Below are 55,675 nucleotides of genomic sequence, written 5' to 3' on the forward strand. Positions count from 1 at the left end.
GGTTCCGATCAGGTGCGCGGCGATGTCCTTGACCGTCCATCCGGGCAGCTCGGTGGGCGTGAACCACGCATCCCCGTCGATGTCGGAGAGCACAGTGTCGAGAACCTCGAACTGCTCGAGGAGTAACGGCCGGATGACGTCGATGGAAAATTCGCTGGTTTCGGAACTGCCGGACGAGGTGGTCACAGATTCTCCTCTTTCGAAAGACGGTCGAGGCCGACGCGGATGGCCGCAGCGGTGGATTCAGGGTGGCGGTGTTTGCGGCGGAGGACGCCGACACCCAGACGGAAGCGGTCGCCGTTCCATCGGGGAATGACGTGCAGGTGCATGTGGAAAACGGTCTGGAATGCGGCGCGACCGTCGTTGACCACCAGGTTGGCGCCGTCGGTGGCGAGGTCGGATCGAGACAGTGCGCGGGCCATGCGCTGGCCTGCCTGGAACATCGACGCCGCGTGCACGGGGTCGAGGTCTTCGAGCCGGTCCGAATGGGCGCGCGGCACCACCAGCAGATGCCCGCGCGCCAGGGGCCGGATGTCGAGGAACGCGACCACGTGGTCGTCCTGGTAGACGAGTGCGGCCGGCGCGGCACCTCCGGCTATGTCGCAGAACACGCAGGAGTCCACCTGCTCACTGTATCGCCGACACCAGTTCCGGCAGCCCTACCGCGGAGGTCGTGCGCCACACGTGGTCGGCCTGATCCGACAGGTCGGTGTCCTCCGGGTTGATCTCGATGACCGGAACACCGTGGTCTCGTGCAAGTGAAGGCAGGCCCGCTGCGGGATACACGACTCCGGAAGTGCCGACGACGAGCAGCAGATCCGCCTCACGTAGCGATGCTGTGGCGGCGTGCCACGGACGATCGGGCAACATTTCCCCGAACCACACGACCCCGGGACGGACCAGTCCGCTGCAGTCCGCGCACACCGGCGGCTCGAGTCGTTCGACGGCAGTCGCAGGCGGATCGGGGACCTCGGCTGCGCTGCCGCAGTCGGCGCAGCGCGGCTCGAACAGACTGCCGTGCAGGTGTGCGAGCACCGCGCTGCCTGCCCGCTCGTGCAGATCGTCGACGTTCTGCGTCGTGATCTGCAGATCCGTCGTGCGTCCCCAGTCGGACAGCGCGAGGTGGCCGGCGTTCGGCTGCACTCGCCGCACCGATCCGACGCGCCACTGGTACCACGCCCACACAAGTGAAGGGTCGTCGTTCCATGCTTCGGGTGTTGCGAGCGCCGCGGGATCGAACTTCTCCCACAATCCGGTCTGCGCATCACGGAAAGTCGGTACTCCGCTCTCGGCGGACATGCCGGCGCCGGTGAGCACGGCGATGCGCCGAGCCGGAGATGCGAGGTCGTAGATCGCAGTGGGAACGGCCATGCCGTCAGATCGTAGGGACTGAGATCAAGTCGTGGGGGAGTTGTCCCACTCGTGTCCACAGCGCGGGCACGGCGCATCGAGGTCGTCGAGGAACAGACCGCATTCCGGGCAGACGCGGTTGAGCCAGCACACCGGGTCGCCGCCGAAATCATCGCTCATTCGCTTCGTATTACTCCTCGCGCAGATGCTCGGCAAGAACCTCCGCGCCGCTGTGCTCGACGTCGCGGGTTGCGGTGAGAAGTACGAGGGGGCGTCCGTCGGCAAGCTTGTCGAGCCGCTCGATCGCGGCGCGACCGCCGGGCGACGTCAACTCGTCGATGTACCGATCGCGGAACTCTGCGAACAACGCTGTGTCGTGCGAGTACCACTTCCGCAGATCCGTCGATGGTGCAAGTTCCTTCGCCCAGTCGTCGTAATGGAAAGCATCCTTGCGAAGTCCTCGGGGCCACAACCGGTCCACGAGGACACGCACAGAATCCTCGGCGCCAGGGTGGTCGTAGACCCGCTCGACACTGACTTCACGTCGCGACATGTGTACCTCCCGAAGTCGACTTCTCACAGATGCGAAGGTGCGCCTGTGAAGTGAGGTGCCTCACATTCTTGCATTTTCTTACTGTTCGGACTCGATTCAGACAGTCCGGGCCGCTTGCGGCTCGCGTGTGGGCGCGGTAGGTCTGGCAAGGCTTACAACACACGTGTAAGGCCGTTACATGGCCGACAGACACGCCATTCGCCGCCGATCGCGGCGCCGCGCGCGGCAATTTCATTCGACGCAGGAGTTAGAGAATATTGAGTAGCGAAGGATCGAACACGGAGAGCGGGGACCGCCGCCGCCCGGCCGTCGGTGTCGTTCGTGAGACGAACGACGGCGAGCGGCGGGTCGCGCTGGTGCCGAAAGTTGTGCCCTCACTCGTTTCGAAGGGCTTCGACGTCATAGTCGAGCCCGGCGCCGGGCAGAACGCACTGATCCCGGACGGTGCATACAAGGAAGCGGGCGCCACGATCGGTGACGCGTGGTCGGCCGACATCGTCGTCAAGGTCGCACCGCCGTCGGACGCCGAGGTAGCCCGGTTGAAGTCGGGGCAGAAGCTGATCGGCTTCCTTGCTCCGCGCAATGCAGAGAATCAGATCGGTGCACTGACCTCCGCGGGGGTCGAGGCGTATGCCGTCGAGGCGATCCCGCGTATCTCGCGTGCCCAGGTGATGGACGCGCTGTCGTCGCAGGGCAACGTGTCCGGCTACAAGTCGGTGCTCGTCGCCGCGTCGGAATCGACGCGTTTCTTCCCGATGCTGACCACCGCGGCAGGCACCGTGAAGCCGGCGACCGTGCTGGTGCTCGGTGTGGGTGTCGCGGGCCTGCAGGCTCTGGCCACCGCCAAGCGTCTCGGTGGTCGCACCACCGGGTACGACGTGCGTCCCGAGGTTGCCGATCAGGTGCGCTCGGTGGGTGCGCAGTGGCTCGATCTCGGTATCGATGCCGCAGGCGAGGGCGGATACGCCCGTGAGCTCACCGACGAGGAACGCGCCCAGCAGCAGCAGGCGCTCGAGAATGCCATCAAGGGCTTCGACGTCGTCATCACCACCGCTCTGGTGCCGGGTCGTCCGGCGCCGCGTCTGGTGACCGCCGCTGCCGTCGAGGGCATGAAGCCCGGTTCGGTCATCGTGGACCTCGCCGGTGAAACCGGTGGCAACTGTGAGCTCACCGAGCCCGGACAGACGGTCGTCAAGCACGATGTAACGATCTGCTCGCCGTTGAACCTGCCCGCGACAATGCCCGAGCACGCGTCCGAGCTCTATTCGAAGAACGTGTCCGCGCTGATCGAGCTGTTGCTCGACGAGAGCGGCGCGCTCGCCCCCGACTTCTCGGACGAGATCCTTTCGGGTGCATGCGTGACGCGGTCGAAGGAGAACGTCTAGATGTACAACGAACTGCTCGCGAACATCGCGATTCTGGTCCTTGCCGGATTCGTCGGATTCGCCGTCATCTCCAAGGTTCCGAACACGCTGCACACGCCGCTGATGTCCGGTACCAACGCCATTCACGGCATCGTCGTGCTCGGCGCCCTGGTGGTCCTCGGGCATCTGCCCGGCGACGCCCACTGGGGAATCAAGATCATTCTGTTCGTCGCTCTTGTCTTCGGCACCCTGAACGTGGTCGGCGGCTTCGTCGTCACCGACCGCATGCTGGGGATGTTCAAGCAGCGCAAGGAGGCCCCGAAGGCTGCCGAGAAGGGGGCTGACGCCTGATGAGTTACCTCGTTTCAGTCCTGTACATCGTCGCGTTCGCGATGTTCATCTACGGTCTGTCGGGCCTGACCGGACCGAAGACCGCAGTGCGCGGCAACTACATCGCCGCAGTCGGTATGGGTGTCGCGGTCGTCGCGGTGCTCATCGACATCCGTGAGACCGAGAACTGGGGGCTGATCATCGGCGGTCTGGCCGTCGGTGTCATCCTCGGTGTGCCGCCGGCCTTGAAGACCAAGATGACGGCGATGCCGCAGCTGGTCGCGCTGTTCAACGGCGTCGGCGGTGGCACCGTCGCGCTGATCGCGTGGGCCGAGTACCTCGAGTCCTCGAGCTTCACCACCCTCGACGACGTTCCGACCGTCACCATGATCGTCGGATCGCTGTTCGCTGCGATCATCGGCTCGATCTCCTTCTGGGGCTCGCTCGTCGCGTTCGCCAAACTGCAGGAGCTGCTGAACAAGAACCTCGAGAAGAAGCTGGTCTCCGCCGCGAAGCTGTTCCAGCTCGCCAACATCGTGCTCGTGATCGCGTCCATTGCGGTCGCCGTGTACATCGGTATCAGCGCCGACGGTGAGCCGCTCGCGTCATGGTGGATCGTGCTGCTGCTGGTCATCGCGGGCCTGATGGGTCTGTTCGTGGTGCTGCCGATCGGTGGCGCCGACATGCCGGTGGTGATCTCGCTGCTCAACGCCCTGACGGGTCTGTCCGCTGCTGCGGCCGGCTTGGCGCTGAACAATCAGGCGATGATCGTTGCAGGCATGATCGTCGGCGCGTCCGGCACGATCTTGACCAACCTGATGGCCAAGGCCATGAACCGTTCGATCCCGGCGATCGTGTTCGGTGCGTTCGGTGGCGGCGACGAGGGTGGCGCTGCGGCGGGCCCCGGTGGTGGCACGGTGAAGGCGACCTCGGCTTCCGATGCCGCGATCCAGATGGCGTATGCCAATCAGGTCATCGTGGTGCCCGGGTACGGTCTGGCGGTCGCGCAGGCGCAGCACGCGGTCAAGGAGATGGCGGCGCTGCTCGAGGAGCGTGGTGTCGAGGTCAAGTACGCGATCCACCCGGTCGCCGGTCGGATGCCCGGTCATATGAATGTGCTGTTGGCCGAGGCCGATGTCGAGTACGACGCGATGAAGGAGATGGACGACATCAACGGCGAGTTCGGTCGTACCGATGTCACCATCGTCATCGGTGCGAACGATGTGACCAACCCTGCGGCGCGGCAGGATTCGTCGTCTCCGATCTACGGTATGCCGATCTTGAATGTGGATCAGTCGAGGTCGGTAATCGTGATGAAGCGGTCGATGTCCTCCGGTTATGCCGGTATCGAGAACCCGTTGTTCACGCTCGATCAGACGTCGATGCTGTTCGGTGACGCGAAGAAGATGGTCGGTGAGGTCACGGAAGAGCTGAAGGCTCTCTAGTCGCTCACCCTGAAGTGTGGATCCGAGCCCGGAAACGGGCTCGGATCCACACTTCTCATTTGAGGGCCGGGGCGAGCGCCGCTGCGACGAGGACACACACCAACGGCACCACCATCGCCGCCGTCAACGACGACACCTCGGAGCTCCAGCCGATCGCCGCCGGTCCGGCAAGGAACCCGATGTAGCCCAGACCGACGACCCGCGACATGTTCTTGCCCGGGGTGCCGGTCGCGATGTTGCCCGCGGCGGTGAAGATCTGAGGGACGGCCCCTGACAGGCCGAGCCCGAACAACGCCCACCCGGAGAGGGTCAGCGGCACCCACGGCGACGTCATCACCAGAGCCATGCCCGCTGCAGCCACGAGAGTGCCGTACCGGACCACGGCGACACCGCCGATCCGCGCGCTCACCCGGTCGGCGACGAAACGGCCCAGCGTCATCGTCGCGGAGAACGCACCGAACGCCAGCGCCGCCACGGAATCCGAGGCGCCCAGATGCTCCTTGACCTGGAGCGCACTCCAGTCGTTGGCGACGCCTTCGCTGAGCATCAGCCCGAATGCGACGCCGCCGAGCAAGATCACCCGCATCGAGTAGCCACCCGCGCGGCTCTCCGCGGGTGCGTGCGGCGTCGGCTCACTTCGCACGAGATGAGGGGCCGCCCACAGTATCGCGGCGAGACCGGCTGCTCCGGCCGCCGCCAACGTCACGGGTGGGTCGATTCCCGCAGCGAGTGTCGCGGCACCCACTAGCGACCCGGCGATCCCGCCCATCGAGAACAACCCGTGGAACGCGGCCATGATCGGGCGGTGGTAACGCCTCTCCACGAGTACTGCCTGAGAGTTCATCGACACATCGAGCGCACCGTTCGCGAAACCGAAGACGACCAGGGCGACGGCGAGCTGCCACGGCGCGGTGGCGAGACCGGGTCCGATCACCGCGACAGCGAGAATTGCCGCGAACACCACGGTGGTGCGATTGCTGCCGAACCGGTCGGCGAGGTACCCGGTCGCCTGCATACCCATCAGGGCGCCGACCGCGAGGGCAAGCAGCAGGGTTCCCAGCGCGGCGTGACCGACACCTACTCGCTGCTGAACCACCGGGATATGGACGACCCACATCGCGAGGAGGAAGCCGTTGACACCGAAGACGGTGAACACGGCGGCGCGGGCGCGTGTAAGAACAGCATCGATCACGTGGCCCCACGCTAGCGGGATTCTGTGAGGCGGGCTGTCAGGGTATCGCGATGAGAGTCGGTACCGGATCCCTCAGGATGGCGCCCACCGCGGCAAGCGCACGCCCGGCCTGTTCACCGTCGACCAGCCGGTGATCGAACGCTAGCGACAACGTCACGACCTTCCGCACCGAAAGAGCACCGTCGACCACCCAGGGTCGGTCGGTGATCGCTCCGACTGCCAGGATCGCGGCCTCCCCGGGATTGAGGATGGGAGTGCCCGCGTCGATCCCGAACACGCCCACGTTGGTGATCGAGATCGTCGACCCCGTCAGATCGGCCGGCGAGGCTTCGCCCGAGCGCGCGCCGCCCGAGGCCGAAGCGATCGCGTCGGCCAACTCGGGTAGACGCATCGCGTGCGCATCGCGAACCACCGGTACCTTCAGGCCTTCGTCGGTGGCAGTCGCGACGCCCAGATGCACACGGCGGTGAACGACGATCTCCTGGGCTTCCTCGTCCCACGACGAATTCAGCGACGGCTCGTCGGCGATGGCACGCATCAGTGCGGTCGCGACGATCGGCAACGATGTCAGGTGCGTGCCGTCGAACGGAGGTGACGACCGCAGCCGCGTCACCAGTTCGACAGTGTTCGTGGCATCGCACGTCAGGAACACCGTCGCATGGGGAGCAGTGAAGGCACTGCGTGCGACGGCCGCGGCGCTGCGCTTGCGTATCCCGCGGATGGGCACGCGCGTCTCGTCCTCGGTACCGGGTGCCTGCGGAAGATCCCGGTCGGCGCGGCGCCGCACATCGGCGCGGGTGATCACCCCACCGGGGCCCGTGCCCTCGACGGTAGCGAGGTCGACGCCGAGGGCCTTCGCCTCCCGTCGGGCGCCGGGCTTCGCATCGGGCCGAAGCGCGACAGTACCGCTGGTGCTCGTCGATTCATCGGAATCGTTCTGGGACATGGCCTTCCGGGAAGTCCGTCTGCTGACAGGGGCGTCACCGGGGCCGTAACCGACGAGAACCTGCGGTCGCTGCTCGGTCTCCTGCAGCTCTGGCTTCGCGGCGGAGGTGTCGGCCTCGGAGCCACCGCTCCCGGACACCGTGATCCGCAGCAACGGCGCACCCACCGGCACGGTGTCGCCGGGGGCGGCGAGCAGTTCGGCGACGGTGCCGGCGTACGGCGACGGCAACTCCACCGCAGCCTTCGCCGTCTCCACCTCGGCGATCACCTGGTTGAGCTCGAGGTGATCGCCTACCTGAATCTTCCACGCGACAAGATCCGCGTCGGTCAGGCCCTCACCCAGATCGGGCAACCGAAATTCCTTGACGGTGTCGACCATCGGTCCTCCACTGGTCACGCCGCGAGGCTGCGGTCGACGGCGTCGAGTATCCGGTCGGGGTCGGGGCGATGGTGGGACTCGAGCTTTGCAGGGGGATACGGAATGTCGAATCCGCCCACCCGGAGTACCGGAGCCTCCAGCTGATAGAAACAACGTTCACTGATATGCGCCGCGATCTCGGCTCCCACCCCGCAGAACACGGGCGCCTCCTGCACGACGACGAGCCGGCCCGTGCGGCGCACCGATTCCTCGATCGTGTCGAAATCGATCGGGGACAGCGACCGCAGGTCGATAACCTCGATCGAATGTCCCTCGCCTTCAGCGATATCCGCGGAGTGAAGGGCCGTCGTCACGAGTGCGCCGAAGGTTACGACGGTGGCATCGGTCCCGGGGCGGACGATGCGGGCCCGATCGAGCGGCAGGTCCGGCTGCGCGTCGACGTCGACGGAGCCGCGTTCCCAGTAGCGGTGCTTCGGTTCGAGGAAGATCACCGGGTCGTCGAGGGCGATGGACTGCTGGATCATCGCGAACGCGTCGGCGGGGTTGCTGGGGGAGACCACCCGCAGGCCCGCGGTGTGCGCGAAATACACCTCGGGCGATTCCGAATGGTGCTCGACCGCGCCGATACCCCCGCCATACGGGATGCGGATCGTCAGAGGGGCTCGGACGGCACCCGCCGTCCGGTAGTGGATCTTCGCGACCTGCGAAACGATCTGGTCGAACGCGGGGTAGACGAACCCGTCGAACTGGATTTCACACACCGGCCGGTAGCCGCGCAGTGCCATCCCGAACGCGGTACCGACGATTCCGGACTCGGCCAGTGGGGTATCGATCACCCGGCCGTCCCCGAAATCCTTCTGCAGTGTGTCGGTGATGCGGAAGACACCGCCGAGCTTGCCTACGTCCTCGCCCATGATCACGACCTTGCGATCGTGTTCGAGGGCCCGTCGCAGACCGGCATTGAGCGCTGCGCCGAGCGTCATCGTCGTGGTGGTCATCGTGCAGCCTCCTCCGGGATATCGAACTTCGGCGTATCGAAGCTCGCGAGGTAGCCGGCGTAGTCGGCGCGTTCGCGTGCGATCAGGGGATGTTCGGTGGTGTACACGTGGTCGAACATGCTCAGCGGTTCCGGGTCGGGCAGGGCGAGAGTGCCGTTGCGCAGGCGTGTTGCAGCGGTGTCGGAGGCGTCCTTCACGTCGGCGAGGAACGCGTCGTCGGCGAGGCCCTCGCGTTCGAGCAATTTTCGAACCCGTTCGATCGGGTCGCGAACCCGCCATTCGTCGAGGTCGGCGTCGGTGCGGTAGCGCGTGGGGTCGTCCGAGGTGGTGTGCGGGCCCATCCGGTAGGTCAGGGCCTCGACGAAGAACGGTCCGGCGCCGTCACGTGCGTGTCGCGCCGCACGCCGGGTGACTGCGAGGACCGCGAGCACATCGTTGCCGTCGACCTGCACCGCAGGCATCCCGAATCCGGCGGCGCGTTGCGCGAGCGGAACCGGTGTCTGGACGTGGGTGGGGGCGCTGATCGCCCAGTGGTTGTTCTGGCAGAAGAATACGACGCCGACCCCCCAGCTCACCGCGAAGCCCAATGCCTCGGAGACGTCGCCTTGGCTGGTGGCGCCGTCGCCGAAGTACGCAACGGTGGCGATGTCGGCACCGTCGAGTTTTGCACCCATCGCATAGCCGGTGGCGTGCAAGCCCTGCGAGCCGACCACGATGGCCGGATTCGTCATGTTCACGGTCGCCGGATCCCAGCCGGAGTGGGCGCAGCCGCGCCACATCCGGGTCATGTCGGCGGGGTCGACTCCGCGACACCAGGCGACTCCGTGCTCACGGTAGCTGGTGAAAATGTAGTCGTCGGGCCGCAGCGCATGGGCGGATCCCACTTGGGCGGCCTCTTGGCCGGTCAGCGGGGCCCAGAGACCGAGCTCGCCCTGTCGCTGGAGGGCGGTGGCTTCGGTGTCGAGTCGGCGGACGACGACGAGATCGCGATACATCTCGCGCAGGCGTCCGGCATCGACGTCGGCGACCAACGCGGAGTATTCGGGGCTGTGGACGCGCCGGCCGTCGGGCTGGATGAGCTGGACCGGATAGGTCGGGGATGCAACCATCTTCGATCACCTCGTCGGTGCAGGCCCGGAGGCCCTTGTGGGACGAACCGGACTCATATTGTGCTGTACATCACATGATCCACGTTCGGTGAAGGTGCGCAATCGAATGCGGCCTGGTTGTGCAAGAAGCACGGAAATCGGCTTCCAACTAGTGGCACACTGTGAAAGATGACCAATGTGGACGCGACCGATGCCCGTCTGCTGATCGAACTGGCCCGCACGCCGAGGGCCACGGGTGTCGAGTTGGCACAGCGACTGGGGTTGTCCCGCAACACCGTGCAGGCGCGCCTCGCACGTTGGGATGCGGAAGGGTTGCTGGCGTCGTTCGAGCGGAGAGTCGATCCGGTGGTGCTCGGTTACCCGCTCGCGGCGTATGTGGCGACCACGGTCGACCAGCATCGTCTCGCCGAGGTGGTCGATGCGCTGGAGGGGATTCCTGAGGTCGTCGAGGTCTACGGGCTTGCGGGTCCCATCGATCTGTCGGTCAAGATCGTCGCTCGCGATACAGACGATCTGTACCGGCTTGCCGGGCAGATTCTCGAAATCCCCGGTGTGGAGCGCACCAACATGTCGCTGGTGATGCGTGAACTCGTTCGCCAGCGCACCGTGCCGCTCCTTGGGGTGATCCCTCGGTGACGGTCGGCAACCGACCTCACGTGCGGCTCAGGTCGAACGGATGACGAGTTTGTGGACGGCTTTCCGGATCTGCTCGGGGATCGGGACGGGACGCCGGGTGTTCATGTCGACGTACACGTGTGTGAAGCGTCCGGTGGCAGCAGCAACGAGCGTGCCGTCGGCGTCCTCGCGGAAAATGGCGAGTGAGTAGGTCACCGATCGGCGGCCGAGGCCCTCGACCGAGAGGCCCACTTGAAGGCGATCGGGAAACGACAGTTCTGCGAGATAGCGGCACGAGGTTTCGGCGACAACGCCGATCGCGTCGAGTTCGCGGATGTCCACGCCGGTTGTGGCCATGAGCCAGCCGTTGACCGCCGAGTCGAAATACGAATAGTAGGTCACGTTGTTGACGTGGCCATAGTGATCGTTGTCGGCCCAGCGGGTCTGAACCGGCCACAGCACCGGGAATTGCCCCGGTTCGGCTGTAGGTGTCGTCGGCTGGCGGTTGGTCACGCCTCGACGATAGTGCTATCCGGACAGCAATTCCCATCAACAGTGTTCAGAATGCAGAACCGACACCGAAAGGGGACGAATCGGGCGCAACTGCGACGCGTTCATGCGGTTCCACGTGTCACTATTCGGTATGACCCACAGAAACGTGCTCATCTCCGCTGCCGAACTCGCTGACCGTATCGATGGTGGTGTGCCACCGATCCTGCTGGATGTGCGCTGGGTGCTCGGCGACCGGCAAGGTCGGGAGAAATACCGCGAAGGCCACATTCCGGGTGCCGTGTTCGTCGATCTCGACGCCGAACTCGCCGATCCGCCCTCCGTCGCACTGGGCCGTCATCCCCTGCCCGACATCGAGCGCCTGCAAGCGGAAGCCCGTGGGTGGGGGATCTCCGACGGCTCCACGGTAGTGGCCTACGACGCAACCGGTGGAATGGCGGCGGCGCGCGCGTGGTGGTTGCTCGAATGGGCCGGTCTGGCGGACGTCCGCCTGCTCGACGGCGGGCTTCCCGCGTGGATCGCAGGAGGTCATCCTGTCGCGGCCGGCCCAGGGGCGGAACACAGATCGGGGTCGGTCACTCTCAGCGCAGGGCACATGCCGACGGTCGACATCGACGAGGTCGCAGAGTTTCCGTCGCACGGGGTACTCCTCGATGCCCGTAGCGCGGCGCGCTATTTCGGCGACGAGGAACCGGTGGACTCGCGTGCGGGGCACATTCCCGGTGCGATCAACGCGCCGACCGGCGGAAATCTCCGTGAGGACGGCACCTTCCGGCCCGCGGATCAGCTCGCGGCCCGGTTTGCGGAGCTGGGTGTGGCCGGCGATGTGGCTGTGTATTGCGGCTCGGGGGTTACCGCGGCGCACGAGATCGCAGCGCTGGCGATCGTGGGTATCGAGGCGTCCCTGTTCCCCGGATCGTGGTCGCAGTGGTCGGGTGATGCGCGCCGGGAGGTCGCGACCGGATGACGCAGCGGGGCGGCAAGTGTGCACCGGGAGTGACTCGGCGGAGAGCGACTGTGTATGTTACCGGCTCCCCACTGGGCAGCGGCGTTCGCGCTCGCCGAGCAGTGCGACCGTAGCCCGGGGCGAGTGCTCACGGGCGCGATCGTGGCGCATCTGGCGATCGACTTCCCCGAGGCGATCGTGGCGATCGGATCGACACCGCAGCACACCCGCGACTTCTGTACCTTCGGTGAGGCTCTCGTCGCGGCGGCGCCGGTCATCGCCGACGAGTTCGAGCGCGTCTACGGCACTGATATGGAACCGTTCTTCACCGGCTGGTTCGTCGAGGACCTCGTCGGAGCCACCCCGACCACGACGTACATGTTCCAATCGGCACGAACGGTGGCCTGGATCAACAGCTTCGGCTTGCAGAACCCCGCGACCCGAGATCTGACCCGCGCCGAGATGAACCTTGCGGTCGACGCGGCGAGCGTGGTTCTGGACGGGCTGGAGGCCATCGGAACAGTGTGAGTACAGCGGTGCGGTGAGTACGGCCGCGCGTCACTGCCTGGAGTACTCGGATGCGCGCCGGATCTGTTCGGAGGTCGGCTTCACGCCCGTATAGAGCTCGAACTGGAGCGCCGCCTGGAGTGCGATCACCTCGGCTCCGGTGATGGTGTGCACCCCGTGCTCCCTGGCGTCGCGGATGAGCGGGGTCTCCGGGGGCATGGCGACCACGTCGAACACTGTCGATGCCGAGGCGATCAGGCTGCCGGGGAACGGCAGCGCTTCGGAGTCCGCTCCGCTGCCGGACATTCCGATCGGCGTGGCGTTGACGAGCAATCCCGCCGAGAGGTCTGTTGCATCGCTACGCCACGCGTAGCCGTATTTCTGTGCAAGTGACCTGCCGCTGATCTCGTTGCGCGCGACGACGGTGCCCTCGGTGAAGCCGCTGTGGCGAAGTGCCGCCGCGACCGCCTTGGCCATGCCGCCGCTCCCGGCGATGACGACCGGTACGGTGGGGTCGACCTCGTGTGCGGCAAGCAGGTCCACCACGGCCTGGTAGTCGGTGTTGTAGGCGTGGAGAATGCCATCGTCGTTGACGATCGTGTTGACCGATTCGATCGCTCGGGCGGAGTCGTGGAGTACGTCCATCATCGGCAGCACCGTTTCCTTGAACGGCATCGACACGCCCGCGCCCCGGATTTCCAGTCCTCGGATTCCGGCTACGGCATCGGCGATATTGCTGGGTCGAAACGCCTTGTACACGAAATCGAGGCCGAGTTCGGCGTAGAGGTAATTGTGGAACCGGGTGCCGATATTGCTGGGCCTTCCCGAGAGCGAGATGCACAGCTGGGTGTCCTTGGAGATGCGCGAGACCATCTTGATACGGTAGCCCGCACCACGGCCGGAATGCTGTTCTCACAAACGAGAATGCTGTATGTTCGCGATATGGGAGACGATCTGGGTGCCGGTGGACTGCGATTCGAACGTGAGGGTGCAATCGGGTGGTGCATCATCGACCGGCCTGCCGCACGCAACGCATTCACCCCGGCCATGTACTACGGCCTCAAACGCGCGGTCAAACTGGTCAACACCGACCCCGATCTCGGCACCCTGATCATCACCGGAGTCGACGACGTCTTCGCGCCGGGCGGCGATCTGGGTGGCCGCTCGGAGCCGGGCGACAACCTGCCGGAAGGGCTTTCAGGTGACGAAGTCGTCCCGTTCCTGACCATCCGCGACAGCCGCGCGCCCGTCATCTCTGCCGTCAACGGAATCTGCCAGGCGGGTGGGTTGCTCGTGGCCATGATGTCCGACATCGCGGTGGCCAGCGACCGCGCCACCTTCCGCGTGCCCGAACTCTTGCGCGGAATCCCCGACGCAACCTATGCCGCGGCCCTGCCCGCACATGTCGGTTTGGCAGCGGCCCGCGATCTGATCCTCTCCGCCCGCAAATTCGACGCGGCCGAGGCCCTGCGGCTCGGCGTGATCTCCCGCGTCGTCCCGCACGAGCAGTTGCGGGAAGCCGCCCTCACTGCGGCCCGCGAGGTGTTGCAGACGGCGCCGATCGCGCGCGCCCAGGTCAAACGCATGCTCAACGAGCGCTACGGACTGTTCGACTACCAAACCATGTTCGGCGCCCTCGAGACTTCCCCGGAGCCCCGTGAAGGAATGCGGGCGTTCATGGAAAAGCGTGATCCCGCCTGGATTCCGCAGAATCTGCCGTCCGTCTGATCGTCATCGAGGGCACGTCCGGGCCGAGTCGGTGAGGGCGCTGTGATCCTCCACCGTGATCGGCAACCCATACCTCAGCGCGACCGTCAGATACTTGCCTGCAAACCAGCACCGGTACCCGGTGGCGGGAGGTAGCCACGCCGCTGGGGTGTGGTCGCGTTTGGTCATGTTCGTGGCGCCGTCGACGGCAATGAGGTTGTACACCACGTCGTTCGCGAACTGCCGCCGAAGCTCCGCAGACCAATCCGCGGCCCCGTGATCCCAGGCTGCCGCGAGTGGATAGATGTGATCGATGTGTACCGCGTTCGCATGGGTGCGCCGAAACTGCACGCGCGCGCCGGTATACGGATCGTCGAGTGTTCCGCTGAGGACGACGCACTCGTCGCTGCCCGGCCGGAATGCGACGTCGCGAAGGTCCCGTGCGAGCACGTTGTTGCGGGTGTCGCAGCCGTCGTGCCCGCCCGGCCCAGGGTGCTCGTCCGTCCACGCTTCTCCGAAGACACACCCGCCTTCGCTTCCACACTCGCGCACGTAACCACCGGGGTGCGGCCGCACGGGCACAACCGTCACCGCAGCGAGCAACTCGTCGATCAGCGCGCGCGACGGACTACCGGGAGCGGGATCCGACCGTGGCGGAGACGAGTCGTACCACCACGACACGACCATGGCGATCACCACCACCGGCACCCACCACTTCGCGTTTCCCCCACGCATCGGATGATGGTGACAGGTTTGCGTCGACATGTCGTGTTTGCGCGCTCCACGGACTTGCGCGCGTGGTGTTGTGGGCACGCACCCACCTGCGCGGCAGCGGCGCCGCAGGCGGAACGCACCCGGGAAATCAGTTCTCGGTGGTCAGCGGGAAACGTGTCGCGCGGATCGATGCGACCGTACGTCCGTCGTGTCCGACGATCCAGGAACCACCGGACTGGCGGCATTCGGCGATCCGGTCGTAGACCCTGAGCAGGAAGAAGATCGCATCCTCGGGACTGGCGGTCGCGGCGAGCCGGTGCGACTCACCGTGTTTGGTCCCGTCGAGCCACACCCCGCACTGGCCGTCGAGGCGCAACGTGGTGACGTGGTCCCAGTCGATGAACGCGTACTTCACCTGCTCCCACGGCGTGTGAGCACTGTATGTCTGCTCGAGGACCTGAATCAGGACGGGCATACGCACATCCTCCTCCGCCCACGCGCCTCGAGCCAGACTGTGCTCGAGTTCAGTACCCGGCGGCGGAGTGTTCAGCGGACGGTGACGACCACTTTGCCGCGCGCGTGCCCCTCCTCGACGAGCGCCAGGGCGCGTCCGGCTTCGCCGAGCGGGAAGGTCTGCTCGATCCTCGGGTCGAGGACACCCGTTTCGACGAGTGCCGCGACACGCGTGAACGCCTCGGTGGTGCGGCGACGGTCGACACCCGAACCGCCGAGCTCGGACCCCAGGGCCGGATCGGCGACGCTGACCAGGCGCACGGCGGGTCCGCAGGCAGCTGCGGCGTGTACCAGGACGTCCCCGCCCACCAGGTCGACGATCACCGTCACTTTCCCCACGCGCTCACCTGCCGCGACGATCCGGCCTTCGCTGCCGGGTCCGGACTCTATCCAGATTCCGCCGTTGGACTCCACGAGATCCGATTTTCCTGCACTCGCGACACCGAGTACCGCCGCGCCCCGCGCGTGGGCCAGTTGGGTGACGGCCGAGCCGACACCGCCCCCGGCGCCCAGTACCAGAACGGTGTCCGCATCCACGATCTCGAGTTGCTCGACGATGTCGAGCGCTGTGCCCAGCGCAACCGGAACGGTCGCGGCCGCGGCGAAACCGAGCGCCTCGGGCTTGTGCGCGGCACTGTCGGCGTTGAGCACCGTGTATTCGGCATACCCGCCGAAACCCGTGGCGGTCGAACCGAAGACGGCATCGCCCACCGAGAAGTCCCGGCCGTTCTCGCCGACTGCCGTGACCACACCCGACACCTCCCGTCCGAGGACGGCAGGCAGTGTCACCGGAACGGTGTCCTTGCGGGTGCCCGTCCGTACCTTCCAGTCGGCCGGATTCACTCCGGCGGCGTGAACGGCGACGACGAGCTGACCAGGTCCAGGCCGAGGTACTTCCAGGTCGAAGACCTGCTGGGTGTCGGGTCCGCCGTATTCCGAGAAACCGTACGCAATCGCCATGGTCACAGCCTGCCACTTCGGATGTCGACGGGGGCTGGCACCATATAGGGATGTTCTTGCACGGGCTCTGGTCACCGGGATCGGGTCTCGTGCTGTGGCGCGAACCGGACGAAACACCCGCCGTCGGCTCCGCCGACATCGCGGAGCTGCCGTCGGCGCTGCGCCGGTGGACCGACCGGCCCTTCCGGCACCGGGTCGAGCTGACGCTGCCCGGCGACACCGAACCGCGCGTCCTGCCCGCCATCGCCGTCGCACCGCCGGACGCCGCCGAACTCCTGCTCGACGTTCCGCGCCGCGCTCAGGGAATTGCGGGTGATCTGCGTTTCCTCGTCCACGTGGCGCGTGGCATCGAACGGTGGGCGCAGGCCGGCCGGGTCGCGCCCGAACTGGTGCGGGCCGAGAAACAGTGGTGGGCTCGCTGGCGGCTCCTCGGCGGCGAGAAGACACGAGCGTGGCTTGCGGAGCTCGCTGCGGCGATGCCGCCGGTTCAGCGCCAGCTCGGCCGTCCTGCGGCACTGCTCGACGACCTGTGTGCCGAGCTGACCGACCCGATCGTGCGGGGTCTGCACCGACCATCGACGTCGCTGCATCCCCTCGTTGCGGCGCTGGCCGATGGCAACCCGCATCCGCGCGGCAGCCAACGGATGGCCGACGCCCTCGACGAATGGCGGGCCAGCCTCGCGGGATTCGAACCCGACCTCGTGCTTCGCCTGGTGGAGCCGGACGACAGTGACGATGCGGGCGTCGGTGCCGACGCGTTGTGGCGTCTCGAAGTGTGCCTGCAGACGGAGGGCCGGTCGCCGCTTCCCTTGCCGGTGGAGTCGACCGACGCGCATCTGCTTCAGATCGGTGTCCGCAAGCTCGGGGCCGCGCTCAATGCGTACCCGCGACTACAGGATGTCCCGCGCGACCCCGACACGCTGGATCTGCTGCTGCCGACCCCGGTTGTGATCGATCTCGTGGAGCACGGCGCGCGCGCTCTGCAGGCGACGGGCGTGTCGCTGCTACTGCCGAGAGCGTGGGCCACGGTCGACCCGTCGCTGCGCCTGAAGGTGAATTCATCGGTCGCACCGGTGACTGCCGACGAGAGCTCGGTGGGAATGAACGCGATTGTCTCCTATGAGTGGCAACTCGCCGTCGGCGACATGTTGCTCACACACTCCGAGATGGAAGAACTCGTCGCCGCGAACAGCGACCTGGTGAAGCTGCGCGGCAAATGGGTTCGCGCCGACAATGAGGCGCTGGCACGCGCCGCCGAATACGTCAATGCCCATTCGGAGCAGGACGGCTCGCTGGGTTCCTTCTTCGCGCAGTTCACCGGAGATGACCCGCCGCCGGTCGAAGTCACCGATATCACCGCATCCGGGTGGGTCGAGACGCTGCTCGACGGTCAGGTGCATCCCGAGCCGGTGCCGGTGCCGAAGGACATGCGTACCGAACTACGCCCTTACCAGCAGCGGGGACTCGACTGGCTCGCTTTCATGACCAGGCTCGGTCTCGGTGCTGTGCTCGCGGACGATATGGGTTTGGGCAAGACAGTGCAGGTGCTCGCGCTGCTGGCCCACGAACAAGAGGTGTCACAGGCAGGCGGTTCGCCCGGTCAGGGCTCGGCGCCGACGCTGCTGGTGTGTCCGATGTCCGTCGTCGGCAATTGGCATCGGGAGGCAGAGCGGTTCGTTCCGGGTCTGCGCGTCTACGTGCACCACGGTCCTTCGCGTCTGCGCGACGACGCACTTGCCGCAGCCGTAGCCGATCACGACCTGGTGATCACCACCTACGCAATCGTCGCGCGTGACATCGCGCAGTTGATGGAGCTGTCGTGGCGGCGGATCGTGCTCGACGAGGCGCAGCACGTGAAGAACGCGAGCACCGGACAGTCACGGGCTACCCGCGCTATTCATGCAGCACACCGGATCGCACTCACCGGCACACCTGTGGAGAACCGGCTCGAGGAACTCCGCTCGATCCTCGATTTCGCGAACCCGAAACTGCTCGGCAGCGCTGCAGGGTTCCGAGCGAAGTTCGCGGTACCCATCGAACGCGATCATGATTCAGCGGCGGCCGCACGACTGCGTGCGCTGACTGCACCGTTCGTGTTGAGACGCGTCAAGACCGACCCTGATGTGATCTCCGATCTGCCGGAGAAGTTCGAGCAGACCGTGCGGGCCAACCTCACCGCCGAACAAGCCGCGCTGTACCGGGCTGTTGTCGACGACATGATGCGCAAGATTCGCGACAAAGAGGGAATGGCCCGCAAGGGCGCAGTGCTCGCGGCGCTGACCCGCCTCAAGCAGGTATGTAACCATCCCGCCCATTATCTCGGCGACGGCTCTCCGGTGCTGCGCCGCGGGCGGCACCGGTCGGGCAAACTCGGGCTGATCGAGGACATCGTCGAATCGGTGCTCGGGGACGGCGAGAAGGTCCTGCTGTTCACGCAGTTCCGTGAGTTCGGCACCCTCGTCGCGCCGTATCTCGAACAGCGTTTCGCGACCGAGGTGCCGTTCCTGCACGGCGGTGTGCCGAAGGCGAAGCGCGACGACATGGTCACCCGATTCCAACAGGACGGTGCAGGGCCCCCGATCATGCTCCTGTCGCTCAAAGCGGGCGGCACGGGTCTGAACTTGACGGCCGCCAACCACGTGGTGCATCTGGATCGTTGGTGGAATCCAGCGGTCGAGAACCAGGCCACCGACCGCGCTTTTCGCATCGGGCAACGCCGCGACGTGCAGGTGCGCAAGCTGGTGTGCGTGGGCACAGTCGAAGAGCGGATCGATGAAATGCTCACCGGGAAACAGGAACTCGCCGATCTCGCGGTCGGAGTGGGGGAGAACTGGATCACCGAACTGTCCACCGATCAGCTGCACTCGCTGTTGACCCTCGGCGACGATGCGGTGGGTGACTGATGGCGGGCCGGAGGAACGGGGGCAGGCACGGCACCGCCGAATCGGCGATGCACGGCGTGGAGGCTCGCACCAAGCGCGGCGCGATCGGCCGCAGCTGGTGGTCGAAGGAACTCATCGCGACGATGGAACAGGTGGCCGAGAAGGGGCGGCTGACCCGGGGTCGTGCGTATGCGCGATCAGGTCAGGTGGTGTCCATGCGACTCGAGCCCGGCGCCGTGATCGGCGAGGTGCAGGGCAGCCAGCTGCGCCCGTTCACGGCCACCGTCACGGTGCGCACGTTGTCGGACGAGGCCGTCGAGGAACTGATCGAACGGGTGCGTTCGTCGCCCGGATTGCTCGCGCGCCTGGCGGGGGGAGTGCTGCCCGAGGAACTCGGGCCGCTGTTGCTGCCGCGCCGCGCCGGTGAACTCGACTTCGACTGCACGTGCCCCGACGACGGTTGGCCGTGTAAGCATGCTGCGGCGGTCGCGTTCCTATTGGCCGAGCACGTCGATGAAAACCCCATGTCCGTCTTGACGCTGCGGGGGGTGGAGGTGTCGATGCTCATCGGAGGGGTCGAGGAGGAGGAGCCCGACGACGGTGATTTCTACGGGGACGATACCGAACTACCGGAGCTTCCGGTCGAGCGTTTCCGGCCTGCCGTGGACGATCTGGATCCGATGTTGCTGCGCCGGGCTCTGCGGGCGGGTGGAACCGACGAGGCCGTGGTGATCCGCGGCATGTCCGATCTGGAGGATCTTTACCGCCGCCTGCGCTGAGTCGCCGCTCGGATCGCCGGGCTCGAATGTGACTGTAGACATACATGGACTTCCAACTATAGGATGGGCGAAGACTTCGGGGTGTGGTTTTCTGCCACCCCCGGTCACCGACACGACTATCTCCGAGGACGGTTCGACATGAGCGTTCGAGAACTCACCCACTTCGTCGGCGGCGAGCACCTCACCGGTGCGTCCGGTCGCTTCGCCGACGTCTTCGATCCCAACACCGGTGCCGTTCAGGCGCGTGTGCCGCTCGCCGGCAACGCCGAGGTCGAAGCGGTCATCGCCAACGCCGTCGAAGCGCAGAAGGTCTGGGCTTCCTGGAACCCGCAGAAACGTGTCCGCGTCCTGATGAAGTTCGTACAACTCGTGCAGGACAACATGGACGAGCTTGCGCAACTGCTGTCGAGCGAGCACGGCAAGACCCTCGCCGATGCCAAGGGCGACGTCCAGCGCGGTCTCGAGGTCGTCGAGGTGTGCCTCGGCGCCCCCCACATGCTCAAGGGCGAGTACACCGAATCGGCAGGCACCGGCATCGACGTCTACTCGATGCGTCAGCCCCTCGGCGTGGTCGCGGGCATCACTCCATTCAACTTCCCGGCCATGATTCCGCTGTGGAAGGCCGGCCCGGCTCTCGCCTCCGGCAACGCGTTCGTCCTCAAGCCGTCCGAGCGTGACCCGTCCGTTCCCCTGCGCCTGGCCGAGCTCTTCCTCGAGGCAGGCCTGCCCGCGGGTGTCTTCAACGTCGTCAACGGCGACAAGACTGCCGTCGATGTCCTGCTGACCGACCCGCGCATCAAGGCCGTGGGCTTCGTCGGATCGACACCGATCGCGCAATACATCTACGAGACGGCTGCGCAGCACGGCAAGCGCGCACAGTGCTTCGGTGGGGCGAAGAACCACGCGATCATCATGCCCGACGCCGACCTCGATCAGGTGGCCGATGCACTGATCGGTGCCGCGTACGGTTCGGCCGGGGAGCGCTGCATGGCGCTGTCGGTGGCTGTCCCCGTCGGCGAGGACACCGCCGATCGGCTCGTCGCCAAGCTCACCGAGCGCATCGCCGAACTGCGCATCGGTACCAGTTTCGACGAGAAGGCGGACTTCGGTCCGCTCGTCACTGCCGCCGCACGCGACCGCGTCCACGAGTACATCGGCAAGGGCGTCGAGGAAGGTGCCGAACTCGTCGTGGACGGTCGCGGATTCGTCCTCGAAGGCCACGAGAGCGGCTTCTTCTCCGGTGCAACGCTGTTCGACAAGGTCACCACCGACATGTCGATCTACAGGGAAGAGATCTTCGGGCCGGTCCTGACCGTCGTCCGGGCACGCGATTACGAGGACGCGCTGCGTCTACCCACCGAGCACGAATACGGCAACGGCGTCGCGATCTTCACGCGCGACGGTGACACCGCCCGCGACTTCACCAACCGCGTCGAGGTGGGCATGGTGGGCGTCAACGTCCCGATCCCGGTGCCGATCGCGTACTACACCTTCGGTGGCTGGAAGGCCTCGGGTTTCGGCGATCTCAACCAGCACGGACCGGATGCATTCCGCTTCTACACCAAGACCAAGACGATCACCCAGCGGTGGCCTTCCGGTGTCAAGGAAGGCGATCTCGAGGGCGCCCACGTGGCCGACACCGACCACTTCGTCATCCCGACCATGGACTAGGCGGCACCGACAATGTTCGCACTCACCGACGACGACCGGGCGATCCGGGAGACCGCCCGCGACTTCGCCAGCGAGTACCTGGCTCCGAACGCGGTCGAATGGGACCAGGAGAAGCACTTCCCGGTCGACGTGCTGCGCAAGGCCGCAGCACTCGGCATGGGCGGAATCTATGTTCGAGAGGACGTGGGCGGGTCCGGGCTGCGACGCCTCGACTCCGTCCGCATATTCGAGGAACTCGCCAAGGGCTGTCCGTCGATCGCCGCGTACATCTCGATCCACAACATGGTGGCGTGGATGATCGACAAGTACGGCAACGACGAACAGCGCCGCCGGTGGCTGCCGAGCCTGTGCTCGATGGAACACCTCGGCAGCTATTGCCTCACAGAACCGGGTGCCGGGTCGGACGCCGCTGCCTTGAGCACCAAAGCCGTCCGGGACGGCGACGAGTACGTGCTCAACGGTGTCAAACAATTCATCTCGGGTGCAGGCACTTCCGATGTGTACGTGGTGATGGCCCGCACCGGCGATACCGGAGCCCGCGGGATCTCCGCGTTCATCATCCCGAAGGACACCCCCGGGCTGTCGTTCGGCGCCAACGAAAAGAAGATGGGCTGGAACGCCCAGCCCACCCGTCAGGTGATCTTCGAGGACGCCCGTGTTCCCGCTGAGAATCTCCTCGGTGCGGACGGCGGCGGCTTTCGGATCGCGATGCACGGGCTCAACGGCGGGCGACTGAACATCGCTGCGTGTTCGGTCGGCGGCGGCCAGACCGCCCTCGATCGGACGGTCCCATATCTCGCCGAGCGCAAGGCATTCGGCGAGCGACTGCTCGATGCGCAGGCGCTGCAGTTCCGGCTCGCCGACATGCGCACCGAACTGGAAGCGGCGCGCACCCTGCTCTGGCGGGCCGCCGATGCGCTCGACGCCGAGGCCCCCGACGTGGTGGAACTGTGTGCCATGGCGAAGCGGTTCGCGACCGACGCAGGATTCTCCGCGGCGAACGAAGCACTGCAGCTACACGGCGGATACGGTTACCTTGCCGAGTACGGGATCGAGAAGATCGTGCGAGATCTGCGCGTTCACCAGATCCTGGAAGGAACCAACGAAATCATGCGGCTGGTCATCGCGCGCAGCGTGGTGGCGGCGGCCCAGACAGGAGCGGCATGACGGGGAACGAACCCGAGATCCTCATCGAGGCGAAGAACGGGCTCGGCCGGATCACTCTGAACCGGCCCAGGGCGATCAACGCGCTCAACCACACCATGGTTCAAGCGATGGCCGAGGCGCTGCTCGAATGGTCCACCGACGACACGATCCGGGCCGTTGTGGTCTCCGGCGCGGGCGAACGTGGTCTGTGCGCGGGGGGTGACATCGTTGCGATCTACCACGATGCGAAGGACGGCGGCACCGGTACGCAGGACTTCTGGCGCGACGAGTACATCCTCAACGCCGCGATCGGTCGCTACCCGAAGCCGTACGTCGCGATCATGGACGGCATCGTGATGGGCGGCGGTATCGGGATCTCGGCGCACGGCGACGTCCGGATCGTCACCGAACGTTCCTCTCTGGCAATGCCGGAGGTCGGAATCGGGTTCATTCCCGATGTCGGTGGTACCTACCTGCTCTCGCGCGCACCGGGTGAGCTCGGCACCCACGTCGCCCTGACCACCGGGCGCATGAATGCCGGCGACGCGATCGCACTCGGGTTCGCCGACCACTTCGTCCCGTCGGAGGCACTCGACAAGTTCCTCGGCGCACTGGAATCCGGTTCGGTCGACGAGGCTCTGGCCGAGTATTCTCAGCCCGCGCCCGAATCGATCCTGCTCTCACAGCAGGCTTGGATCGACGAGGCCTATGCAGCGGACAGCGTCGTCGAAATCGTCGAGCGCCTCCGTGCCAGCGATGCTCCCGAGGCGCAGGCCACGGCGGAGACGATCCTCGGCAAGTCGCCGGTTGCGCTGGAGGCGACCCTGCGGTCCCTCCGGCACGCTCGGCAACTCCGATCCCTCGAAGAGGTTCTCAACGAGGAGTACCGGGTGTCGCTCGCGTCGTTGAAGACCCATGATCTGGTCGAGGGTATTCGCGCACAGGTGGTCGACAAGGACCGCAATCCCGCGTGGTCTCCCGCGACCCTCACCGACGTCACCGACGCGGACGTCGACGCATACTTCCAGCCGCTCGGTGATCTCGAACTCGGGCTCGCCGCCGACGAAGGAGATCGATAGATGAGCACTCTCCCCAGCGTTGCCTTCCTCGGCCTCGGGCACATGGGCGGCCCGATGGCTGCGAACCTCGTGAAGGCCGGCTATCCGGTCACGGGGTTCGACCCGGTGCCCGCGGCTCAGGAACAGGCCACGAAAGACGGCCTCACCGTCGCCGCATCCGCGGCCGAGGCTGTCAACGGTGCCGACGTCGTTGTCACCATGCTGCCCAACGGCAAGCTCGTGCTCGGCCTCTACGACGAGCTTCTGCCCGTGGCGAAGGCCGGCACGCTGTTCATCGACAGCTCCACCATCGACGTCGCCGACGCTCGTGAGGCTGCATCCCGCGCACAGGCTGCGGGACACCGTGCCATCGACGCACCCGTCTCCGGCGGTGTCGCAGGCGCGGCAGCAGGCACTCTCGCATTCATGGTCGGCGGTCCCGAGACCGACTTCGGGTCGGCTCAGCCGCTGCTCGAGGTCATGGGCCGCAAGGTCGTGCACTGCGGTGGATCGGGCAACGGTCAAGCTGCGAAGATCTGCAACAACATGATCCTCGGTGTATCGATGATCGCGATCAGCGAGGCGTTCGTCCTCGGCGAGAAGCTGGGTCTGACCAACCAGGCGTTGTTCGACGTCGCCTCCAACGCGTCGGGTCAGTGCTGGGCACTCACGAGCAACTGTCCGGTGCCGGGCCCGGTCCCGACGACCCCGGCCAACAACGGCTACCAGCCCGGATTCGCTGTCGCACTCATGGACAAAGACCTCGGTCTGGCATCGAACGCGGTGCGTACCAACGGTGTCGATGCCGAGCTCGGGTTGCGTGCGGCCGAGCTCTACCACCGGTTCAACGAGGGTGGCGGCGGTGGTCTCGACTTCTCTGCGATCATCAACGACATCCGTACCCGTTCGACAGAAGAGGACAGCAAGTGAGCGAGTTCGAGACCATCCTGGTCGACCGTAAGGGCCGCGTCGGGATCATCACGCTCAACCGGCCCAAGGCGCTCAATGCCCTCAACAGCCAGTTGATGCACGAGGTCGTTGCGGCAGTCGAGGAGCTCGATACCGACGCCGAGATCGGAGCGATCCTGCTCACCGGTTCCGACAAGGCCTTCGCCGCAGGCGCCGACATCAAGGAGATGGCGCCCAAGACGTTCAGCGAGGTCTATGGGGAGGACTTCTTCTCCGAGTGGGACCGCCTCTCGGCGGCACGCACCCCGATCGTCGCCGCGGTCTCCGGCTACGCGCTCGGTGGCGGCTGCGAACTCGCGATGCTGTGCGACTTCATCATCGCCTCCGACACCGCGAAGTTCGGACAGCCCGAGATCAAGCTCGGCGTCATCCCGGGTATCGGTGGCTCGCAGCGACTGACCCGCGCCGTGGGCAAGGCCAAGGCGATGGAGATGGTTCTCACTGGTCGCAACATGGATGCAGAGGAAGCCGAACGCGCCGGACTCGTGTCGCGGATCGTGCCGGTGGCCGAGCTGTTCGACGCCGCGCTCGAGACGGCGACGACTATCGCCTCGATGTCGTTGCCCGTCGCGATCATGGCGAAGGAAGCGGTGAACCGCGCGTTCGAGACCACGCTCGCCGAGGGCGTGAAATTCGAACGCCGAGTGTTCCATTCGACGTTCGCCACAGCCGACCAGAAGGAAGGCATGGCAGCGTTCATCGAAAAGCGCACACCGGAGTTCAAGAACGCCTGACCGACCGAGTTCGACTCAGACGAGTGAGGGCCGCCCCGATCGGGGCGGCCCTCACTGCTCTGTTCACCATTTCGTCGGTGCGCCACCGGTATCGAAATCACCTGCATCGTGGCGCATCACGGACAGCACCCGGAGCAATTCGTCGAGGTCTGTCTCCGGGATGCCGGGGCGTGCGAACACCTCCGCATTGAGCTTCTCCGTTGCCTCGACGGCGAGCGTGCGCCCGGCGTCGGTCAATTCGATCAATGTGGCGCGACGATCGCTCGGATGCGGTGTGCGTCGAACGAGGCCTGCGGCTTCGAGTCGGTCGACTGCATTGGTGACGCTGGTCGGGTGCACCTGTAGTCGAGCACTGGCCTTGGCCATCGGAAGCGCCCCCGACTTCGTGAAGTGAAGGAGGGTCAGCAGTTCGTAGCGTGCGAAGGTCAGACCGAACGGTTTGAGGACCTCCTCGACGCGGGCGATCATGATCTGCTGGGCCCGCATCACCGAGGTCACAGCGGCCATGCCGTCGGCGACCTCGCCCCAGCCGTGGAGGGTCCACTGGCGGTGGGCTTCGGCGATGGGGTCGAGCGGAAGTGGTGCGGGCATACTTTCGATCATCCCACGTCGGAGCGGCTGTCAGGCGAACTGCTCCTCGAGGTGGTCGAGAAACGCCATCGACTCGTCGTAGTCGGCGCGGATCGCCCAGTACGGCATGTCGTAGGCGTGTCCGGCGGCGAATGCGGGAAGGGAGGCATAGATGGGGTTGGCCTTCAGTTCCTCGACGGACGGGCCGGGGCCGTTGAACCCGGTGACGAACACCGACGGGGTGGTCACGACCTGCCCGATGGTCTCCAGGGAGACTTCGAACATGTCGCCGCCTTCCGTGTACGGCTCGGCGCCGCTGTCTGCGAACACGGGGGCCGGTTCGAACTCGAAGTCGGCGAGATCGGCGGGCAGGCCCATGTTCTCGATCAGGACGTACGGAGTGCCGTCCGCCGTGATCGTGACGTACGAGACCGGGTTGGGCGGTGGGGTGATCGACTCGATGACCTCGGTCCTGCGGTCCTCGTACTCCTGCGTCAGCTGTGTGAGTACGTCGGACTGGTCGAACACGTCGTTTGCGAGGAACCCGAACTGTTCCTGCCAGGTCTGGAACTGCCGATCCACGAGCACGGTCGGAGCAACCGTGGTGAGGTTGTCGTAGGCCTCTGATGCCTGCAAGTACGGGAACCCGACGCCGCCCGCGATGATGAGATCGGGGTCCATCGCTGCGATGGCCTCGATATCGAAGCCGTCCACGGACCACGGAAGGAATTCGGTCCCGGCGTCCTGCGCGTCGTCCGCCCAGAATTCGGAGAACTGGCCCGCCGCGTCTGCATCCTCGGGCGTGACGCCGACGACGGGAACGTCGAGATGGTAGAGGTAGCCGGCGAGCGCGTAGTTCAACACGACGACGCGTTGTGGCTCAGCGAGAATCGTCACTTCCCCCATGGGGGTCGCCACGGCGCGGGTCGTCTCCGCAGAAGTCTGTTCTGTCGAGTCCGTTCCCGGGCCCGTCCCGGAGTCCTGTCCGCATGCGGTCAGTGCGAACGCGGTCAACATCGCGGCGCACAGTGGGATGATCCTTCTTCGAAGCGACACGTACACAACACCTCCTGACCGCGGAGTCTCCGCGGGAAGGTCAGGCTAACCGAAGTGTCGATCAGTCGCACCGCCCCGGTCTCGTCTGCGCTCTATGAACTGCAGTTATTGTCCGGATGAACGGGGAGTTCACCCGAGGTGACGAGAATCTGGGCACGTCAGGTGCGTAAATTGTCCCGGTTACAGTACGCCGGTGCGCATCTTGTTCGTTTGTAGCGGGAACGTGTGCCGCTCAGTGATTGCGGAGCGGCTCACGCTCGCGTACGCCTCGGAGCGACGGATCAACGACCTGGCCGCGGAGAGTGCAGGGACTCGTGCTCTCGTCGGTTACCCGGTCGAACCGCGCGCCGCTGCCGTGATCGAGGGGCTGGGCGGCAACGTGATCGAACGGCGTGCGCGCCGGGTGGATGCGGGCATGATCGCCCGGGCGAACCTGGTCCTCACCATGACCGAGGATCAGCGCGACCGGGTCGGCGCACTGGCTGCAGGTTCGTCGATGAAGTCGTTCACTCTCACCGAGGCGCACCTGATCGCGGTCGTGACCGGAGCCGACACCGTCGCGAGGCTCGACGCCTACCGCTCCACCAGCAATGCCGAGGGAATCCCGGCGATCCCCGACCCGGTCGGTCTCTCGGAACGCAAGTACGTCGAGACCGGAGACCGGATCGCGGCGGCCCTGTTTCCCCTGCTCGACATCCTCACCACGCGCCACGCCGGAAACGACCCGGCCACCGCAGGGTGGCGCGGTCAACGATATGCGTAATCGGGAAAACGTTCGTCGACGTCCTCGGCGCGCAACCCGAACTCCTCGAGGGTGTACCGGTGTGCAGGCTTGCGTTCCCCGCTGCGGCTCTCCGCGTGCATCGACGTCATCGCACGCTCTGCCTCAGCGCTGAGGTCGGTGCCGAGCCGGTCGTAGATGGTGGCGACGGTCGCCAGAGGATCCGCGACGAAGTCCCGGTAATCGACGTCGACGAAGTGTGCGCGGTCGTGCCGCGACCGCGCCTCGGTGAATGCTGCGTGACCCCGTGCCCACAGATTGAGTTGGCTACGGCCGATGGTGTGGCCGACGAACGTCTCCGACCAACCTTCGGTTGCTTGGGCGGCGAGGCTGCACACGGATGGGATGACGGTGCGTGGGTCGCGATGGGTGACCACGACGAGGGCGTCCGGGTACACGGTGAGCAATTCATCGAGAGCGAAGAGGTGGCTCGGGTTCTTCAGCACCCACCGCTTACCGGCGTCGGGCAGGCCGATCAGCTGGAGATTGCGCCGGTGGCGCGCATACGCCTGGGTCCAGTCCTGCCCGGCGAGCCACTGCGAGTAGCCGGGCAGATTGGCGAGGCACTCGTACGAGATCGATCGGAACGACTGGCGCAGCAGTTGCCAGCATTCTTCGACCTCCGCGGCCGACATGTAATGCACTCCCATGAACTCGGGGTGCTCGACGTGATGTTGGGAGAACGCCGACTCGATCCCGGCGAACACCGGATTGTCTGCCCATGTCTCGCGAGGCGGACGTGGTTGCGGCATCTCCGTCAGCCACATCTCGAGGCCCTGGTGGCCGGGGTCGGCAGTGAGGAGGCGATGCAGCGCGGTGGTACCTGTGCGGGGAAGGCCCGTCACGAAGATGGGGCGCGTGATCTCGACGTCCGCATGCGCGGGATGCTGTGCCCACGCCGCCTCGGACAGCAATCGCGCGACGAGTGCGCCGCGCAGGAACACCCGCGACATCTTACTTCCGAGCGGGGTGAGTTTCTCGTCGCGCTCGTACGAATCGAGTAGCACGGAGAGAGCCTCGCGATAGTCGTCGGTTCCGAAGTCTGTCAGGCCCGTCAGGCGGGTGGCGGAGTCGTGGAGCGATTCGGCGGTACCGATCGAGGTGCGTTCTGTCATGATCTTCCCGTCAGTGGTGGTATTCGCCGCAGTTGACGTCGAGGCACTGGCCTGTGATCGCCGACGCCATCGGCGAGGCAAGGAAGATCACAGCATCGGCGATCTCCTCGACGGTGGGCAGCCGCTTCAGATCGCTCGCGGCTGCGGTGTGGTCGTAGATCTGGTCGACTGTCATGCCGTACTTTTCTGCCTGATGCTCGAAATAGCCGCGCAGGATCGGGCCCCAGATATATCCGGGAGCAACGGAATTGACGCGAATTCCTTTGGGCCCGAGTTCCGTCGCAAGCGACTGTGACGATGCGAGCAGTGCAGACTTCGCCAGCTTGTAACTGCCGTAGCGCTCTTGGGAATGCCGAAGAACCATCGAATTTATATTCACCACGGACCCTTTGGAGGTTCCGAGGAGGTCGGTGAACAGTCCGGTCAGTCGGAGCGCGCCGAGCACGGTGAGTTCGATGCTGTCACGAATATGTTGAAAATCTGTGCGCGCCAACGATTTCATCGCGGGAATCGAGAACGCGTTGTTCACCAGGGTGTCGACCTGCCCGAACTCGTGCGCGGCCACCTGTGCGAGGTGGGCGGCCGAGTCGTCATCTGTGATATCGGTCGGTACGGTCACCGCGCGGCGGCCGAGTGCGGTGACCTCTGCCGCGACCTGTTCGAGCCGCTCCGGGGTGCGAGCGGCCAAAACGACATCGGCGCCGTGCTCGGCGCACCGTACCGCGAGTGTGCGGCCGAGGCCGGGGCCGACGCCCGAGATGACGACCACCCGATCGCGTAGGAGACCGGCTGCGGTGTTCATGCGAGCATCCGATCCGCTATGCCGCTCTGGCGGGCGGCGATGCGCGCCGCCCAGTCGTCCGGCGTGATGCGATTCGACCCGTGGAACGGCAGTAGCTCGGGGACTCGGTCGACCGCGACGATTTCGGCAACCGGGCCCTCTGCGGGCCCGGGGTGGCGGTCGAGGCGCTGCCAGCGGAACTGCAGGATGCCGCGGTCGTGACCGACGGTCTCGACCCAGTTGGTCACCCCCGGGTTGCGGTTCGAAACGACGATCCGGATGTTTCCATCGGGATCGACCTGTGCCTGGGAGTTGTTGAGCGACGTCTGATGGCCGGTGTAGTCGAGCGAGACGTACCACAGACTGCCGAGCTGGAAGCCCAGGTAGGGGGCGTCCGATGCGGGCAGCGTGATGATCATCGCCTCGTCGTCCGAGAGTTCGAAATGACCGACCGAGGAGTACTGGGTATCGAGCCCGCCGGGCGTGCGACGCGGTTCGGTGAGGGTGTTGACGGGAAGATCCAGATAGAACCACTGCGGAAACTGCAGCCATGTCTTCACGCGCGACACCAGGGCGCGGGCTGCGCGCTCGTACCGTCGCGTGATGTCGTCTCGGGCGGGTGCAGGCGCAGGGATTCCCAGAGTGTCGAGCCGGTCGATGCGCAGCGTTCCGCGCCGCTGGGTCCAATCGCTGTAGACCTCCCGGACGACGAGCTGCGACGAACCAGGGGACAGGTGGAAGTAGTTGCGCGTGGGATCTGCGGGGCCGGGCCCGAACCGGATCTCGAAGGTGCCGTCGTCGGCGATGCTGATCGCGCGGTCGTCGAACGCTGTCACATTGCCGGGCACGTTCGTATCGGTGTAATTGCCTGCCATCACCTGGAAGCTCAGATCACAGGTGGTGCCGCGACGTCCGGTGACGAGGTACTCGGCGTTGTCCCGCACGGGAGCGCCCCAATACAGAGTGTCGGGATTGTCGAGACCCATCTTTGCGTAGGGGCCGGTGCCCGTGATGAATGTCGGATGTGTGCTGCTGTGCGCGAACGCGGCGTGCACGCACGCGGAGATTCCCCCGGCGAGGTACTCGTAGCCCTCCGTCAAGTCTTGTTCGGTGCGGATGTGCGGTGCGGTGGCCACGAGTTTCTCGGCTTCGGCGATGGCCGCTGTCAGTGGATCGGTGAGCACGCGGTTCTCCTGAAGGTCCGATGTCTACCGCTGCGATGAGCTTCTTCCGCAGCCGACAATAGAACGCGTTCTAGTAAATGGTCAACGGCCGCGGGTCCCGCCGAGCAGGAACCATGGTTTTGTGGAGTGCATGACCGACGACGCAGCCCTGGCCACCGAGATTGCCGCGGGCGCAGGAGAACTGTTGCTGACCATTCGCGCGACTGCACGGTACGAGCACTACGGACGCGAACTCGGACGCCGTGGTGATCACGCTGCGAACGCATTCATCCTCGAGCGGATCGCGTCTGCGCGACCCGGCGACCTGGTGCTCTCGGAGGAATCGGCCGACAATCCGGCACGCATCGACGCGGAGAGGGTATGGATCATCGATCCGCTCGACGGCTCGAAAGAATACGGTAGGCCCGGATACATCGATTGGGCAGTCCACGTTGCGTTGTGGCAGGCGGGAAAGGGACTCACCGCCGCGGCCGTCGCGCAGCCCGCGATCGGGGCCGTCTACTCGACGAACGACGAACCGGCCGTCGCCCACGAACCCCTCGGACGGTACCGGCCCTCGATCGTGATCAGCGGCAGCCGTCCTCCTGCGTTCATCGGTGAGGTCGCGAGCAAGGTGGGCGCTGACCTCGTGCGTATGGGATCTGCAGGGGCCAAGGCCATGGCGGTCCTACGCGGCGAAGCCGACGCGTACGTGCACGCAGGGGGTCAATGGGAATGGGATTCGGCTGCACCCGTCGCGGTCGCGCAGGCTGCGGGCATGTTCTGCGCCCGAATCGACGGCACTCCGCTCGAATACAACAGGCCTCATCCGTACCTGCCCGATCTGGTGATCTGCCGCCCGGACTGGGCTCCGACGCTGATGGCCGCCGTGTCCGAACACGCGGACGAGCCCACGGACAGTGCGCGGGTGGCGATGGCGCGCGCCTACATTCGCTCGCTCCTGAGCCACGATGCAACGCATGTGCGGCTTGCCGAAGACGCATGGCGCGTCGAGAACGGTCAGCGTACCGGCGACAGCGGGATCGAGATCCGCGATCGCCTCGAGAACGGGGCGGAGTACCGGTCGCTCCGGCGGGTGCGCGAGTTGACGTTCCACGAGTGGCACCACGACGTCGTTGCCCGCTTTCTGCTCGACATCGCTGCAGGGCCGAACCGGACGACGACGGTTTCGGTCGTCGAGCACTTCCACATCCCCGCAGGCGACATTCGGTCGATCGTTGCGATCATCGAGCCCTCTCCAACAATGAGTTGAACCTTTGAGCTAGTTTCGAATCGGATGAATAGTGAGAAAAGCAGTACCAATTCGGAATCAAGGCGGTGCCATGACATCTTCACTCGATATCGGCGACGGAATTCTCGCGATCCCCGTTCCCGTTGCTGACCTCCCGGTCGGAGACACCCAGGTCTACGCGATGGAATCCCCGCGCGGCGTGGTTCTGGTCGACGCCGGCTGGAACAACGACACCTCGTGGAACGCACTGCAGCAGGGGCTTGCCACCGCAGGCCTGTCCGTGACCGACGTCGAAGGCGTCGTGGTCACCCATTTCCATCCCGACCACGTCGGCCTCACGGCGCGTCTCCGCGAGGCCTCCGGCTGCTGGGTAGGAATGCACGAATCGGACTTCGAGCAGCTCGGCCACATGATGTCCGATGCCGATTGGAGCGAACGCGCTGTCGAGCAATGGCGCATTGCGGGAGCCCCACCCGAGCAGATCGAGGAATACCTCGCCGACTCGGGCAAGGGTGAGGGCAAACCGGAGGCTGCACCCGATCGCAGACTCACCGACGGGGAGATCATCCCGCTCACCGGACGCACGCTCCGCACCGTGTTCACGCCCGGCCACACTCCCGGACACGCGTGCTTCTACATCGAAGAACACGAGATCCTGTTCAGCGGCGACCACGTCCTCGCCAAGACCACACCGCACGTCGGTGAATTCGATTTTCCCGTTGCGGAGCGGGATGCGCTCGGCGAATTCATCGCGTCGCTGGGTGCGGTGGGGAAACTTCCTGCGCGGCGTACTCTTCCTGCACATCGCCAACCCATCGACGACCTTGCGGCCAGGACGGCGGCACTGGTCGAACACCACGAGGATCGCCTCGACGACCTCTACGAATCGCTGGGTGACGAAGGGCTCACGCTGTGGGAGGCCACGTCCCGCATGAAGTGGTACCGGCCGTGGGACGAGACCCCGGCGCGCGGCAAGCAGATGGCGATGTCCGAAGGGTCGGCGCACCTGCGTCACCTCATCGAACGTGGACGTGCTCGACTCGTACCCGGCAGTCATCCCGCCCGTTTCGTGCGGGTCTGAGGACCTACCGGAACGAGTTCGCCCCCCGCCTCGTAATGAAGCGGGGGGCGTCGTGGTGCCCTCGGCAGGATTCGAACCTGCGACTTCTTGCTCCGGAGGCAAGCGCTCTATCCCCTGAGCTACGAGGGCAATCCGGACCCGCCGGGTGACCAGCGGTGCGGGAGTCAGCCTAGCGCATTGTCGGCTCAACACCACATCGGCTGGTCAGGGCCGGTTTACTGACCCAGGCGAGGTACGCCGGACCATCGATCAGTTCATCGGGAGTGGCTCGGCGCCGCGCTCCGCAAGCATCGACGTCATCAGCTCGGACTCGCTGGTCTGCGTGTCGACCATCTTCTGAGCCAGACCCCGGACGACCGATTCGCTCGCGTACTGCGCGCCGTATTCCATCATCGGCAGCCCACCCTCATGGTGACGCAGCATCAACTGCAGGAACAGCACATCCTGCTCGATACCGGTCGCCGCGCGCAGGTTCGCGAGATCCTCGGAAGAGGCCATCCCCGGCATCATGGCCATGCCGTCGGAGCCTGCCTTCGAGCCGGATCCGTGCCCCTCACCCGTACCCGCGTGCGAATGACCGCTGTCCTCGCTCATCCAGGTCATGTACGGGCCTGACGGCAGCGGTGGCTGCCCCCACATCGTGAGCCAGCCCTCCATCTGCCCGACCTGATTCTGCTGGGTCGTGAGGATGTCGTAGGCGAGGTTGCGGACGTACTGATCCTGCGAGCTCGTCACCGCAATCGCCGACATCTCGATCGCCTGGTTGTGATGCACCGTCATGTCCTGACAGAACCCGACATCCACCGAACCTGCCGTCGGATCCGCCGGCCGCGAGTCCTCGAGGGGGATCCGCGCGAGAAACCCGAGCAGGAAGCCGACCGCCAGCACAGCGACGGCGGCGAGCACCAGCAGCATCCGACGGTTGCCGGTCCCGTAGGCCGGGCCGGTCGAGTCGCGCGACAGGTCGTCCGAGGTGCTCACCGTCAGCTCCCTGCCGGTGCCTGCATGTCGGCGGGAATCTGCTCGGTGCCGTCCGTGGTGCCGCCGTCCATCGGTACCGCGTCGGGGCCGGGTGCGGACGCATCGAACGGAGGCGGATTCGCGGGATCGAACGACGACGGCAGCGTCGAGCAGCTCGCACCGACCTCGGGGTAGGTGTACCGGTTCAGGCGCAGTGCTTCGATGAAGTGGTCGATGCGCTCGTCATCGGCGCTGTCGACCTTGAGCTGATGACCCCACGACTGCAACGAGATCGGCGCGTCGAGTCCGGGGTACGGCGACATCGACATGTACGTGCGTCCGTCGACCTTCGCCGCGAGCGTCTCGATTGCTGCGTCGTCGAGGAGATCGGGGTTGTAGGCGATCCAGACTGCACCGTGCTCGAGTGAGTGGACCATGTTCTCGGTGCGAACGGCCTGCTCGTACACGGTCCCTGTGCAAGTGGCCCAGATCGCGTCGTGCGGTCCGCCGAACGGCGGGTTCTGGTCGTAGGCCACCCGTTGGGTAGGAGCCACGTGCTGACCCGCCGGGTACTCGATGTTCACCACGCCGTCGATGGCCAGCGACGGGTCCTGGTTCTCCTCGGTCGGCACCCACGCCGACAACTCCTGCTTGTCCTGGTACTGCGGAATGATGCTGACCGCGATCACAGCGACCAGTGCGACGACGGCGACGATGCCACCGATCGTCAGCCACGGAATCTGACGCTGCTTCGGGAGGCCTTTGGCCCCGCCACTGTTCTTCTTGGCGGCCTGGATGGCCTTCGACGATTTGGCGCCGGTGTTCTTCTTGCCGGAACTGCCGTTGCTCGGACCGCTGGGCATCGCTGGGTGCTCTTTCTACGGATGGACAGGCGAACGTGCGCACCATGGGTACGGCACATCGTCAACTCTACGGGCGCCGGCGGCGGGGGACCGTCCGCGCCTTCACCCCCCAGCCAATAGGATGAACACCTGTGACTCCTGCCGATCTTGCCGAATTGCTCCACGGAACCGCTGCGAGAGTGCTCGCCGACCGTGACCTCGACGCGTCTGTACTGCCTGCGACCCTCACTGTCGAGCGGCCTCGCAACCCCGAGCACGGCGACTACGCAACCAATGTCGCGATGCAGGTTGCCAAGAAGGTCGGCGTGAATCCCCGTGATCTCGCGACGTGGCTCGCCGAAGCGCTCACCGCTGCCGACGGCATCGACTCCGCCGATGTTGCAGGCCCCGGCTTCCTCAACATCAGGCTCGCGGCCGACGCACAGGGTGCGATCGTCGCCAAGGTGCTGGGCGAGCGCGACGCGTACGGCAACGCCGACATCCTCGCGGGCAAGAAGATCAACCTCGAATTCGTCTCCGCGAACCCGACCGGTCCCATCCACCTCGGCGGCACCCGCTGGGCGGCGGTCGGCGATGCGCTCGGCCGCATCCTCACTGCGCAGGGCGGGGAGGTCACCCGCGAGTACTACTTCAACGATCACGGCGCGCAGATCGATCGTTTCACCCGGTCGCTCATCGCCTCCGCGCTCGGACAGCCCGCCCCCGAGGACGGCTACGCCGGCGTGTACATCGTCGACATCGCGAAATCGGTCCAGGACCAGCGGCCCGGGGTGCTAGAGCTTCCCGAGGACGAGCGGAACGAAGCGTTCCGGTCGATCGGCGTAGAGCTGATGTTCGAACACATCAAACGCACGCTGCACGAGTTCGGCGTCGACTTCGACGTGTACTTCCACGAGAACTCGCTGTTCGAGTCCGGCGCCGTCGAAAAGTCGGTCGAGACCCTCAAGGCCTCCGGCAACCTGTACTTCGACGACGGTGCGTGGTGGCTCAAGAGCACCGACTACGGCGACGACAAGGACCGCGTCGTCATCAAGTCGGACGGCAATGCAGCCTACATCGCAGGCGACATCGCGTACTTCCAGAACAAGCGCTCACGCGGCTTCGACCTGTGCATCTACATGCTCGGCGCCGACCATCACGGCTACATCGCACGGCTCAAGGCGGCTGCCGCTGCTTTCGGCGACGATCCCGACACCGTCGAGGTCATGATCGGCCAGATGGTCAATCTCGTGCGCGACGGTCAGGCCGTGAAGATGAGCAAGCGCGCAGGCACCGTCATCACCCTCGACGACCTCGTCGAGGCCATCGGCGTCGACGCGGCCCGCTACTCCCTCGTGCGTTCGTCCGTGGATCAGAGCATCGACATCGATCTCGCACTGTGGGCTTCCGCCTCGAGCGAGAACCCCGTCTACTACGTGCAGTACGCGCACGCGCGGCTGTCGTCGATCGCGCGGAACGCTGCCGACCTCGGTCTGAGCGGGGAGGGCGCCGACCTCGCCCTGCTCACCCATGACCGCGAAGGCGACCTGATCCGCACCCTCGGTGAATATCCGCGGGTCGTCGCGAAGGCTGCGGAACTGCGGGAGCCGCACCGCGTGGCGCGGTATCTCGAAGAACTTGCCGGTACCTACCATCGGTTCTACGACGCGTGCCGCATCCTGCCGCAGGGCGACGAAGAGCCCGGCGACCTGCACACCGCTCGTCTGGCTCTGTGTGCCGCCGCACGTCAGGTCCTCGCCAACGGGCTCGGCCTTCTCGGCGTCAGCGCACCGGAGCGGATGTGAACGCGCATCCCGCGGGCCCGCGTCACGCCGAGATCCCGCACGCGCCCGGGCTGCCGCAACGACCCGAGAACGCCACCGAACTGAACGAGCTCCACCGGCACGTCTGGCCGCGTAACACCAGCCGCGACGACGACGGCGTCACCCACATCGCCGGTGTCTCCGTAACCGAACTCGCCGAGACATACGGCACACCGCTGTTCGTCGTAGATGAGGACGATTTCCGGTCGCGGTGCCGTGAGATCGCTGAGGCCTTCGGCCCCGAAGCGCGTGTCCACTACGCGTCCAAGGCCTTTCTGTGCACCGAGATCGCCCGGTGGGTACACCAGGAGGGTCTGTGCCTCGATGTCGCATCCGGGGGCGAACTCGCGGTAGCGCTGCGCGCCGGGTTCCCGGCTCAGAAGATCGCGCTGCACGGCAACAACAAGTCCGTTGCCGAACTGCGCACCGCCGTCGAGTTCGGTGTCGGACACATCGTGCTGGACTCGCTCGCCGAGATCGACCGTCTCGATGCCGTCGCCGGTGAATTGGACGCCGTCCAGGATGTGCTGATTCGCGTCACCGTCGGTGTCGAAGCACACACCCACGAGTTCATCTCCACTGCGCACGAGGATCAGAAGTTCGGTCTCTCCCTGGCGGGCGGCCACGCGATGGACGCTGTACGCCGGGTATTCGCGGCCGACAACCTGCGTCTGGTCGGGCTGCACAGCCACATCGGCTCCCAGATTTTCGACGTCGACGGATTCGAACTCGCTGCTCACCGTGTCATCGGGCTGCTGCGCGACATCGTTGCCGAGTTCGGGGTCGACAAAACCTCGCAGCTGCACATCGTGGACCTCGGTGGTGGTCTCGGAATCTCGTACGTGCCGAGCGACGATCCGCCGCCGGTCACCGACCTTGCGGCAAAACTCAACGACATCGTGCGCACAGAGTCGGCACTGGTCGGATTGCCTACGCCGACCCTTGCCGTCGAGCCGGGACGCGCCATCGCCGGCCCGGGCACCATCACCCTCTACGAGGTGGGCACCATCAAGGACGTGGCCGTGGGTGCCGGCCAGAGCCGGCGCTACATCAGCGTCGACGGTGGGATGAGCGACAACATCCGTACCTCCCTGTATCAGGCGGAGTACGAGTCGCGGCTCGTGTCGCGCAGGAGTGAAGCCGAACCTGTCGTCGCGCGGGTGGTCGGTAAGCACTGCGAGAGTGGTGACATCATCATTCGCGATGCCTGGATGCCAGGCGACGTCGGTGCGGGAGATTTGCTGGCTGTCGCGGCGACCGGTGCATACTGCTACTCGATGTCCAGCAGGTACAACATGCTGACCCGTCCCGCTGTCGTGGCAGTCAAGGACGGCGTCTCTCGTGTCCTGCTGCGCAGGGAAACGATCGAAGATCTGCTGAGCTTGGAGGTTACGGAGTGACCAGCACAACGGCGCAAGGTGCATCCGGGCAGCGGCCCCTCGGTGTCGCGGTTCTCGGCCACGGCACCGTTGGTGCCGAGGTCGTCAACATCATCCGGCAGGATGCGCTCGACCTGCAAGAGCGCATCGGTGCACCCCTGGAACTGCGGGGCGTCGCGGTGCGCGACACATCGTCTGATCGTGGACTTCCCGCCGAGCTGCTGACGACCGACGCAGAAGCGCTCGTCCGTCGCGACGATGTCGACCTCGTCGTCGAACTCATCGGGGGTATCGAACTACCCCGTACGCTGGTGCGCGCCGCGCTCGACGCAGGCAAGTCGGTGGTCACTGCGAACAAAGCTCTCCTCGCTGCCTACACCGGTGAACTGGCCGAGGCGGCCGAGTCGCACAACGCCGACCTGTACTTCGAAGCCGCCGTCGCCGGCGCCATCCCGGTGATCCGCCCACTGACGCAGTCGCTCGCAGGCGACCGCGTCGACCGGGTGATGGGCATCGTCAACGGCACGACGAACTACATCCTGTCCGCGATGGACGAAAGCGGCGCCGATTACGAGACGACATTGGCCGAAGCAGGCCGCCTCGGTTACGCCGAAGCCGATCCGACTGCAGACGTCGAAGGATTCGACGCCGCGGCCAAGGCTGCGATCCTTGCGTCCATCGCCTTCCACACCCGCGTGACCGCCTCGGATGTCTACCGCGAAGGCATGAGCTCGATCACCGCCGCCGACCTCACCTCGGCCCGTGCGCTCAACTGCACCATCAAGCTGCTGGCGATCTGCGAACGCATCTCAGGGCCCGACGGCCGCGACCGTGTCTCGGCGCGCGTGTATCCGGCTCTCGTGCCGCGTGAGCATCCCCTTGCGACCGTTGCCGGAGCGTTCAACGCCGTCGTCGTCGAGGCACAGGCAGCCGGTCGCCTCATGTTCTACGGCCAGGGCGCCGGGGGAGCGCCCACCGCATCCGCCGTCATGGGTGATCTCGTGATGGCGGCGCGTAATCGTGTCCAAGGTGGCCGGGGCCCGCGTGAATCGAAGTACGCCAAGCTCGAGATCGCTCCGATGAGCGATATCGTCACCCGGTACTACGTCAACCTGCAGGTCGCCGACCGTGCCGGCGTGCTCTCTGCTGTCGCCGCCGAATTCGCCACGAGGGGCGTCAGTATCTCCGCTGTGCGCCAGGAGGGGGCCGGCGACGGCGCTCGTCTGGTGGTGCTCACGCACCGAGCCACCGACCGGGCGCTTGCGGACACCGTCGCCGCGCTCGAAAATCTCGAATCCGTTACTGCTGTCACCAGCGTCCTGAGACTGGAGGGATCCGCCGAATGAGTGCGGTCGACAAGAACACCACCCCCGTGCACACCCCGTGGCCGGGCCTGATCGAGGCGTACCGCGGTCGTCTCCCGATCGGCGACGACTGGAAGACGGTGACACTGCGCGAGGGCGGTACCCCGCTGCTCCCGGCGGAGCGGCTCTCCGAGCTCACCGGGTGTGAAGTGCACATCAAGGTCGAGGGTCTCAACCCCACCGGCTCGTTCAAGGACCGCGGCATGACCATGGCGGTCACCGAGGCGCTCGCATCCGGCAAGCAGGCCGTGCTGTGCGCCTCCACCGGCAACACCTCGGCCTCTGCCGCCGCCTACGCGTCGAAGGCCGGGATCGGATGTGCCGTCCTCGTCCCGCAGGGCAAGATCGCCATGGGCAAGCTCGCGCAGGCCGTCATGCACGGTGCGAAGATCGTTCAGGTCGAGGGCAATTTCGACGACTGTCTGGAACTGGCCCGTAAGACGACCTCCGAGTTCGACACCATCGGTCTGGTCAACTCGGTCAACCCGGTGCGCATCGAAGGTCAGAAGACCGCGGCGTTCGAGATCGTCGACGCGCTCGGCGATGCACCGGACGTGCACGTGCTACCCGTCGGCAACGCAGGCAACATCACCGCGTACTGGAAGGGGTACTCCGAGTACTTCTCCGATGGGATGAGCACTCGTCGCCCGCGCATGCTCGGCGTTCAGGCAGCCGGCGCTGCCCCGTTGGTCCTCGGTCATCCGGTCAACAATCCCGAGACCATCGCCACCGCTATCCGGATCGGTGCGCCTGCTTCCTGGAACAGTGCTGTTGCGGCGAAGGACGAGTCGGACGGGGCATTCCGGGCGGCTACCGACGAGGAAATCCTCGAGGCCTACCGGCTTCTCGCCAAGACCGAGTCGATCTTCGTCGAGCCTGCCTCGGCAGCGTCGATCGCGGGTCTGCTCGCGGCACGGAAGGAAGGCTGGCTCGAGCCCGGCCTGAAGATCGTGTGCACCGTCACCGGCAACGGCCTCAAGGATCCCGACACCGCGCTGCGCGACGTGCCCGTGGTCGAACCCATCCCGGTCGATCCTGTGGCCGTGGCATCGGCGCTCGAGCTGGCCTAGTGACCGCCTCGCCCTCCTCCGTTGGGAAACAGGACATGACGCAGACGTTGCCCGTAGGGGTCTCGGTGACAGCCCGGGTGCCGGCCTCCAGCGCCAACCTGGGGCCCGGATTCGACACACTCGGACTGGCGCTCGGGCTGTACGACGAGATCACCGTCACCACAACCGGTTCCGGCCTCGACGTGCGTGTCGAAGGGGAGGGCGCGCAGGAGGTGCCGTGGGGGCCGTCGCACCTGGTAGTGCGCGCGGTCGAACGTGGGCTCGAAGCCGCGGGAGTGTGGGCGGACGGACTGGATGTCTTGTGCCGCAACGTGATTCCGCATTCGCGAGGTTTGGGTTCATCGGCATCTGCGGCGGTGGGTGGCCTTGCTGCCGCGAACGGTCTGGTGCGGAAGATTGCGCCGGAGCGGGTTCTCGACTCAGCGCAGCTCGTGCAATTGGCGTCGGAATTCGAGGGGCATCCCGACAATGCCTCGGCGAGCGTTCTGGGCGGTGCTGTCGTCTCGTGGAGTGAGGCCGAGGTCGACTCGGAGCGTCGCGCCTACAAGGCGGTGTCGTTGAAGGTGCACCCGTCCATCAACGCCGTCGCGCTCGTTCCGTCCGTCCGGTCGTCGACCGCCCACACTCGTGGACTGCTGCCCGACCTGGTGCCGCATCGTGATGCCGCGTTCAATGTCAGTCGCGCTGCGCTCGCGGTCGTCGCGCTCACGGAGCGACCCGATCTGCTGATGCAGGCAACCGAGGATCTGCTCCATCAGGCGCAGCGTGCTCCGGCGCTGCCCTTGACCACCAAGTGGATCTCGCTTCTTCGCGGTGCGGGGATCGCGGCGACCGTGTCGGGGGCGGGGCCGACGGTACTTGCCCTGACAACCGAACCGATTCCGGCGGAGCTTCGCGCGGCCGCAGAGGCGGATGACCTCACCGTGCTCGACCTTCCCATCGCCGATGGGGTACAGGTCGACTGACGGTCACCACTGTGATCACGCCGCCTGTGGTCGAGACGAGACGGCCGGCCCGGAGATCCGGGCCGGCCGTTGTCGTCGATGGACCCGACCAGAGGAACGAGAGTGGTGCATCACACAGGAACCTCGCGTCACACAGATTCTTGCCCTGCGTGCAGAACGTCGCTATCCTGAGGGTGTCCGCACGTCGTGCGCTCGTGTCGCCGGGTTCTCCAGGGCATTCACTCCAGCTCCATCGGGGCGTCAGATCCTGGGTCGATCCTCACCTGCTCTCGATCTTGGGAACGGGACAAGGCCGTACCCAACCGACATCGGTGTGGTGGCGGACGTGCCGACCGTTCGACTTCCGTGAACTCGTACGGCAAATCCCAGCTCAGTTCATGTAGCTGATCTGCGGAACGAACCCTCGACTCTGCATGAGTGGGCGAGGGAAGGAAAGGATCTCCGTGACAGATACGGACCTGATCGCTACGCCAGATTCCGACACCGCCGAGGCTTCCGCAGGAACCCGATCCGGCGATTCTGCACAGTCCGCACGCGGAGCCCGCCGTGGCACCGGCCTTGCGGGCATGGTGCTCGTCGAGTTGAGGGCTCTCGCTGCCGAACTCGGTATCAAGGGCACGTCGGGAATGCGCAAGGGCGACCTCATCGCTGCGATCAAGGACAAGCAAGGAAGCGCCGCGAAGAGCGCGCCTGCTGCCAAGGCGCAGGCCGAGCCGGCTCAGGCTCCTGCCGAAGCCGCAGAGGAGGCACCGAGTCGCCCCGCGCGTACTCGCCGCACCCGCGCCGCCGAGGCGTCCCAGGACGAACCCGCCCAGTCGGGGACCCCTGCCGAAAAGCCTGCAGCCGCCGAGAAGCCTGCAGCCGCCGAGAAATCTGCCGGCGACGCGCCGACATCCGACTCGGACGATGAGGCACCGCGCCGCGGCCGTCAGCGTCGCGGTCGTCGCGGTGCGGACCAGCAGGATCAGAATCAGAACAGTGAGTCGCAGGTACCCGGCGAGTCGCAGACCTCCGACCCCGAGCGCGGCGGCGAGTCCCGTGATCGGTCGACTGACCGCGGGAAGACTCAGGACCGCGGCGAATCCGATGGCGGACGCCAGCGGGGTGATCGCAACCAGGGTGATCGCAACCAGGGTGACCGCAACCAAGGTGACCGCAACCAAGGTGATCGCAACCAGGGTGACCGCAACCGCGATGATCGCAACCAGGGCGACCGGAACCAGGGCCCGCGTCAGGACAACCGCGACAACCGCGGAGACGACGACGAAGAGGGCGGCCGCGGCCGCCGCGGTCGTCGCTTCCGCGAGCGTCGTCGCGGACGCGACCGCGGAGAATCCGGGGGCGGAGATTCGCGCGAACCCGAGATCCGGGAAGACGACGTCCTCCAGCCGGTCGCGGGCATCCTCGATGTGCTCGACAACTACGCGTTCGTACGGACCTCCGGTTACCTCGCGGGCCCGAACGACGTGTACGTGTCGATGAACATGGTGCGCAAGAACGGTCTGCGCCGTGGCGACGCCATCACCGGCGCGGTGCGTGTGCCGCGTGAGGGTGAGCAGGCCAATCAGCGTCAGAAGTTCAACCCGCTGGTGCGGCTCGATACCGTCAACGGCGGTGAGGTCGACGCAGCCAAGCGTCGCCCCGAGTTCAACAAGCTGACCCCGCTGTACCCGAACCAGCGCCTGCGTCTCGAGACGCAGCAGAACATCCTCACCACGCGCGTGATCGACCTGGTGATGCCGATCGGTAAGGGGCAGCGCGCGCTGATCGTCTCGCCGCCGAAGGCCGGTAAGACCACCGTGTTGCAGGACATCGCCAATGCGATCGCCGTCAACAACCCGGAGTGCTACCTGATGGTGGTTCTGGTCGACGAGCGCCCCGAAGAGGTCACCGACATGCAGCGCTCGGTGAAGGGCGAGGTCATCGCCTCGACCTTCGACCGGCCGCCGTCAGACCACACCTCGGTTGCCGAACTCGCGATCGAACGTGCCAAGCGTCTCGTCGAAATGGGGCGCGACGTGGTGGTCCTGCTCGACTCCATCACTCGCCTCGGCCGCGCATACAACAACTCGTCGCCCGCATCGGGACGCATTCTCTCCGGTGGTGTCGACTCGACTGCGCTGTATCCGCCGAAGCGTTTCCTCGGTGCGGCGCGCAACATCGAGAACGGTGGGTCGCTCACGATCATCGCGACCGCGATGGTCGAGACCGGCTCGACCGGCGACACCGTGATCTTCGAGGAGTTCAAGGGCACCGGCAATGCCGAGCTCAAGCTCGATCGCAAGATCGCCGAACGTCGCGTGTTCCCCGCCGTGGACGTCAATCCCTCGGGTACGCGTAAGGACGAGCTTCTCATGAGTCCCGACGAGTTCGCGGTCGTGCACAAGCTGCGTCGCGTGCTGTCGGGTCTGGATTCACACCAGGCGATCGATCTGCTGATCGACCGGCTCAAGAAATCCAAGACGAACATCGAGTTCCTCATGCAGGTCGCGAAGACCGCGCCGGGGGCGCTGGAAGACTGACGTCGGGGCCCGGGAATTTTTTCCGGGCTCATACGTTTGGCATAATCGAGCAGTTGAGTCCGGTTCCGGTTCACGGCTTCGAATGGCGAAGGCGACCCGGCGACCACGAAAGGGACACCATGAAGGCAGGAATCCACCCCAACTACCAGGTGACGACCGTCGTCTGCGGTTGCGGAAACACGTTCGAGACCCGCAGCACGTCCGAGTCCGGCCGTGTCAACGTCGAAGTGTGCTCCAACTGCCACCCGTTCTACACGGGCAAGCAGAAGATCCTCGACACCGGCGGACGCGTCGCACGCTTCGAGGCTCGCTACGGCAAGCGCACGGCGAAGAAGGCTGCGGCCGACAGCTAGCTGCAATGCCGACGCCCGGTTCTGTCTTCGTACAGACCGGGCGTCGGCATTTTCGTTCCCGTCCGAGGAACGGATCCTGCAGAGAGCCCGATTCCTGCAGAACACAGCACTTTCACGACAAGAGCGGAGCGAACCCATGGCGGGGCAGACCAAGCCGTCGGCCATCGACGACATCCTGGCCGAACACGCCGGCCTGGAACAGCAACTGTCCGACCCGTCACTGCACAACGATCCGTCGGCCGCTCGCAAAGTGGGCAAGCGGTTCGCAGAGCTCGCGCCGATCATGTCGACCTACACGAAGCTGGCGGCCGCGCGTGACGACCTCGAGGCCGCCCGCGAACTCGCGGCCGACGATTCGTCGTTCGCCGCCGAGATTCCCGACCTCGAAGAACGCGTCGCCGAGCTCGACAAGACGCTCACCGACCTGCTCGCTCCCCGTGATCCCCACGACGCCGACGATGTGGTGCTCGAGGTCAAGTCCGGTGAGGGCGGCGAAGAATCCGCATTGTTCGCGGGAGATCTCGCCCGCATGTACACGCGCTTCGCCGAGCACGCCGGGTGGCGTGTCGAAGTTCTCGGAGCCACCTACTCCGATCTCGGGGGATTCAAGGACGTGACCTTGTCGATCAAATCCAAGACCGACGTGCGTGACGGGGTGTGGTCCAGGCTCAAGTTCGAAGGGGGCGTCCACCGCGTCCAGCGTGTTCCGGTGACGGAATCGCAGGGGCGCGTGCACACCTCCGCGGCAGGTGTGTTCATCTACCCGGAGCCCGACGAGGTCGAAGAAGTCCAGATCGACGAGACCGACCTGCGGATCGACGTCTACCGCTCGTCCGGCAAGGGCGGGCAGGGAGTCAACACGACGGACTCCGCGGTCCGCATCACCCACCTGCCTACGGGCATCGTCGTCACCTGTCAGAACGAACGTTCGCAGTTGCAGAACAAGGCCCGCGCCATGCAGGTGCTCGCGGCACGGTTGCAGGCAGCGGCGGAGGAAGCTGCGGACGCCGAGGCCTCGGCGGGTCGGGCCAGCCAGGTGCGCACCGTCGACCGTTCCGAGAGGATTCGCACCTACAACTTCCCGGAGAATCGGATCACGGATCACCGGATCGGGTTCAAGGCTCACAACCTCGACGCCGTACTCGACGGTGAGATGGACGCGCTGCTCGATGCTTTGGGCACCGCAGACAGGGAAGCCCGGCTCGCGGCAGAATGACCCGTCCGAACCGGGCTTCACGAACCATGACCGAGAGTTGCTACTCGTCCTCGGGGGTCTCCACTTCTCCCGGAACCTGGGCGATGTCGACGCCCGGGAGAAGGAAGCACTGCTCACCCGCTTTGTTCTCGTGCATACCCCAGATTGCAGCCAACACCGTTCCTGCCTCGGGTTCGGTCAACGCCGCGGGAGCCCCCCACAAACCCTCTGTCGATTCCAGAGTGGCCGTGCCGGTCACTCCGGTGTTGACGTTGATCCAGGACACCGTCCCGCCGCCGACACTCTGCTGGTTCACGACATAAAGGACTTCGTCCCCCTCGACAGCGTCGTTCTCGGTGTGTGTCAACGACTGGGTCTCCGCGATTCCGGCGGGGCACAACACCGGTATCGGCTGGAAGTCGATGGGCGCAGCCGCTCCGGTGCCCGCCCCTGCGAATGCTGCCGCACCGCCCACCGCGACCACTGCCGCGGCGCGGACAGCGCGTGATGCGTTCTTGTTCATGACGCTCCTTTCGGTTTCCCCAACTTCCGGGACGTTATCGACGATGGGGTGCCGGATGTGGCGAAGTAGACCTATCCGTGTTCTGTTCGTGATCGCATGGGACCCTGTACTCGTGAGTCGTCAACCCCTGCGCCTGGCCATCATCGAAGCCGTATCGGTGCTCGAAGAAGCGGGTGTCCCGAGTCCCCGCGTGGACGCCGAGTTGCTGGCTGCTCACCTCCTCGGAATCGAACGCACCCGCCTCGGTCTGGTGCCTCTCGTCGATCCCGCGATGGTCGATGCATACCGGGCAATGATCGCGCAGCGTGCAAAACGGATTCCCCTCCAATACATCACCGGAACGTCTCCGATGGGAGCGATCGATCTCGCTGTGGGTCCCGGTGTGTTCGTCCCGCGCCCGGAGACCGAATTGCTACTCGGGTGGGCGCTGGCTTTCCTCGAACAGTACGACCGGCGTAACCCTGTGGTGCTCGATCTGTGCACCGGATCCGGCGCACTTGCTCTTGCGATCGCGAACGCTCGACCCGATGCGGTGGTGCACGCCGTCGAACTCGAACCGAAGGCTCTTTCGTGGGCCCGACGCAATGCCGAGACCAGGGCACGGGAAGGCGATACACCGATCGTCCTGCATCAGGGCGACGTGACCGACCGGGGGCTGCTTGCGTCGCTCGAAGGTGCTGTCGACGTCGTCGTGTCCAACCCGCCATATATTCCGGAAGGCGCGGAACTCGATCCGGAAGTGATCGATCACGACCCTCACTCGGCTCTCTTCGGCGGGCCGGACGGACTCGCCGTGATCAAGCCGATGATCTCCAATGTCGCTCGCTGGCTGCGGATCGGGGGAGCCGTGGCCGTTGAACACGACGACACCAACGGCGGGCATGTCGCGGCCCTGTTCTCTCAGCGCCGCGTGTTCGGTGACGTGGTCGAGCATCCGGATCTGGCGGGCAAGCCGCGCTTCGTCGTTGCGCGGAGGGTCCCGACGGAACGGGAGGCGAGTCGTGTGCAGTCGGTACCGGCGGCCGAGTCCTGAACGCACTCGGCGAACGGGGTCGATCTTCGGGTGTACCGACGCGAGTGAAAGGATGACAGCGTGAGCACTGTGTACGACTGCAATCAGCCGGATTCGCGTTCGGTGGGCCTCAACGCCGCCCGGGGGTCGCTCAAAGCGGGTCGTCTCGTGGTCGTCCCGACCGATACGCTGTACGGTCTCGCGGCAGACGCGTTCGACAGTTCCGCGGTGGCAGCACTTCTGCGCGCGAAGGGGCGAGGCCGCGATATGCCGGTCCCCGTTCTGGTGGGATCGTGGACGACGATCGATGGGCTCGTCACCACCGTGCGTCCGGAAGCCCGCGAGCTCATACGGGCGTTCTGGCCGGGCGGGTTGAGCCTTGTGGTGCACGCTGCCCCGTCACTCGCCTGGGATCTCGGCGACACCCGCGGAACCGTCATGCTCCGGATGCCGCTGCATCCCGTGATTCTCGAACTTCTCCGTGAGGTTGGCCCCCTCGCGGTCTCGAGTGCGAACGTCTCCGGCCAACCGCCCGCGACGACGGTCGCCGAGGCGCGTGAGCAACTCGGGGAGTCCGCATCCGTGTATCTGGACGGGGGGCCGACCGAGCACGGCGTCGCCTCGACCATCGTCGACCTGACCGGTAACAGGCCGCGCATCATCCGTGAAGGTGCCGTATCCGCCGAAGCCATTGCGGAGGTGCTGGGCGACGACCCCGAGCGTCTGCGCTCCGGCGGGGAGTGACGGCGGAGGACAGGAGTTCGTGACTTCAGTCGACTCAGCAGCCGTGGTGCTCGCCCAGTCGGGGCAGGGCGCCGGGGTGCCGATCCGAGAGCTGCTACTCGTTCTCCTCACCGCGGCGGTGGTGACGTTCCTTTCCACCGGCCTCATCCGCATACTTGCGACGAAGTTCGGGGCGGTGGCGAAGCCCCGCGACCGCGACGTGCACGTGACGCCCACCCCTCGGATGGGAGGCGTGGGTATCTACCTCGGCCTTGTCGTCGGAGTCTTGTTTGCGCAGCAACTCCCTGCCCTGACAAGGGGATTCGAATTCACCCCCGACATGGGGGCGACCTTGGTGGCTGCGACGATCATCGTTCTGGTCGGCATCATCGACGATCGATGGGGCCTCGACGCGCTCACCAAGTTCGTCGGGCAGGTCACCGCTGCCGGGGTGCTCGTCGTGATGGGTGTGAGCTGGATCGTCATCTACAACCCGTTCGACGGCTCCACTCTCGTGCTCGACCAATTGCAGGGTGGTCTCATCACGGTTGCAGTGGCCGCGGTGATGATCAATGCGATGAACTTCGTCGACGGGCTCGACGGTCTCGCGGCGGGGCTGGGTCTGATCGCCGCAGTGGCGATCTGCATCTTCTCGGTCGGCTTGTTGCTCGATCAGGGCGGCGACGTCTCTGCGTATCCACCGGCGCTGATCGCCGCCGCGCTTGCCGGGGCATGCCTCGGCTTCCTTCCTCACAACTTCCAGCCTGCGCGGATCTTCATGGGCGACTCGGGATCGATGTTGATCGGCCTGATGCTCGCGGCAGTCTCGACCAGCGCGTCCGGGCGGATCCCGCTCAGTGCCTATGGTTCCCGCGACCTGCTCGGCCTGCTTTCGCCGTTGATCCTGGTCGGCGCGGTCACGTTCATTCCGATCCTCGACCTACTGCTCGCCATCGTCCGTCGCACTCGCGCGGGTGTGAGCCCGTTCAGCCCGGACAAGATGCATCTGCATCATCGCCTGCTGCAGATCGGTCATTCGCACCGCAGGGTTGTGCTGCTGCTGTACCTGTGGGTCGGTGTTCTCGCGTTCGGCGCGGTGGGGGCTTCTCTGCTCGACCGGACGGCTGTCGTTCTGCTGACGGCAGGAGGGCTGGTTTTCGCCCTGGTTGTCACCGCGGTGCCGTCGTTGCGTCTGCACGATGACGGTGGTCGCGGCGGCCGAACCGGGCGTCGGAAACGCGTCCGTTAGGCTCGGTGACCGTGAGCTCTCCTGATTCGCACGGTTCCGATCCGATCCTGCCCGCGCTGCCCGACTCGTCGGCTCCGATGCGCGCAGCAGTCCGCTACGGCGTGCTGGGTCTGCTCGCACTCACCGTGATCGCGGCGGTGATCGGTTACCTCGTCGCCGGTCTTCCCGGAGTGTGGGGAGCCCTGATAGGAGCGGCCGTCGGTGGGGGATTCATCCTGTTCACTGCACTCGGAGTGCTCCTGACAGCGAAGCTTCCGGCGATCACTGCGGGTGCTGTCCTGCTCGGGACGTGGCTTCTCAAGCTCATTTTGGCGATCGTCGTGATGGTCCTGCTGAAACCGCTCGATTTCTACAGTAAGGGCGCACTGGTTCTCACAATCATCTTCGCGTTGATCATCGTGCTCGGAGCCGAGACCTACGGCGTGCTGTCGCAGCGTGCACTGTATGTCGAACCCCGTTCGTCCGGCGGCAAAGAAAACGGCGAGAACGACACGCAGTAGTAGATGCGTTTGTCAATTACTTCGCAGCGAGTGCCCCACCTACGCACTGTCGTAGAACAGTTGATAGTGTGAGCCCTACGCGAGTGGCACTGTGTGCACCTACTGGGTGAGCGCGAGCAGTTGTCACTTGGTAGGCGGTCGTGTTCAAATGGCCGCCGAGTCGACGAGAGTCGCCGACAACGGCAGAAGCAGAACCGAGCAATGCGGTTCGGAGCACTGGCGCACATGCGAGCCGACCTGGTCGACTTGTTGGATCGTCAATGTCCGATCGAACCGCAGACGGCAATGCCTGCGGCCGACTACGGGAGAGAGCGCTGAGCGTCACCACCTTGGCAGCCGGAGAATTCCACGCGCCGTCACTAGCTGATTTTTTCCCACCGGCAGTCCTGTTCGAAGGTACCCCCTTCGAGATGGACAGGCTGATGATCATCCGCGTCGCCGTGGCAGTGATCGTTGCGCTGTTCTTCGTTCTGGCGATGCGCAGCCCGAAGATCGTGCCCCGCGGCGTTCAGAACGTCGCCGAGATCATGCTCGACTTCGTCCGGATCCATATCGCCGAGGACATCCTCGGTAAGGAACAGGGACGTCGATTCCTCCCGGTGATCGTCACCATCTTCTTCTTGGTGGTCGGGTTGAACCTGACATCGATCATCCCCTTCCTCAATATCTCGTCGAACGCCCGAATCGGCATGCCGATCGTGCTCGCCGCGCTTGCCTACATCGTCTTCAACTACGTGGGCATCAAGAAGTACGGCTTCTTCCGTTACGTGAAGAGCAGCATCGTCATCCCGAATCTTCCGCCTGCGTTGCACGTGCTGGTGATTCCGATCGAGTTCGTCTCGACCTTCCTCCTGCGCCCGTTCACGCTGACCATCCGTCTCATGGCCAACATGCTGGCCGGTCACATCATGCTGGTGCTGTTCTTCAGTGCCACGCAGTTCTTCTTCTTCGATTCCGACGGAATCATGAAGGTGTTCGGTATCGGTTCGCTCATCGGCGGGATCGCGTTCACCTTCTTCGAGCTCCTCGTGATCGTTCTGCAGGCCTACATCTTCGCGCTGCTCACCGCGGTGTACATCGATCTGGCCCTGCACGCGGAAGAGCATTAGCTCGCCGACCAGCACGACCGACAGAAACACACAGACTGACTCGGTTGCCGACCCCCGGGGCCGAGCCACAAGAAAGGGAATGGAACACCAATGAGCGTTGCGCTTCAGGCAGCAGACGTCCTCGCCCAGCAGGAGACCACCTTCAGCGGTCTCGGTGCGGTCGGCTACGGCCTCGCCGCCATCGGCCCCGGCATCGGCATCGGCATCGTCGTCGGCAAGGCGATCGAGGGCATGGCCCGTCAGCCCGAGATGGCCGGACAGCTGCGCACCACGATGTTCCTCGGTATCGCATTCACCGAGGCCCTGGCCCTGATCGGCATCGTTGCCGGCTTCATCTTCTGATTCGACGACCACCATGGCTGACAGCATCCTGATTCTCGCGGCAGAGGAAGGGGAGACCCCCAATCCCCTCCTGCCCGCGACGTACGACATCGTCTGGTCGCTGGTCGCCCTGATCATCGTCGGTTTCGTCTTCTGGAAGTACGTACTTCCGATGTTCCAGAAGGTGCTCGACGAGCGTTCGGAGCTGATCGAAGGCGGCATCAAGAAGGCGGAAGAAGCCCAGGCAGAGGCGAAGGAAGCGCTCGAGCAGTACCGCGCTCAGCTCGCCGAAGCTCGCACCGAGGCTGCACAGATCCGCGAGGAGGCCCGCACTCAGGGCCAGCAGATCATCGCCGATATGAAGGTTCAGGCACAGGAGGAGAGCGACCGCATTGTCGCTGCCGGTCACAACCAGCTGCAGGCCCAGCGTCAGCAGATCGTGGCCGAGCTCCGGAGCGACCTCGGTCGCAGTTCGGTCGATCTCGCCGAGAAGATCATCGGTGAGTCTCTCGCCGACGACGTCAAGCGTGCCGGCTCGATCGATCGGTTCCTCAACGAACTCGACTCCCTCAGCGCTGACTCTGCATCCGGAAAGTGAGCACAATGTACGCAGCAAGCCGTGAGGCACTCGCTCATACGCGGTCCGCACTGCAGTCCGCCTTGGGCTCGGGTGCCGAGACTGCCGCTGCGGCTCAGGCCGGCTCGGAACTGCTCTCGGTGGTCGAGGCGCTCGACAGCCAGCGAACCCTTCGCGGTGCGCTGGCCGACGCCTCGGCCCCCGCTGCCGTCCGCGAGACGTTGGCCGAGCAGGTCTTCGGGAGCAAGGTTTCGGCCGCAGCTCTCGCGACCGTGAAAGCCGCGGTGGGCCAGGACTGGTCGGCGCAATCCGACCTGACCAACTCGCTCGTGCAGCTCGGTCGTGAGGCCCTGCTCCAGGCAGCAGCGAACCAGGACCAGCTCGACACCGTCGAGGACGAGCTCTTCCGGCTCGGCCGCATTGTGGCGGGCAACGGCGAACTCGAGCAGGCTCTTTCCGATCGGAACACGTCGGTGGAGGCCAAGCGCGAGCTTCTGTCGCGCCTGCTCTACGGCAAGTCGACGGCAATCACCTCGACTCTCGCTGTGCATGCGGTCGGCCGCCTGAAGGCGTCCCCGGCCGACACGTTCGACGAGTTGTCGGCACTTGCCGCGACGCAGCGCGACCGGGCCGTGGCCCATGTGCGCAGCGCGGCTGCTCTCAACGAAGAGCAGTCGGACAGGCTTGCCGCGACGTTGACCCGCGTCTACGGGAAGCCTGTGACGGTGCACGTCGAGGTCGATCCCGAGCTTCTCAGTGGATTGGTCGTCCGGGTGGGCGACGAGGTCATCGACGGTACGGCGGCGGGGCGACTCGCAGCAGTGCGCAAGAGCCTCACGTAGTCCACTTCCGAACACACACCTAGATCTTTTCGAAGACCAGATACCGAGAGCAGGAAGAACATGGCGGAGCTGACGATCTCCTCCGACGAGATCCGTAGCGCGATTGACAATTACACCGCGAGCTACTCCCCGGAGGCCTCCCGCGAGGAGGTCGGCGTCGTCGTCGACACCAGTGACGGCATCGCGCACATCAGCGGTCTGCCGTCGGCGATGGCCAATGAGCTGCTGGAGTTCCCCGGTGGCGTGCTGGGCGTGGCCCTCAACCTCGAGGCAACCGAAATCGGTGCCGTGATCCTTGGTGACTTCCAGGGCATCGCGGAAGGCCAGGAAGTCAAGCGGACCGGCGACGTCCTGTCGGTGCCGGTGAGCGACAACTTCCTCGGACGTGTCGTGAACCCGCTCGGTCAGCCGATCGACGGTCTCGGCGACATCGAAGCCGACGAGACCCGCGCCCTCGAGCTGCAGGCTGCGACCGTGCTGGAGCGCCAGCCCGTCGAGGAGCCGCTCCAGACGGGCATCAAGGCCATCGACGCGATGACCCCGATCGGCCGTGGACAGCGTCAGCTCGTCATCGGCGACCGCAAGACGGGCAAGACCGCCGTCTGCATCGACGCGATCCTGAACCAGAAGGCGAACTGGGAGACGGGCGACCCGAAGCAGCAGGTCCGCTGCATCTACGTCGCAATCGGTCAGAAGGGTTCGACCATCGCGGGCGTCAAGCAGGCCCTCGAGGAGAACGGCGCGATGGAGTACACCACCATCGTCGCGGCTCCGGCCTCCGACTCCGCCGGCTTCAAGTGGCTCGCCCCCTACACCGGCTCGGCTCTCGGCCAGCACTGGATGTACCAGGGCAAGCACGTCCTCGTGGTGTTCGACGACCTCACCAAGCAGGCCGAGGCATACCGTGCCATCTCACTCCTGCTGCGTCGCCCGCCGGGACGCGAGGCTTACCCCGGTGACGTCTTCTACCTGCACTCGCGTCTGCTCGAGCGCTCCGCCAAGCTGTCCGACGAACTCGGCGGCGGTTCATTGACGGCTCTGCCGATCATCGAGACCAAGGCGAACGACGTCTCCGCCTACATCCCGACCAACGTCATCTCCATCACCGACGGCCAGGTCTTCCTCGAGTCCGACCTCTTCAATAAGGGCGTCCGTCCGGCGATCAACGTCGGTATCTCGGTCTCCCGTGTCGGTGGTGCCGCACAGACCAAGGGTATGAAGAAGGTCTCCGGCTCGCTGCGTCTCGAGCTTGCACAGTTCCGTGAGCTCGAAGGCTTCGCGGCCTTCGCATCCGACCTCGATGCTGCCTCCAAGGCTCAGCTCGAGCGCGGTCAGCGACTGGTCGAGCTGCTCAAGCAGGACCAGTACTCGCCGATCGCTGTCGAGGACCAGATCGTGTCGATCTACCTCGCCGGTGAAGGTGTTTTCGACTCCGTTCCGGTCGCCGATATCCGTCGCTTCGAGGCAGAGCTTCTCGAGGACCTGCACCGCAACGCTGCAGGCGCCTACGAGCAGATCGCCGGCGGCAAGGCACTGACCGACGAGTCCGCCGACGCCTTCAAGGCAGCAACCGAGAAGTTCAAGGAAGGCTTCATCGCCTCCGACGGCAGCCGCGTCGTGAACGACCCCGAGGCCGAAGCTCTCGGAGCCGACGAGGTCGAGCAGGAGCAGGTCTCCGTCAAGCGCACCTCCGTACGTAAGTGAGCGTGGAGACCATGACCCAGCGTCCAGTGAAGGGAGTGTGATCGACGAATGGCGAACTTGCGTGAGCTCCGCTCGCGGATCAAGTCGGTCAACTCGACCAAGAAGATCACCAAGGCGCAGGAACTGATCGCGACGTCGCGCATCACGAAGGCTCAGGCCCGAGTGGCAGCATCCAAGCCGTACGCCGAGGAGATCACCAAGGTCCTCTCGGAACTGGCGAGCGCGTCCGCGTCGTTGGATCACCCCCTGCTCAACGAGCGCGAGAACCCGAAGCGTGCCGCAGTGCTGGTCGTGACCAGTGACCGCGGTATGGCCGGTGGTTACAACTCCAACGTCCTCAAGGAGGCGGAGGAGCTTCGCCAGTTGCTGATCAGCGAGGGCAAAGAGCCCGTGCTGTACGTGCTGGGCGGTAAAGGTCTGGCGTTCTACACGTTCCGTGAGCGTGCGGTTGCCGGTGCGTGGACCGGGTTCTCGCAGGAGCCCCGGTACACCGACGCCGCGAAGGCGAGCCGGCATCTGGTCGAGCTGTTCATGGCCGGTTCCGGTTCCGAGGTTCCCGCTCCGAATGGCGATGGCACCATCGAGGGCGTCGACGAGCTCCACATCGTCTACACCCGGTTCGTGTCCATGCTGACCCAGACCCCCGAGGTGCGTCGCATGGCGCCTCTCGAGGTCAGTGTCACCGAGGACGAGATCGAACTGGGCGAAGACATGCTCAGCGATGGTCATCGCGGCTCCGGACCTCAGCCCGACTACAACTTCGAGCCCGAAGCCGGGACGCTCCTCGCCGCGCTTCTGCCCAAGTACATCAGCACGCGAATCTTCGCGTCGCTGCTGGACGCGGCAGCCTCCGAGTCGGCTGCCCGTCGTACCGCGATGAAGGCCGCAACCGACAACGCCACGGAACTGGTGAACACCCTCAGCCGTCAGGCCAACCAGGCCCGCCAGGCCCAGATCACCCAGGAAATCAGCGAGATCGTCGGCGGTGCCGGTGCGCTCGCCTCGAGTGCAGGAAGTGACTGAACCACAATGACCGCAGCAGTTACCGACAACAACGCCGGTGCGGCGTCGGCCCTTGCCGGGCGCGTCGTCCGCGTCATCGGCGCCGTCGTCGACGTGGAGTTCCCGCGTGGCGCCGTGCCCGAGCTGTTCAACGCCCTGCACGCAGAGGTCACTCTGCCGTCCGTGGCGAAGACCCTGACCCTCGAGGTCGCGCAGCACCTGGGTGACAACCTGGTCCGCACGATCTCGATGCAGCCGACCGACGGCCTGGTGCGCGGCGCAGCCGTCACCGACTCCGGCCGTCCGATCTCCGTGCCCGTCGGCGACGTCGTCAAGGGCCACGTGTTCAACGCGCTGGGCGACTGCCTCGACGCACCGGGCACCGGTCGCGATGGCGAGCAGTGGGGCATCCACCGCAAGCCCCCGGCCTTCGATCAGCTCGAGGGCAAGACCGAGATCCTCGAG

The 55,675-nt window shown here is 65.6% G+C and carries 58 protein-coding genes and 1 tRNA gene (2 of these 59 running past the window's edge); 36 read left to right on the forward strand and 23 right to left on the reverse strand.

Annotated features, from left to right (window positions below):
• The 5 genes in view from ACSYG9_RS19550 to ACSYG9_RS19570 are tightly spaced (at most 38 nt apart) and all read right to left on the reverse strand, a layout consistent with a single transcriptional unit that may run on beyond the window.
• Window positions 1-144, reverse strand: the start of a protein-coding gene (locus ACSYG9_RS19550; protein ID WP_440127725.1) for a maleylpyruvate isomerase family mycothiol-dependent enzyme. The gene continues 660 nt to the left of window position 1, outside the view; only the first 144 of its 804 coding nucleotides appear in the window; it begins with the start codon at window positions 142-144; the stop codon falls past the left edge of the window.
• Between the two features lie 38 nt (window positions 145-182).
• The gene (locus ACSYG9_RS19555; RefSeq protein WP_440124077.1) at window positions 183-623 is read right to left on the reverse strand and encodes an HIT domain-containing protein; all 441 of its coding nucleotides are present in this window, start codon (window positions 621-623) and stop codon (window positions 183-185) included.
• 4 nt (window positions 624-627) lie between these two features.
• On the reverse strand, window positions 628-1,371 hold the full coding sequence (locus tag ACSYG9_RS19560; RefSeq protein WP_440124078.1) for an NAD-dependent protein deacylase: 744 nt from the start codon (window positions 1,369-1,371) through the stop codon (window positions 628-630).
• 24 nt (window positions 1,372-1,395) lie between these two features.
• Entirely contained in the window at window positions 1,396-1,530 is a 135-nt protein-coding gene (locus tag ACSYG9_RS19565; RefSeq protein ID WP_440124079.1) for a hypothetical protein, read from the reverse strand.
• 10 nt (window positions 1,531-1,540) lie between these two features.
• Entirely contained in the window at window positions 1,541-1,903 is a 363-nt protein-coding gene (locus ACSYG9_RS19570) for a DUF488 domain-containing protein (RefSeq protein ID WP_440124080.1), read from the reverse strand.
• Window positions 1,904-2,160: 257 nt separating this feature from the next.
• On the opposite strand from ACSYG9_RS19570, the gene ACSYG9_RS19575 reads away from it, so the two are divergent.
• From ACSYG9_RS19575 to ACSYG9_RS19585, 3 genes are read left to right on the forward strand one after another with little or no spacing between them, the layout of a single operon-like run.
• Window positions 2,161-3,288 carry a Re/Si-specific NAD(P)(+) transhydrogenase subunit alpha gene (locus ACSYG9_RS19575; RefSeq protein WP_454839636.1) on the forward strand — a complete coding sequence of 376 codons (1,128 nt, stop codon included), beginning with the start codon at window positions 2,161-2,163 and terminating at the stop codon, window positions 3,286-3,288.
• Window positions 3,289-3,618: an NAD(P) transhydrogenase subunit alpha gene (locus ACSYG9_RS19580; RefSeq protein ID WP_378491393.1), complete on the forward strand. Its 330-nt coding sequence runs from the start codon at window positions 3,289-3,291 to the stop codon at window positions 3,616-3,618. It abuts the gene before it with no gap.
• Window positions 3,618-5,042 carry an NAD(P)(+) transhydrogenase (Re/Si-specific) subunit beta gene (locus tag ACSYG9_RS19585; protein ID WP_440124082.1) on the forward strand — a complete coding sequence of 475 codons (1,425 nt, stop codon included), beginning with the start codon at window positions 3,618-3,620 and terminating at the stop codon, window positions 5,040-5,042. Before ACSYG9_RS19580 ends, ACSYG9_RS19585 begins: the two co-directional genes overlap by 1 nt.
• A gap of 55 nt (window positions 5,043-5,097) precedes the next feature.
• Here ACSYG9_RS19585 and ACSYG9_RS19590 read toward each other — a convergent pair whose 3' ends face one another.
• From ACSYG9_RS19590 to pdhA, 4 genes are read right to left on the reverse strand one after another with little or no spacing between them, the layout of a single operon-like run.
• The gene (locus ACSYG9_RS19590) at window positions 5,098-6,231 is read right to left on the reverse strand and encodes an MFS transporter (RefSeq protein ID WP_454843006.1); all 1,134 of its coding nucleotides are present in this window, start codon (window positions 6,229-6,231) and stop codon (window positions 5,098-5,100) included.
• A 40-nt stretch (window positions 6,232-6,271) separates the two neighbouring features.
• The gene (locus tag ACSYG9_RS19595) at window positions 6,272-7,558 is read right to left on the reverse strand and encodes a 2-oxo acid dehydrogenase subunit E2 (protein WP_440127727.1); all 1,287 of its coding nucleotides are present in this window, start codon (window positions 7,556-7,558) and stop codon (window positions 6,272-6,274) included.
• 14 nt (window positions 7,559-7,572) lie between these two features.
• Window positions 7,573-8,556 carry a transketolase C-terminal domain-containing protein gene (locus ACSYG9_RS19600; protein WP_440124083.1) on the reverse strand — a complete coding sequence of 328 codons (984 nt, stop codon included), beginning with the start codon at window positions 8,554-8,556 and terminating at the stop codon, window positions 7,573-7,575.
• On the reverse strand, window positions 8,553-9,665 hold the full coding sequence (gene pdhA / locus ACSYG9_RS19605; protein ID WP_440124084.1) for a pyruvate dehydrogenase (acetyl-transferring) E1 component subunit alpha: 1,113 nt from the start codon (window positions 9,663-9,665) through the stop codon (window positions 8,553-8,555). The genes ACSYG9_RS19600 and pdhA overlap by 4 nt, the downstream gene beginning before the upstream one ends.
• Before the next feature lie 168 nt (window positions 9,666-9,833).
• Between pdhA and ACSYG9_RS19610 the strand changes: the two genes are divergently transcribed.
• The gene (locus tag ACSYG9_RS19610; protein ID WP_440124085.1) at window positions 9,834-10,301 is read left to right on the forward strand and encodes an Lrp/AsnC ligand binding domain-containing protein; all 468 of its coding nucleotides are present in this window, start codon (window positions 9,834-9,836) and stop codon (window positions 10,299-10,301) included.
• A 27-nt stretch (window positions 10,302-10,328) separates the two neighbouring features.
• Here ACSYG9_RS19610 and ACSYG9_RS19615 read toward each other — a convergent pair whose 3' ends face one another.
• Window positions 10,329-10,793, reverse strand: a complete 465-nt coding sequence (locus ACSYG9_RS19615) for an acyl-CoA thioesterase (RefSeq protein ID WP_454839639.1) — start codon at window positions 10,791-10,793, stop codon at window positions 10,329-10,331.
• Window positions 10,794-10,923: 130 nt separating this feature from the next.
• Here ACSYG9_RS19615 and ACSYG9_RS19620 point away from each other — a divergent pair, with 130 nt between their 5' ends.
• Entirely contained in the window at window positions 10,924-11,757 is an 834-nt protein-coding gene (locus ACSYG9_RS19620) for a sulfurtransferase (protein WP_454839641.1), read from the forward strand.
• Between the two features lie 54 nt (window positions 11,758-11,811).
• Entirely contained in the window at window positions 11,812-12,264 is a 453-nt protein-coding gene (locus tag ACSYG9_RS19625; RefSeq protein ID WP_440124088.1) for a DUF5995 family protein, read from the forward strand.
• A gap of 30 nt (window positions 12,265-12,294) precedes the next feature.
• Here the strand turns inward: ACSYG9_RS19625 and ACSYG9_RS19630 are convergent, their stop codons facing one another.
• Window positions 12,295-13,116 (reverse strand): shikimate 5-dehydrogenase, encoded by an 822-nt coding sequence (locus ACSYG9_RS19630; RefSeq protein WP_454839643.1) that lies wholly within the window; start codon window positions 13,114-13,116, stop codon window positions 12,295-12,297.
• A gap of 69 nt (window positions 13,117-13,185) precedes the next feature.
• Between ACSYG9_RS19630 and ACSYG9_RS19635 the strand changes: the two genes are divergently transcribed.
• Window positions 13,186-13,971, forward strand: a complete 786-nt coding sequence (locus tag ACSYG9_RS19635) for an enoyl-CoA hydratase/isomerase family protein (protein WP_454839644.1) — start codon at window positions 13,186-13,188, stop codon at window positions 13,969-13,971.
• A 3-nt stretch (window positions 13,972-13,974) separates the two neighbouring features.
• Here the strand turns inward: ACSYG9_RS19635 and ACSYG9_RS19640 are convergent, their stop codons facing one another.
• From ACSYG9_RS19640 to ACSYG9_RS19650, 3 genes are all read right to left on the reverse strand, one after another.
• Window positions 13,975-14,685 (reverse strand): HNH endonuclease family protein, encoded by a 711-nt coding sequence (locus ACSYG9_RS19640; RefSeq protein WP_440124091.1) that lies wholly within the window; start codon window positions 14,683-14,685, stop codon window positions 13,975-13,977.
• A gap of 127 nt (window positions 14,686-14,812) precedes the next feature.
• The gene (locus ACSYG9_RS19645) at window positions 14,813-15,139 is read right to left on the reverse strand and encodes a hypothetical protein (protein ID WP_440124092.1); all 327 of its coding nucleotides are present in this window, start codon (window positions 15,137-15,139) and stop codon (window positions 14,813-14,815) included.
• Window positions 15,140-15,210: 71 nt separating this feature from the next.
• On the reverse strand, window positions 15,211-16,137 hold the full coding sequence (locus ACSYG9_RS19650; protein ID WP_440124093.1) for an alcohol dehydrogenase catalytic domain-containing protein: 927 nt from the start codon (window positions 16,135-16,137) through the stop codon (window positions 15,211-15,213).
• 50 nt (window positions 16,138-16,187) lie between these two features.
• Here ACSYG9_RS19650 and ACSYG9_RS19655 point away from each other — a divergent pair, with 50 nt between their 5' ends.
• From ACSYG9_RS19655 to ACSYG9_RS19685, 7 genes are all read left to right on the forward strand, one after another.
• Window positions 16,188-19,040 (forward strand): DEAD/DEAH box helicase, encoded by a 2,853-nt coding sequence (locus ACSYG9_RS19655; RefSeq protein WP_454839646.1) that lies wholly within the window; start codon window positions 16,188-16,190, stop codon window positions 19,038-19,040.
• Entirely contained in the window at window positions 19,040-19,798 is a 759-nt protein-coding gene (locus ACSYG9_RS19660; protein WP_440124095.1) for an SWIM zinc finger family protein, read from the forward strand. Before ACSYG9_RS19655 ends, ACSYG9_RS19660 begins: the two co-directional genes overlap by 1 nt.
• A 138-nt stretch (window positions 19,799-19,936) precedes the next feature.
• Window positions 19,937-21,469, forward strand: coding sequence for a CoA-acylating methylmalonate-semialdehyde dehydrogenase (locus tag ACSYG9_RS19665; protein ID WP_440124096.1), 1,533 nt, complete (start codon window positions 19,937-19,939; stop codon window positions 21,467-21,469).
• 12 nt (window positions 21,470-21,481) lie between these two features.
• Window positions 21,482-22,636, forward strand: a complete 1,155-nt coding sequence (locus ACSYG9_RS19670; RefSeq protein ID WP_454839647.1) for an isobutyryl-CoA dehydrogenase — start codon at window positions 21,482-21,484, stop codon at window positions 22,634-22,636.
• Complete coding sequence (locus ACSYG9_RS19675; RefSeq protein WP_440124098.1) at window positions 22,633-23,694, forward strand: enoyl-CoA hydratase/isomerase family protein; 1,062 nt, start codon at window positions 22,633-22,635, stop codon at window positions 23,692-23,694. Before ACSYG9_RS19670 ends, ACSYG9_RS19675 begins: the two co-directional genes overlap by 4 nt.
• Window positions 23,695-24,603: a 3-hydroxyisobutyrate dehydrogenase gene (gene mmsB / locus ACSYG9_RS19680; protein ID WP_440124099.1), complete on the forward strand. Its 909-nt coding sequence runs from the start codon at window positions 23,695-23,697 to the stop codon at window positions 24,601-24,603.
• Window positions 24,600-25,376: an enoyl-CoA hydratase gene (locus ACSYG9_RS19685; protein WP_440124100.1), complete on the forward strand. Its 777-nt coding sequence runs from the start codon at window positions 24,600-24,602 to the stop codon at window positions 25,374-25,376. The genes mmsB and ACSYG9_RS19685 overlap by 4 nt, the downstream gene beginning before the upstream one ends.
• 63 nt (window positions 25,377-25,439) lie before the next feature.
• Here ACSYG9_RS19685 and ACSYG9_RS19690 read toward each other — a convergent pair whose 3' ends face one another.
• Both ACSYG9_RS19690 and ACSYG9_RS19695 read right to left on the reverse strand, forming a co-directional pair.
• The gene (locus ACSYG9_RS19690; RefSeq protein ID WP_440124101.1) at window positions 25,440-25,967 is read right to left on the reverse strand and encodes a MarR family transcriptional regulator; all 528 of its coding nucleotides are present in this window, start codon (window positions 25,965-25,967) and stop codon (window positions 25,440-25,442) included.
• 30 nt (window positions 25,968-25,997) lie between these two features.
• Window positions 25,998-26,963 carry an ABC transporter substrate-binding protein gene (locus ACSYG9_RS19695; protein ID WP_454839650.1) on the reverse strand — a complete coding sequence of 322 codons (966 nt, stop codon included), beginning with the start codon at window positions 26,961-26,963 and terminating at the stop codon, window positions 25,998-26,000.
• A 232-nt stretch (window positions 26,964-27,195) separates the two neighbouring features.
• Between ACSYG9_RS19695 and ACSYG9_RS19700 the strand changes: the two genes are divergently transcribed.
• Window positions 27,196-27,765: an arsenate reductase/protein-tyrosine-phosphatase family protein gene (locus ACSYG9_RS19700; protein WP_440124103.1), complete on the forward strand. Its 570-nt coding sequence runs from the start codon at window positions 27,196-27,198 to the stop codon at window positions 27,763-27,765.
• Here the strand turns inward: ACSYG9_RS19700 and ACSYG9_RS19705 are convergent.
• Genes ACSYG9_RS19705 through ACSYG9_RS19715 form a run of 3 tightly spaced genes read right to left on the reverse strand, consistent with a single transcriptional unit; the run spans window position 27,750 to window position 30,863 of the window.
• Window positions 27,750-28,898 (reverse strand): sulfotransferase, encoded by a 1,149-nt coding sequence (locus tag ACSYG9_RS19705; RefSeq protein WP_440124104.1) that lies wholly within the window; start codon window positions 28,896-28,898, stop codon window positions 27,750-27,752. The genes ACSYG9_RS19700 and ACSYG9_RS19705 overlap by 16 nt on opposite strands.
• 10 nt (window positions 28,899-28,908) lie before the next feature.
• Window positions 28,909-29,700, reverse strand: coding sequence for an SDR family oxidoreductase (locus ACSYG9_RS19710; protein WP_440124105.1), 792 nt, complete (start codon window positions 29,698-29,700; stop codon window positions 28,909-28,911).
• Entirely contained in the window at window positions 29,697-30,863 is a 1,167-nt protein-coding gene (locus tag ACSYG9_RS19715) for a hypothetical protein (RefSeq protein WP_440124106.1), read from the reverse strand. Before ACSYG9_RS19715 ends, ACSYG9_RS19710 begins: the two co-directional genes overlap by 4 nt.
• A 130-nt stretch (window positions 30,864-30,993) precedes the next feature.
• Between ACSYG9_RS19715 and ACSYG9_RS19720 the strand changes: the two genes are divergently transcribed.
• Together ACSYG9_RS19720 and ACSYG9_RS19725 are read left to right on the forward strand one after the other, a co-directional pair.
• Window positions 30,994-32,115, forward strand: coding sequence for an inositol monophosphatase family protein (locus ACSYG9_RS19720; protein ID WP_440124107.1), 1,122 nt, complete (start codon window positions 30,994-30,996; stop codon window positions 32,113-32,115).
• A 70-nt stretch (window positions 32,116-32,185) separates the two neighbouring features.
• On the forward strand, window positions 32,186-33,175 hold the full coding sequence (locus ACSYG9_RS19725; RefSeq protein ID WP_440124108.1) for an MBL fold metallo-hydrolase: 990 nt from the start codon (window positions 32,186-32,188) through the stop codon (window positions 33,173-33,175).
• A 53-nt stretch (window positions 33,176-33,228) separates the two neighbouring features.
• Here the strand turns inward: ACSYG9_RS19725 and ACSYG9_RS19730 are convergent.
• The 3 genes from ACSYG9_RS19730 to ACSYG9_RS19740 form a co-directional block, all read right to left on the reverse strand.
• Window positions 33,229-33,304, reverse strand: a tRNA-Arg gene (locus ACSYG9_RS19730).
• Window positions 33,305-33,424: 120 nt separating this feature from the next.
• On the reverse strand, window positions 33,425-34,090 hold the full coding sequence (locus ACSYG9_RS19735; protein WP_440127728.1) for a DUF305 domain-containing protein: 666 nt from the start codon (window positions 34,088-34,090) through the stop codon (window positions 33,425-33,427).
• A gap of 68 nt (window positions 34,091-34,158) precedes the next feature.
• The gene (locus tag ACSYG9_RS19740; protein ID WP_440124109.1) at window positions 34,159-34,998 is read right to left on the reverse strand and encodes a DUF3105 domain-containing protein; all 840 of its coding nucleotides are present in this window, start codon (window positions 34,996-34,998) and stop codon (window positions 34,159-34,161) included.
• A 131-nt stretch (window positions 34,999-35,129) separates the two neighbouring features.
• Between ACSYG9_RS19740 and argS the strand changes: the two genes are divergently transcribed.
• From argS to prfA, 8 genes are all read left to right on the forward strand, one after another.
• Window positions 35,130-36,782, forward strand: a complete 1,653-nt coding sequence (argS, locus tag ACSYG9_RS19745; RefSeq protein WP_440124110.1) for an arginine--tRNA ligase — start codon at window positions 35,130-35,132, stop codon at window positions 36,780-36,782.
• Entirely contained in the window at window positions 36,779-38,200 is a 1,422-nt protein-coding gene (gene lysA, locus ACSYG9_RS19750; protein WP_454839654.1) for a diaminopimelate decarboxylase, read from the forward strand. The genes argS and lysA overlap by 4 nt, the downstream gene beginning before the upstream one ends.
• Window positions 38,197-39,525 (forward strand): homoserine dehydrogenase, encoded by a 1,329-nt coding sequence (locus ACSYG9_RS19755; RefSeq protein ID WP_440124112.1) that lies wholly within the window; start codon window positions 38,197-38,199, stop codon window positions 39,523-39,525. The genes lysA and ACSYG9_RS19755 overlap by 4 nt, the downstream gene beginning before the upstream one ends.
• Window positions 39,522-40,613 (forward strand): threonine synthase, encoded by a 1,092-nt coding sequence (thrC, locus tag ACSYG9_RS19760; protein WP_440124113.1) that lies wholly within the window; start codon window positions 39,522-39,524, stop codon window positions 40,611-40,613. The genes ACSYG9_RS19755 and thrC overlap by 4 nt, the downstream gene beginning before the upstream one ends.
• Window positions 40,614-40,648: 35 nt before the next feature.
• Window positions 40,649-41,578: a homoserine kinase gene (thrB, locus tag ACSYG9_RS19765; RefSeq protein WP_440124114.1), complete on the forward strand. Its 930-nt coding sequence runs from the start codon at window positions 40,649-40,651 to the stop codon at window positions 41,576-41,578.
• 443 nt (window positions 41,579-42,021) lie between these two features.
• The gene (rho, locus tag ACSYG9_RS19770; RefSeq protein WP_440124115.1) at window positions 42,022-44,100 is read left to right on the forward strand and encodes a transcription termination factor Rho; all 2,079 of its coding nucleotides are present in this window, start codon (window positions 42,022-42,024) and stop codon (window positions 44,098-44,100) included.
• A gap of 119 nt (window positions 44,101-44,219) precedes the next feature.
• Window positions 44,220-44,453: a 50S ribosomal protein L31 gene (rpmE, locus tag ACSYG9_RS19775; RefSeq protein WP_440124116.1), complete on the forward strand. Its 234-nt coding sequence runs from the start codon at window positions 44,220-44,222 to the stop codon at window positions 44,451-44,453.
• A gap of 136 nt (window positions 44,454-44,589) precedes the next feature.
• Window positions 44,590-45,669, forward strand: coding sequence for a peptide chain release factor 1 (gene prfA, locus ACSYG9_RS19780; protein WP_440124117.1), 1,080 nt, complete (start codon window positions 44,590-44,592; stop codon window positions 45,667-45,669).
• Window positions 45,670-45,709: 40 nt separating this feature from the next.
• Here prfA and ACSYG9_RS19785 read toward each other — a convergent pair whose 3' ends face one another.
• Complete coding sequence (locus ACSYG9_RS19785) at window positions 45,710-46,171, reverse strand: hypothetical protein (RefSeq protein ID WP_454839658.1); 462 nt, start codon at window positions 46,169-46,171, stop codon at window positions 45,710-45,712.
• A gap of 112 nt (window positions 46,172-46,283) precedes the next feature.
• Here ACSYG9_RS19785 and prmC point away from each other — a divergent pair, with 112 nt between their 5' ends.
• The 11 genes from prmC to atpD all read left to right on the forward strand — a co-directional run.
• Window positions 46,284-47,204, forward strand: coding sequence for a peptide chain release factor N(5)-glutamine methyltransferase (prmC, locus tag ACSYG9_RS19790; RefSeq protein WP_440124119.1), 921 nt, complete (start codon window positions 46,284-46,286; stop codon window positions 47,202-47,204).
• A gap of 60 nt (window positions 47,205-47,264) precedes the next feature.
• Window positions 47,265-47,927 (forward strand): L-threonylcarbamoyladenylate synthase, encoded by a 663-nt coding sequence (locus tag ACSYG9_RS19795; protein WP_440124120.1) that lies wholly within the window; start codon window positions 47,265-47,267, stop codon window positions 47,925-47,927.
• 19 nt (window positions 47,928-47,946) lie between these two features.
• On the forward strand, window positions 47,947-49,155 hold the full coding sequence (locus ACSYG9_RS19800) for an MraY family glycosyltransferase (RefSeq protein WP_440124121.1): 1,209 nt from the start codon (window positions 47,947-47,949) through the stop codon (window positions 49,153-49,155).
• A gap of 77 nt (window positions 49,156-49,232) precedes the next feature.
• Entirely contained in the window at window positions 49,233-49,655 is a 423-nt protein-coding gene (locus ACSYG9_RS19805; protein ID WP_440127729.1) for a hypothetical protein, read from the forward strand.
• 260 nt (window positions 49,656-49,915) lie between these two features.
• Window positions 49,916-50,764 carry a F0F1 ATP synthase subunit A gene (gene atpB, locus ACSYG9_RS19810; RefSeq protein ID WP_440124122.1) on the forward strand — a complete coding sequence of 283 codons (849 nt, stop codon included), beginning with the start codon at window positions 49,916-49,918 and terminating at the stop codon, window positions 50,762-50,764.
• A 90-nt stretch (window positions 50,765-50,854) separates the two neighbouring features.
• The gene (locus ACSYG9_RS19815; RefSeq protein WP_054715748.1) at window positions 50,855-51,106 is read left to right on the forward strand and encodes an ATP synthase F0 subunit C; all 252 of its coding nucleotides are present in this window, start codon (window positions 50,855-50,857) and stop codon (window positions 51,104-51,106) included.
• Between the two features lie 13 nt (window positions 51,107-51,119).
• Window positions 51,120-51,683, forward strand: coding sequence for a F0F1 ATP synthase subunit B (locus tag ACSYG9_RS19820; protein ID WP_440124123.1), 564 nt, complete (start codon window positions 51,120-51,122; stop codon window positions 51,681-51,683).
• Between the two features lie 5 nt (window positions 51,684-51,688).
• Complete coding sequence (locus ACSYG9_RS19825) at window positions 51,689-52,504, forward strand: F0F1 ATP synthase subunit delta (protein ID WP_454843007.1); 816 nt, start codon at window positions 51,689-51,691, stop codon at window positions 52,502-52,504.
• A 60-nt stretch (window positions 52,505-52,564) separates the two neighbouring features.
• Entirely contained in the window at window positions 52,565-54,208 is a 1,644-nt protein-coding gene (gene atpA, locus ACSYG9_RS19830) for a F0F1 ATP synthase subunit alpha (protein ID WP_169689878.1), read from the forward strand.
• Window positions 54,209-54,256: 48 nt separating this feature from the next.
• Window positions 54,257-55,231 (forward strand): F0F1 ATP synthase subunit gamma, encoded by a 975-nt coding sequence (locus tag ACSYG9_RS19835; protein ID WP_454839662.1) that lies wholly within the window; start codon window positions 54,257-54,259, stop codon window positions 55,229-55,231.
• 6 nt (window positions 55,232-55,237) lie between these two features.
• A protein-coding gene (gene atpD, locus ACSYG9_RS19840; protein ID WP_169689880.1) for a F0F1 ATP synthase subunit beta crosses the window boundary here: on the forward strand, window positions 55,238-55,675 show its beginning. The gene runs 1,011 nt beyond the window's last position; only the first 438 of its 1,449 coding nucleotides appear in the window; its start codon is at window positions 55,238-55,240; its stop codon lies off the right edge, out of view.

This window comes from Rhodococcus sp. SJ-2 (assembly GCF_053750035.1).

Excerpts from the sequence above, each read along its gene's own strand:
- ACSYG9_RS19645 (WP_440124092.1), bottom strand. The coding sequence starts at position 15,139 with ATGCCCGTCCTGATTCAGGTCCTCGAGCAGACATACAGTGCTCACACG.
- ACSYG9_RS19625 (WP_440124088.1), top strand. The coding sequence starts at position 11,812 with ATGTTACCGGCTCCCCACTGGGCAGCGGCGTTCGCGCTCGCCGAGCAG.
- ACSYG9_RS19670 (WP_454839647.1), top strand. The coding sequence starts at position 21,482 with ATGTTCGCACTCACCGACGACGACCGGGCGATCCGGGAGACCGCCCGC.
- pdhA (WP_440124084.1), bottom strand. The coding sequence starts at position 9,665 with ATGGTTGCATCCCCGACCTATCCGGTCCAGCTCATCCAGCCCGACGGC.
- ACSYG9_RS19825 (WP_454843007.1), top strand. The coding sequence starts at position 51,689 with ATGTACGCAGCAAGCCGTGAGGCACTCGCTCATACGCGGTCCGCACTG.
- ACSYG9_RS19720 (WP_440124107.1), top strand. The coding sequence starts at position 30,994 with ATGACCGACGACGCAGCCCTGGCCACCGAGATTGCCGCGGGCGCAGGA.
- ACSYG9_RS19695 (WP_454839650.1), bottom strand. The coding sequence starts at position 26,963 with ATGTTGACCGCGTTCGCACTGACCGCATGCGGACAGGACTCCGGGACG.
- ACSYG9_RS19835 (WP_454839662.1), top strand. The coding sequence starts at position 54,257 with ATGGCGAACTTGCGTGAGCTCCGCTCGCGGATCAAGTCGGTCAACTCG.
- ACSYG9_RS19650 (WP_440124093.1), bottom strand. The coding sequence starts at position 16,137 with ATGGCGATTGCGTACGGTTTCTCGGAATACGGCGGACCCGACACCCAG.
- ACSYG9_RS19710 (WP_440124105.1), bottom strand. The coding sequence starts at position 29,700 with ATGAACACCGCAGCCGGTCTCCTACGCGATCGGGTGGTCGTCATCTCG.
- ACSYG9_RS19630 (WP_454839643.1), bottom strand. The coding sequence starts at position 13,116 with ATGGTCTCGCGCATCTCCAAGGACACCCAGCTGTGCATCTCGCTCTCG.
- ACSYG9_RS19570 (WP_440124080.1), bottom strand. The coding sequence starts at position 1,903 with ATGTCGCGACGTGAAGTCAGTGTCGAGCGGGTCTACGACCACCCTGGC.
- ACSYG9_RS19620 (WP_454839641.1), top strand. The coding sequence starts at position 10,924 with ATGACCCACAGAAACGTGCTCATCTCCGCTGCCGAACTCGCTGACCGT.
- ACSYG9_RS19640 (WP_440124091.1), bottom strand. The coding sequence starts at position 14,685 with ATGCGTGGGGGAAACGCGAAGTGGTGGGTGCCGGTGGTGGTGATCGCC.
- prfA (WP_440124117.1), top strand. The coding sequence starts at position 44,590 with ATGGCGGGGCAGACCAAGCCGTCGGCCATCGACGACATCCTGGCCGAA.
- ACSYG9_RS19805 (WP_440127729.1), top strand. The coding sequence starts at position 49,233 with ATGCGCGCAGCAGTCCGCTACGGCGTGCTGGGTCTGCTCGCACTCACC.
- ACSYG9_RS19610 (WP_440124085.1), top strand. The coding sequence starts at position 9,834 with ATGACCAATGTGGACGCGACCGATGCCCGTCTGCTGATCGAACTGGCC.
- mmsB (WP_440124099.1), top strand. The coding sequence starts at position 23,695 with ATGAGCACTCTCCCCAGCGTTGCCTTCCTCGGCCTCGGGCACATGGGC.
- ACSYG9_RS19785 (WP_454839658.1), bottom strand. The coding sequence starts at position 46,171 with ATGAACAAGAACGCATCACGCGCTGTCCGCGCCGCGGCAGTGGTCGCG.
- ACSYG9_RS19690 (WP_440124101.1), bottom strand. The coding sequence starts at position 25,967 with ATGCCCGCACCACTTCCGCTCGACCCCATCGCCGAAGCCCACCGCCAG.
- ACSYG9_RS19735 (WP_440127728.1), bottom strand. The coding sequence starts at position 34,090 with ATGCTGCTGGTGCTCGCCGCCGTCGCTGTGCTGGCGGTCGGCTTCCTG.
- ACSYG9_RS19820 (WP_440124123.1), top strand. The coding sequence starts at position 51,120 with ATGGCTGACAGCATCCTGATTCTCGCGGCAGAGGAAGGGGAGACCCCC.
- ACSYG9_RS19675 (WP_440124098.1), top strand. The coding sequence starts at position 22,633 with ATGACGGGGAACGAACCCGAGATCCTCATCGAGGCGAAGAACGGGCTC.
- ACSYG9_RS19580 (WP_378491393.1), top strand. The coding sequence starts at position 3,289 with ATGTACAACGAACTGCTCGCGAACATCGCGATTCTGGTCCTTGCCGGA.
- ACSYG9_RS19560 (WP_440124078.1), bottom strand. The coding sequence starts at position 1,371 with ATGGCCGTTCCCACTGCGATCTACGACCTCGCATCTCCGGCTCGGCGC.
- atpB (WP_440124122.1), top strand. The coding sequence starts at position 49,916 with ATGTCCGATCGAACCGCAGACGGCAATGCCTGCGGCCGACTACGGGAG.
- ACSYG9_RS19665 (WP_440124096.1), top strand. The coding sequence starts at position 19,937 with ATGAGCGTTCGAGAACTCACCCACTTCGTCGGCGGCGAGCACCTCACC.
- ACSYG9_RS19815 (WP_054715748.1), top strand. The coding sequence starts at position 50,855 with ATGAGCGTTGCGCTTCAGGCAGCAGACGTCCTCGCCCAGCAGGAGACC.
- ACSYG9_RS19660 (WP_440124095.1), top strand. The coding sequence starts at position 19,040 with ATGGCGGGCCGGAGGAACGGGGGCAGGCACGGCACCGCCGAATCGGCG.
- ACSYG9_RS19655 (WP_454839646.1), top strand. The coding sequence starts at position 16,188 with ATGTTCTTGCACGGGCTCTGGTCACCGGGATCGGGTCTCGTGCTGTGG.
- rpmE (WP_440124116.1), top strand. The coding sequence starts at position 44,220 with ATGAAGGCAGGAATCCACCCCAACTACCAGGTGACGACCGTCGTCTGC.
- ACSYG9_RS19705 (WP_440124104.1), bottom strand. The coding sequence starts at position 28,898 with ATGACAGAACGCACCTCGATCGGTACCGCCGAATCGCTCCACGACTCC.
- ACSYG9_RS19635 (WP_454839644.1), top strand. The coding sequence starts at position 13,186 with ATGGGAGACGATCTGGGTGCCGGTGGACTGCGATTCGAACGTGAGGGT.
- ACSYG9_RS19585 (WP_440124082.1), top strand. The coding sequence starts at position 3,618 with ATGAGTTACCTCGTTTCAGTCCTGTACATCGTCGCGTTCGCGATGTTC.
- atpA (WP_169689878.1), top strand. The coding sequence starts at position 52,565 with ATGGCGGAGCTGACGATCTCCTCCGACGAGATCCGTAGCGCGATTGAC.
- ACSYG9_RS19725 (WP_440124108.1), top strand. The coding sequence starts at position 32,186 with ATGACATCTTCACTCGATATCGGCGACGGAATTCTCGCGATCCCCGTT.
- thrC (WP_440124113.1), top strand. The coding sequence starts at position 39,522 with ATGAGTGCGGTCGACAAGAACACCACCCCCGTGCACACCCCGTGGCCG.
- ACSYG9_RS19565 (WP_440124079.1), bottom strand. The coding sequence starts at position 1,530 with ATGAGCGATGATTTCGGCGGCGACCCGGTGTGCTGGCTCAACCGCGTC.
- ACSYG9_RS19600 (WP_440124083.1), bottom strand. The coding sequence starts at position 8,556 with ATGACCACCACGACGATGACGCTCGGCGCAGCGCTCAATGCCGGTCTG.
- ACSYG9_RS19595 (WP_440127727.1), bottom strand. The coding sequence starts at position 7,558 with ATGGTCGACACCGTCAAGGAATTTCGGTTGCCCGATCTGGGTGAGGGC.
- thrB (WP_440124114.1), top strand. The coding sequence starts at position 40,649 with ATGACGCAGACGTTGCCCGTAGGGGTCTCGGTGACAGCCCGGGTGCCG.
- ACSYG9_RS19740 (WP_440124109.1), bottom strand. The coding sequence starts at position 34,998 with ATGCCCAGCGGTCCGAGCAACGGCAGTTCCGGCAAGAAGAACACCGGC.